General features: G+C 71.7%; 40 protein-coding genes (1 of these 40 running past the window's edge). 21 read left to right on the top strand and 19 right to left on the bottom strand.

The window, feature by feature from the left end:
- Positions 1 to 475: the 5' portion of a 4-(cytidine 5'-diphospho)-2-C-methyl-D-erythritol kinase gene (locus PUW82_RS08100; protein WP_274221811.1), read on the bottom strand. The gene continues 467 nt to the left of window position 1, outside the view; only the first 475 of its 942 coding nucleotides appear in the window; its start codon is at positions 473 to 475; its stop codon lies off the left edge, out of view.
- Entirely contained in the window at positions 472 to 1,542 is a 1,071-nt protein-coding gene (locus PUW82_RS08095) for an aldo/keto reductase (RefSeq protein ID WP_274221810.1), read from the bottom strand. Before PUW82_RS08095 ends, PUW82_RS08100 begins: the two co-directional genes overlap by 4 nt.
- Before the next feature lie 149 nt (positions 1,543 to 1,691).
- Between PUW82_RS08095 and PUW82_RS08090 the strand changes: the two genes are divergently transcribed.
- Entirely contained in the window at positions 1,692 to 3,326 is a 1,635-nt protein-coding gene (locus tag PUW82_RS08090) for a stealth family protein (protein ID WP_274221809.1), read from the top strand.
- Here the strand turns inward: PUW82_RS08090 and PUW82_RS08085 are convergent.
- From PUW82_RS08085 to hemE, 10 genes are all read right to left on the bottom strand, one after another.
- Positions 3,271 to 4,191, bottom strand: a complete 921-nt coding sequence (locus tag PUW82_RS08085) for a phosphodiesterase (RefSeq protein WP_274221808.1) — start codon at positions 4,189 to 4,191, stop codon at positions 3,271 to 3,273. The genes PUW82_RS08090 and PUW82_RS08085 overlap by 56 nt on opposite strands.
- Positions 4,192 to 4,291: 100 nt before the next feature.
- A complete protein-coding gene (rsmA, locus tag PUW82_RS08080) occupies positions 4,292 to 5,137 on the bottom strand; it encodes a 16S rRNA (adenine(1518)-N(6)/adenine(1519)-N(6))-dimethyltransferase RsmA (RefSeq protein WP_274221807.1) in 846 nt (281 codons plus the stop codon).
- A 165-nt stretch (positions 5,138 to 5,302) separates the two neighbouring features.
- Complete coding sequence (gene hemL / locus PUW82_RS08075; protein WP_274221806.1) at positions 5,303 to 6,619, bottom strand: glutamate-1-semialdehyde 2,1-aminomutase; 1,317 nt, start codon at positions 6,617 to 6,619, stop codon at positions 5,303 to 5,305.
- Positions 6,616 to 7,611: a porphobilinogen synthase gene (gene hemB, locus PUW82_RS08070; RefSeq protein WP_274221805.1), complete on the bottom strand. Its 996-nt coding sequence runs from the start codon at positions 7,609 to 7,611 to the stop codon at positions 6,616 to 6,618. The genes hemL and hemB overlap by 4 nt, the downstream gene beginning before the upstream one ends.
- Positions 7,608 to 8,378 (bottom strand): uroporphyrinogen-III synthase, encoded by a 771-nt coding sequence (locus tag PUW82_RS08065; protein WP_274221804.1) that lies wholly within the window; start codon positions 8,376 to 8,378, stop codon positions 7,608 to 7,610. The genes hemB and PUW82_RS08065 overlap by 4 nt, the downstream gene beginning before the upstream one ends.
- Positions 8,375 to 9,382 carry a hydroxymethylbilane synthase gene (hemC, locus tag PUW82_RS08060; RefSeq protein WP_420792738.1) on the bottom strand — a complete coding sequence of 336 codons (1,008 nt, stop codon included), beginning with the start codon at positions 9,380 to 9,382 and terminating at the stop codon, positions 8,375 to 8,377. The genes PUW82_RS08065 and hemC overlap by 4 nt, the downstream gene beginning before the upstream one ends.
- Positions 9,325 to 10,539, bottom strand: coding sequence for a ferrochelatase (locus PUW82_RS08055; RefSeq protein WP_274221802.1), 1,215 nt, complete (start codon positions 10,537 to 10,539; stop codon positions 9,325 to 9,327). Before PUW82_RS08055 ends, hemC begins: the two co-directional genes overlap by 58 nt.
- A complete protein-coding gene (hemQ, locus tag PUW82_RS08050; protein ID WP_274221801.1) occupies positions 10,539 to 11,228 on the bottom strand; it encodes a hydrogen peroxide-dependent heme synthase in 690 nt (229 codons plus the stop codon). The genes PUW82_RS08055 and hemQ overlap by 1 nt, the downstream gene beginning before the upstream one ends.
- Positions 11,228 to 12,640, bottom strand: coding sequence for a protoporphyrinogen/coproporphyrinogen oxidase (locus tag PUW82_RS08045; RefSeq protein WP_274221800.1), 1,413 nt, complete (start codon positions 12,638 to 12,640; stop codon positions 11,228 to 11,230). Before PUW82_RS08045 ends, hemQ begins: the two co-directional genes overlap by 1 nt.
- Positions 12,637 to 13,707: a uroporphyrinogen decarboxylase gene (gene hemE / locus PUW82_RS08040; protein WP_274222924.1), complete on the bottom strand. Its 1,071-nt coding sequence runs from the start codon at positions 13,705 to 13,707 to the stop codon at positions 12,637 to 12,639. The genes PUW82_RS08045 and hemE overlap by 4 nt, the downstream gene beginning before the upstream one ends.
- A 116-nt stretch (positions 13,708 to 13,823) precedes the next feature.
- Here hemE and PUW82_RS08035 point away from each other — a divergent pair, with 116 nt between their 5' ends.
- Positions 13,824 to 15,131 (top strand): glutamyl-tRNA reductase, encoded by a 1,308-nt coding sequence (locus PUW82_RS08035; RefSeq protein ID WP_274221799.1) that lies wholly within the window; start codon positions 13,824 to 13,826, stop codon positions 15,129 to 15,131.
- Complete coding sequence (locus PUW82_RS08030; RefSeq protein ID WP_274221798.1) at positions 15,128 to 16,105, top strand: LacI family DNA-binding transcriptional regulator; 978 nt, start codon at positions 15,128 to 15,130, stop codon at positions 16,103 to 16,105. The genes PUW82_RS08035 and PUW82_RS08030 overlap by 4 nt, the downstream gene beginning before the upstream one ends.
- 18 nt (positions 16,106 to 16,123) lie before the next feature.
- On the opposite strand, the gene PUW82_RS08025 is transcribed toward PUW82_RS08030, so the two are convergent.
- From PUW82_RS08025 to PUW82_RS08015, 3 genes are read right to left on the bottom strand one after another with little or no spacing between them, the layout of a single operon-like run.
- The gene (locus PUW82_RS08025; protein ID WP_274221797.1) at positions 16,124 to 17,062 is read right to left on the bottom strand and encodes a TatD family hydrolase; all 939 of its coding nucleotides are present in this window, start codon (positions 17,060 to 17,062) and stop codon (positions 16,124 to 16,126) included.
- A gap of 3 nt (positions 17,063 to 17,065) precedes the next feature.
- On the bottom strand, positions 17,066 to 18,634 hold the full coding sequence (gene metG, locus PUW82_RS08020; protein ID WP_274221796.1) for a methionine--tRNA ligase: 1,569 nt from the start codon (positions 18,632 to 18,634) through the stop codon (positions 17,066 to 17,068).
- Positions 18,635 to 18,693: 59 nt separating this feature from the next.
- A complete protein-coding gene (locus PUW82_RS08015) occupies positions 18,694 to 19,710 on the bottom strand; it encodes a LacI family DNA-binding transcriptional regulator (RefSeq protein WP_274221795.1) in 1,017 nt (338 codons plus the stop codon).
- Positions 19,711 to 19,894: 184 nt separating this feature from the next.
- Here PUW82_RS08015 and PUW82_RS08010 point away from each other — a divergent pair, with 184 nt between their 5' ends.
- The 5 genes from PUW82_RS08010 (at position 19,895) to PUW82_RS07990 (ending at position 28,342) form a co-directional block, all read left to right on the top strand.
- Entirely contained in the window at positions 19,895 to 21,916 is a 2,022-nt protein-coding gene (locus tag PUW82_RS08010; RefSeq protein WP_274221794.1) for a beta-galactosidase, read from the top strand.
- Positions 21,917 to 22,063: 147 nt separating this feature from the next.
- The gene (locus PUW82_RS08005; protein ID WP_274221793.1) at positions 22,064 to 23,296 is read left to right on the top strand and encodes a sugar ABC transporter substrate-binding protein; all 1,233 of its coding nucleotides are present in this window, start codon (positions 22,064 to 22,066) and stop codon (positions 23,294 to 23,296) included.
- 67 nt (positions 23,297 to 23,363) lie between these two features.
- Entirely contained in the window at positions 23,364 to 24,992 is a 1,629-nt protein-coding gene (locus PUW82_RS08000) for an ABC transporter permease subunit (protein ID WP_274221792.1), read from the top strand.
- Positions 24,992 to 25,885, top strand: a complete 894-nt coding sequence (locus tag PUW82_RS07995) for a sugar ABC transporter permease (RefSeq protein WP_274221791.1) — start codon at positions 24,992 to 24,994, stop codon at positions 25,883 to 25,885. Before PUW82_RS08000 ends, PUW82_RS07995 begins: the two co-directional genes overlap by 1 nt.
- A gap of 81 nt (positions 25,886 to 25,966) precedes the next feature.
- Positions 25,967 to 28,342 (top strand): glycosyl hydrolase 53 family protein, encoded by a 2,376-nt coding sequence (locus tag PUW82_RS07990; RefSeq protein WP_274221790.1) that lies wholly within the window; start codon positions 25,967 to 25,969, stop codon positions 28,340 to 28,342.
- Between the two features lie 81 nt (positions 28,343 to 28,423).
- On the opposite strand, the gene rsmI is transcribed toward PUW82_RS07990, so the two are convergent.
- Positions 28,424 to 29,245, bottom strand: a complete 822-nt coding sequence (gene rsmI / locus PUW82_RS07985; RefSeq protein WP_274221789.1) for a 16S rRNA (cytidine(1402)-2'-O)-methyltransferase — start codon at positions 29,243 to 29,245, stop codon at positions 28,424 to 28,426.
- Positions 29,246 to 29,267: 22 nt separating this feature from the next.
- Between rsmI and PUW82_RS07980 the strand changes: the two genes are divergently transcribed.
- The 13 genes from PUW82_RS07980 to PUW82_RS07920 all read left to right on the top strand — a co-directional run bounded on the left by PUW82_RS07980 (position 29,268) and on the right by PUW82_RS07920 (position 53,437).
- Positions 29,268 to 30,857 carry a dolichyl-phosphate-mannose--protein mannosyltransferase gene (locus PUW82_RS07980; RefSeq protein WP_274221788.1) on the top strand — a complete coding sequence of 530 codons (1,590 nt, stop codon included), beginning with the start codon at positions 29,268 to 29,270 and terminating at the stop codon, positions 30,855 to 30,857.
- A gap of 35 nt (positions 30,858 to 30,892) precedes the next feature.
- Complete coding sequence (locus tag PUW82_RS07975; RefSeq protein WP_274221787.1) at positions 30,893 to 31,963, top strand: FHA domain-containing protein; 1,071 nt, start codon at positions 30,893 to 30,895, stop codon at positions 31,961 to 31,963.
- 113 nt (positions 31,964 to 32,076) lie between these two features.
- Positions 32,077 to 33,222, top strand: coding sequence for a serine/threonine-protein kinase (locus tag PUW82_RS07970; protein WP_274221786.1), 1,146 nt, complete (start codon positions 32,077 to 32,079; stop codon positions 33,220 to 33,222).
- Between the two features lie 32 nt (positions 33,223 to 33,254).
- Positions 33,255 to 39,158, top strand: coding sequence for an Ig-like domain-containing protein (locus PUW82_RS07965; RefSeq protein ID WP_274221785.1), 5,904 nt, complete (start codon positions 33,255 to 33,257; stop codon positions 39,156 to 39,158).
- A 44-nt stretch (positions 39,159 to 39,202) separates the two neighbouring features.
- Entirely contained in the window at positions 39,203 to 40,168 is a 966-nt protein-coding gene (locus PUW82_RS07960; protein WP_274221784.1) for an AAA family ATPase, read from the top strand.
- Positions 40,165 to 41,520 (top strand): DUF58 domain-containing protein, encoded by a 1,356-nt coding sequence (locus PUW82_RS07955; protein WP_274221783.1) that lies wholly within the window; start codon positions 40,165 to 40,167, stop codon positions 41,518 to 41,520. The genes PUW82_RS07960 and PUW82_RS07955 overlap by 4 nt, the downstream gene beginning before the upstream one ends.
- Positions 41,517 to 44,021: a transglutaminase domain-containing protein gene (locus tag PUW82_RS07950; RefSeq protein ID WP_274221782.1), complete on the top strand. Its 2,505-nt coding sequence runs from the start codon at positions 41,517 to 41,519 to the stop codon at positions 44,019 to 44,021. The genes PUW82_RS07955 and PUW82_RS07950 overlap by 4 nt, the downstream gene beginning before the upstream one ends.
- A 54-nt stretch (positions 44,022 to 44,075) precedes the next feature.
- Positions 44,076 to 45,359, top strand: coding sequence for an FHA domain-containing protein (locus PUW82_RS07945; protein ID WP_274221781.1), 1,284 nt, complete (start codon positions 44,076 to 44,078; stop codon positions 45,357 to 45,359).
- Positions 45,356 to 46,210, top strand: a complete 855-nt coding sequence (locus PUW82_RS07940; RefSeq protein ID WP_274221780.1) for a PP2C family protein-serine/threonine phosphatase — start codon at positions 45,356 to 45,358, stop codon at positions 46,208 to 46,210. Before PUW82_RS07945 ends, PUW82_RS07940 begins: the two co-directional genes overlap by 4 nt.
- On the top strand, positions 46,203 to 47,714 hold the full coding sequence (locus PUW82_RS07935; protein ID WP_274221779.1) for a protein kinase: 1,512 nt from the start codon (positions 46,203 to 46,205) through the stop codon (positions 47,712 to 47,714). The genes PUW82_RS07940 and PUW82_RS07935 overlap by 8 nt, the downstream gene beginning before the upstream one ends.
- A complete protein-coding gene (locus PUW82_RS07930; RefSeq protein WP_274221778.1) occupies positions 47,711 to 48,484 on the top strand; it encodes a hypothetical protein in 774 nt (257 codons plus the stop codon). Before PUW82_RS07935 ends, PUW82_RS07930 begins: the two co-directional genes overlap by 4 nt.
- A complete protein-coding gene (hrpA, locus tag PUW82_RS07925) occupies positions 48,366 to 52,475 on the top strand; it encodes an ATP-dependent RNA helicase HrpA (RefSeq protein WP_420792762.1) in 4,110 nt (1,369 codons plus the stop codon). The genes PUW82_RS07930 and hrpA overlap by 119 nt, the downstream gene beginning before the upstream one ends.
- Before the next feature lie 20 nt (positions 52,476 to 52,495).
- Positions 52,496 to 53,437: a quinone oxidoreductase family protein gene (locus PUW82_RS07920; protein WP_274221776.1), complete on the top strand. Its 942-nt coding sequence runs from the start codon at positions 52,496 to 52,498 to the stop codon at positions 53,435 to 53,437.
- An 82-nt stretch (positions 53,438 to 53,519) separates the two neighbouring features.
- Here PUW82_RS07920 and mmsB read toward each other — a convergent pair whose 3' ends face one another.
- The 3 genes from mmsB to chvE form a co-directional block, all read right to left on the bottom strand.
- The gene (mmsB, locus tag PUW82_RS07915; RefSeq protein ID WP_274221775.1) at positions 53,520 to 54,752 is read right to left on the bottom strand and encodes a multiple monosaccharide ABC transporter permease; all 1,233 of its coding nucleotides are present in this window, start codon (positions 54,750 to 54,752) and stop codon (positions 53,520 to 53,522) included.
- 22 nt (positions 54,753 to 54,774) lie between these two features.
- The gene (gene mmsA / locus PUW82_RS07910) at positions 54,775 to 56,304 is read right to left on the bottom strand and encodes a multiple monosaccharide ABC transporter ATP-binding protein (RefSeq protein WP_274221774.1); all 1,530 of its coding nucleotides are present in this window, start codon (positions 56,302 to 56,304) and stop codon (positions 54,775 to 54,777) included.
- 95 nt (positions 56,305 to 56,399) lie between these two features.
- On the bottom strand, positions 56,400 to 57,527 hold the full coding sequence (chvE, locus tag PUW82_RS07905; RefSeq protein ID WP_274221773.1) for a multiple monosaccharide ABC transporter substrate-binding protein: 1,128 nt from the start codon (positions 57,525 to 57,527) through the stop codon (positions 56,400 to 56,402).
- Positions 57,528 to 57,671: the final 144 nt, after the last annotated feature.

The raw sequence follows: 57,671 nt of genomic DNA, 5'->3' as shown, positions 1-57,671 counted from the left end.
CCACCGCGCTGCCGCCGAGCAGCGAGAACGGGACGTCCGCACCGAGGCGTGCCGCGAGCTCCTGGAGCGCCGGCGACGTGAGCCCCGCGCCCCACAACGCGTCGCAGGCGACGAGCGCCGCAGCGGCGTCGGCCGATCCCCCGCCCATCCCGCCGGCGACCGGCACGCACTTGCGGATGTCCAGGTGCACCCCGCCGAGGTACCCGACCTCGCGCGCGACGAGTCGCGCAGCGCGGAGTGCGAGATTGCGATCGTCGGTCGGGACGCCCGGCACCGCGGCTCCGGATTCATCGACGACCCGCACCGAGAACGCGGCGGCGGGCGTCGCCGTCACCTGTTCGACGAGCGAGACCGCCTGGTACACCGAGGCGACGTCGTGGTAGCCGTCGGCCTGGACGTCGCCCACGTCGAGGAAGAGGTTGATCTTGCCGGGGGCCCGCACGCGCACGCTACCGGGCACGGCGCTCAGGCTCATGCGCCGTCCGGCCCGTCCCAGAGCCGTCCGATGCGTCCGGCGATCTCGTCGATGCGTCGCAGTTCGTCGTCATCGAAGTCGGGCGCCTCGAGCGCGGCGAGGTTCTCGTCGAGCTGGTCGGTGCGCGAGGCGCCGATGAGTGCCGAGGCGACCACCGGGTCGCGCAGGGTCCAACGGATCGCGAGCTGCGCGAGGGTCTGCCCGCGCTCCCGTGCGAGGTCGGCGAGCTCGCGGAGGCCTGCGAGGGCCGACTCGGCGAGGCGACCGTCGTCGGGCAGCGAGAATCGCTGCATCGACCGGTCGGACGTGCCGTCGTCGAGGTAGCGCCCGGTCAGCAGCCCCTGCTGCAGCGGCATGAACCCGATCGCTCCCATGCCGTCGGCCCGGAGCTGATCGGTCAGACCGTCCTCGATCCAGCGGTTGAGGATCGAATACGACGGCTGGTGGATCACCAGCGGCGTGCCCAGGTCACGGGCGACGGATGCCGCGCGGGCCGAGTTCTCGGCGGAGTACGACGAGATGCCGACGTAGAGCGCCTTGCCCTGGCGCACGAGGGTGTCGAGCGCGCCGACCGTCTCCTCGATCGGGGTCGTGTCGTCCTCACGGTGCGAGTAGAAGATGTCCACGTAGTCCAGGCTCATGCGACGCAGCGACTGCTCTGCGCTGGCGATGAGGTACTTGCGCGAGCCCTGGTTGCCGTAGGGGCCGTCCCACATGTCGTAGCCGGCCTTGGACGAGATGATCAGCTCGTCGCGGTACGGCGCGAGGTCCTCGCGCATCATGCGTCCGAAGTTCGTCTCGGCCGACCCGTACGGCGGCCCGTAGTTGTTGGCGAGGTCGAAGTGGGTGATGCCGCGGTCGAACGCGTGCCGCAGGATCTCGCGCTGACGATCGAACGGAATGTTGTCGCCGAAGTTCCACCAAAGCCCGAGCGAGATGGGCGGCAGGTACAGCCCCGAGGCCCCGACCTGACGATAGGCGGTGCCCTCGTAACGGTCGGCGGCGGCGGTGTAAGGACGGTGGAGGTCTCCGCCGCGCGAAGCGGGGAAGCGGGGCGAGGCGGTCACGTCCCGAGCCTATCGACCGCGAGGCCGAGCACCAGCCGGGAAGAGAACCGGGCGGCCGCGCGTTGCACCGAGAACGGGAGCGCGGCGCATCGACGCGGAGCGCCCCTCAGGCTCGGGCGACGTGCGAAGAAACACCTTCGTAACGGAGAATGTCTAGTCTGCATACGAACGCCTTTCCCCCCGAGGAGGAAACCCTGGCCCTTTCCGCTCTGCCCCGCCGCGAGAACCCCTGGATCGATCTGCCCGCACAGCGCGACGACGTCGTGCTCGATGAGGGGCTGCTCCGTCTCGTCCATGACGACACCACACCGGATGCCGCCCGCACCGCCGACCTGCTGCTCATCGCCGACGCGCTCCGCGCCGCCGACGTGCGGGTCCTGCTCATCCGGCATGATCTTCACACCCCGGCACTGGCGATCGATCTCGCCGACGCCGACCGGGCCGCGGCGGCCCTGCGCACCCTCGGGTGGGAAGAGCCGCTGTACCTCAAGGCCAAGGGCGCGGCGCCGGTCTTCGCCGCGGACGCGACGATTCCCGCGGTCGCGCCGCACGTCATGCGCGCGTACCGCCCCCGCATCACCGTCAATGGCGGCCGTCGCTACGACCACGAGTACGGTGTGCGCCTGGAGTTTTGGCGATTCCGTGAGAGCACCGTCGAGGCTCCGCAGGCCAACGCCCTCATGCGGCGCGTCACGCCCGCGAAGGACGTGACGATCGTCTCGGCCACGCGCTGGGGGCGCGAGTGGGACACCGTCATCGGCATGCTCGACCCGCACCCGCGCGAGGTGACGCACGACATCGACATGGTCTTCTCGTGGGTCGACGGGTCGGCGTCGGAGTTCCAGCGCCAGCGCGCTGCTCAGCTGTCGGAGTACGTCGTCGGCGAGGGCGATGACGGTCCCGCCCGTTACCGTCACGTGGACGAGCTGCGGTACGCGCTGCGCAGCGTTCACATGTACGCGCCGTGGGTGCGCCGCATCTTCATCGCGACGGACTCCCCCGCCCCGTCCTGGCTCGCCGACCACCCGCAGGTGACGATCGTGCGCAGCGAGGAGTTCTTCGCGGATCCGTCGACGCTGCCGACGCACAACTCACACGCCGTCGAGGCTCAGCTGCACCGCATCGACGGGCTCGCCGAGCACTTCCTCTACTCCAACGACGACATGTTCTTCGGCCGTCCCGTGCACCCGGAGCTGTTCTTCTCGCCCGGCGGCGTCTCGTCGTTCGTGGAGTGCGACGTCCGCATCGGCGCCGGGGAGCCGCGCCTCGAGCGGTCCGGACACGACAACGGTCTGCGCGTGAACCGCGCGCTGCTGGAGGAGCGTTTCGGGCGCATCATCCTCCGCGACCTCGAGCACTGCGCCGCGCCGCTGCGCCGCAGCGTGATGAGCGAACTCGAAGAGGCCTTCCCCGAGGACTTCCGCCGGACGGCGGCATCCCGTTTCCGCGCCTCGACCGACATCTCGGTGACCAACTCGCTCTACCACTACTATGCGATGTTCACCGGTCGGGCGATCCCCACCACCGTGCCGCGCACCCGTTACGTGCAGACCACGCTCGCCCGCTCGCTGGCCGGTATGGAGCGCCTGGCGAAGCGGCGCGACATCGACATGTTCTGCCTCAACGACGGCGGCGAGACCGAGGTTCCCGAGGAGATCCGCGTGACGTCGCTGCGCGACGTGCTCGAGCGCATGTTCCCGATCCGCGCGCCGTGGGAGATCCCCCTGGTCAGCGAAGCACGGACACGGGACGCGTCGGCGGTGCGCTCCGGCGTGAAGCGCTGACCGGGGCGATCCCCGCCTCGGCGAGCCGCCGCTGCGCCTCGTGCGCATCGGTGTGCTCGAGCGTCACCGGCGCCTCGACCGGCACCACGGAGTGGACGACCGTCTCGTCGTAGACGTGGACGAAGTTGAACGACTGCGCGCCGTCCTGGGGGCGCGTGCCGCCGACGGGAACCGTGAGGTCCTGCGCGTAGCAGGTCGACGAGGCCACCGAGACCGGGATGCCGGCGAAGGTCGCGAACGTCGAGTAGTGCAGGTGACCGGCGATGATGGCACGCACGTCCGAGCCGCGCAGCACCGCCGCCAGCGAACGCTGGTCGCGCAGCTCGACGCTCGCGGCGAGCGGCAGGACGCTCGGAACCGGCGGGTGATGCATCGCCAGGATCGTGCCGAGCGGCGCGGGTGTGGCCAGCACCTCACGCAGCCACGCGAGCTGGTCGGGCCGCACCTCGCCGTGATGGGCGCCGGGCACGCTGGTGTCGAGCGTGATGAGGCGCAGGCCGTCGATCTCGTCGACGCGGTCGGCCGCAGCATCCGATGCCGGTTCGCGCCAGAGCGTCTCGCGGAAGCCGGCACGGTCGTCGTGGTTGCCCATGACCCAGAAGACGCGCGTTCCCAGCCGTTCCGCGAACGGCTCGATGAGCTCGCGCAGCTCGACGTAGGCGTCGCGCTCACCGAGGTCGACGAGGTCGCCCGTGAAGACGATGCCGTCGGGGCGCAAGGCGGCCGCCTCGATCGCGGCCATCGCGCGGCGCAGGTGCGCGGCCGCATCGACGCGGTCGAAGAGCTGGGAGCCGGCGGCTCGCAGGTGGGTGTCGCTCAGGTGCAGCAGCACTCTTTCGGGTGCCGGGTACTCGGCGGTTCGCATCGTCTCTTCCGTGTCGGGTGATGCTCGCCACGACGCTCGCGGCTCCTCCGAAATGTTACCGACGTGTTTCCGGAGAAGCTGATGACGCGCTGATGAGCATTCAGTGAACGGATGCCGCGATGCGCATGAAGTCGTCGACGGTCAGCTGTTCGCCGCGCAGCGTCGGGTCGATCCCGGCCGCTTCGAGGACGGCCGACGCTGACGCTGCGCTCCCGCCCAGCACGGGCGCGACGGCCTGCCGGAGCATCTTGCGGCGCTGGCCGAACGCGGCGTCGACGATCTGGAACGTCCGGCGACGCAGCTCGTCATCACCGCGGGGCTCGGCGTCGCGCTCGAACGCCACGAGCAGGCTGTCGACGTTCGGCACGGGCCAGAAGACCTGACGCGACACCGTGCCGGCGAGGCGCCACGCGCCGTACCACGCGGCTTTGACGCTCGGAGAGCCGTAGATCTTCGAGCCCGGTGCTGCCGCCAGTCGCTCGGCGACCTCGGCCTGCACCATGACGACCCCGCGCTGGAGGTAGGGGAACGTCTCGAGGAAGTGCAGGAGCACCGGCACGCTGACGTTGTAGGGCAGGTTCGCGACCAGGACCGTCGGCTCGCCCGGCAGCTCCGTCACGCGCAGGGCGTCGGCGTCGACCACGGTGAGGGCGCCGTCGGGCACGTTGTGACGCTCGGCGGTGCGCGGCAGGTGCGCGGCGAGGCGGTGGTCGATCTCGACCGCGGTCACGCTCGCGCCGGCCTCGAGGATGGCGAGGGTCAGTGAGCCGAGGCCCGGGCCGATCTCGACGACGCGCTCGCCGGGCTGGACGCGGGCGGCGTGCACGATCTTGCGAACGGTGTTGGCGTCGACGACGAAGTTCTGCCCGAGCTTCTTGGTCGGTGTGACGTCGAGTTCGGCCGCGAGAGCGCGGATCTCGGACGCGCCGAGGAGGGTCACAGGCATGAGGACCAGCCTAGTTGCGGCGACGAGGCGCGCACGGCGCGATGCACGGGCACTGCGACGCGGTCGCGGGGCGCTGCGCCGCTGACCCGAGGTGCTGCGCCGCTGACCCGGCGTCCTCCGCACGCCCGCGTCCGGGTGCGGGCGGAGAACGCCGGGTGAGCCGGCTCAGGACGCGGCGGCGGTCGCCGCGGCGCGCGCTGCCGCGGGCAGGGCCGAGATGATCCGCTCGAGCGCGGCGTCGTCGTGCGCGGCGGTGAGGAACCAGGCCTCGAAGGCCGACGGCGGCAGCGACACCCCCGCATCGAGCATCGCGTGGAAGAAGGCCGCGTAGGCGGCGGCATCCTGCAGCGTCGCCGTCTCGTAGTCGGGCACGCCGTCAATGACGGCCGCGCCGAAGAACACGCTGAACAGCGTCCCCGCCCGCTGCACGACGTGCGGCATCCCGGCTTCGGTCAGCGCAGCGGATGCCGCCCGCGACACCGTGTCGGCCGCCCCGGCGATCCGCGCGTACACCGCGTCGTCGGCGAGGCGCAGCGTCGCGAGCCCCGCCGCGACGGCGACCGGGTTGCCCGACAGCGTGCCTGCTTGGTAGACCGGCCCGAGCGGAGCCAGCAGGTCCATGACCTCGGCGCGCCCCGCGATCGCGGCGACGGGGAGCCCGCCCCCGACCACCTTGCCGAAGGTGAGGAGGTCGGGCGCGACGTCCTCACCGGCCTCGCGGAGCACACCCCAATAGCCCGACGGCCCCGACCGGAACCCGGTCAGCACCTCGTCGCTGATCAGCAGCGCTCCGTGCCGTCCGGTGAGCTCGCGCAGGAACGAGGTGAACCCCGGCGCCGGGGGCACGACGCCCATGTTGGCGCCGGCGGCCTCGGTGATGACGGCCGCGATCCGCTCGCCGTGCTCGGCGAAGACAGCTTCGAGCGCGGCGCGGTCGTTGTAGCGCACGACCAGGGTCTGCGCGGCGATGGCCGCGGGCACGCCGGCCGACCCGGGCAGGGCGAGGGTGGCCAGCCCCGAGCCGGCCTGCGCGAGCAGTCCGTCGGAGTGGCCGTGGTAGTGCCCGGCGAACTTCACCAGCAGGTCGCGGCCGGTCGCACCGCGGGCGAGGCGGATCGCGGTCATCGTCGCCTCGGTGCCCGTCGAGACGAGGCGGATCTTCTCGGCGATCGGAACGCGACGGCGGATCTCCTCGGCCAGCTCTGTCTCGGCCGGGGTCGACGCTCCGAACGACAGCCCGCGCCCGGCGGCCTCGACGACCGCGGCGATCACCTCGGGGTGCGCGTGCCCGACGAGGGCCGGTCCCCAGCTGGCGACGAGATCGACGTAGTCGCGTCCGTCCGCGTCGGTCACCAGCGGTCCCGACGCCGACACGAAGAACCGCGGTGTGCCCCCGACCGAGCCGAAGGCACGGACCGGGGAGTTCACGCCCCCGGGGATGACGGCGCGGGCGCGCTCGAACAGGTCGTCGTTGCGGCTCATGCGAGATCCTTTCCGGCGCGAATCCAATCCGCCACTTCGCGGGCCCAGTAGGTGAGGATGACGTCCGCCCCGGCGCGACGGATGCCGAGCAGCGACTCGCCGATCGTCCGCTCGCGGTCGATCGCGCCCGCCCGCGCGGCGAGCTCGATCATCGCGTACTCCCCCGACACCTGGTAGGCCCAGACGGGCACGGTCGACACGTCGGAGACGCGCGCCAGGACGTCGAGGTACGGGCCGGCGGGCTTGACCATGACGTAGTCGGCGCCCTCGGCGATGTCCTGCATCGCCTCGGCGACGCCCTCGCGGCCGTTCGCGGGATCGAGCTGGTACGTGCGGCGATCGCCCTGCAGCGTCGACTCGACCGCGTCGCGGAACGGTCCGTAGTACGCCGAGGCGTACTTCGCCGAGTAGGCCAGCAACGCCACCTCGGCGTGGCCGGCCTCGTCGAGCGCGCGGCGGATGACGGCGACCTGGCCGTCCATCATCCCCGACAGCCCGAGGATCTCGGCGCCGGCGCGTGCCTGCGCGAGCGCCATCCGCGCATACACCTCGAGCGTGGCGTCGTTGTCGACGGACCCGTCGGCCGCCAGCAGACCGCAGTGGCCATGGTTGGTGAACTCGTCGAGGCACAGGTCGGCCTGCACCGTGATGCGTCCCCGGGCCGCGTCGGCCGCGACCCGGATGGCGCGGTTGAGGATGCCGTCCTCGGCGACCGCGCCCGAGCCCTCGGCGTCACGGACGGCGGGCACACCGAAGAGCATGATGCCCCCGACTCCTGCCTCTGCAGCATCCGTCACGACCGCCGCGATGTCCTCGAGAGGATGCTGCAGCACGCCGGGCATCGAGGCGATCGGCTGCGCCACGTCGATGCCCTCCTTCACGAACACCGGCAGCACCAGCTGCGCGGCCGCGAGGTGGTGCTCGGTCGACAGGCGACGCATCGCCGGGGTCCGGCGGGTGCGACGCAGGCGTCGCTCGGGGAAGCTGCTCATGAGGATTCCTCTGTTCCAGGGCGGGCGTCGAGTTCGGCCAGAAGGGCATCGACGCTCTGCGAGTGTGCCGTGTGATGAACCGTGTAGCCGAGCTTCTCGGCATCGCGGGTGGTGCCCGGGCCGATCGAAGCGATGAAGACGTCGGGCCCGGGGATGCCGACCTGACGGCGCAGCTCGCGTCCCACGCTGAGCGAGGTCAGCAGCACCGTGTCGATCGCGCCGGTGCGCACCTCGTCGGCGACCGTGGCGTCGAGGTCGACGCCGACCGTGCGATAGGCGATGCAGACGTCGACGTCGTACCCCTGCAGCTCGAGCTCGTCGCTGATGACCGCCATCGCCAGATCCGAGCGCAGTACGAGGCAGCGGCCGGTCGACCGCGGCGAGCGGCCGGCGCACCACTGGGCGATCATGTTCGTCGCCGACGACGTGCCGACGGGGACGAACTCGACCTCGAAACCGGCGTCGGCGACCGCACGCGCCGTCGGGCGTCCGACGGCGGCGATGCGCGTTCCGACGGGGATCGAGACCTGCTGCGCGACCAGCTGCTCGACCGTCGCCGCGCTCGTGATGAAGACCCAGGCGTAGTCGCCGGCGGCCAGCCGCGCGAAGGCGCCGTCGCGGGCGGCGGTGTCGCGCGGCGGGCGCGACTGGATGAGCGGCGCGATGACGCCCGTCGCGCCGCGGCGCTCGACCTCGTCGCGCACGCGCTCGCCCCAGGCGCCGCCGCGCGGGATGAGGACGCGCCGGCCGCGCAGTCCCCCGCTCACCGGCTCGTCCCCGGCAGATCGGCGATGTCCGCGGCACCGCCGTCCAGCAGCTCCGCGACGACGTCGGTCGCGATCCGCTCGCGTTCGGCGGGCGATGCGAGATCGGCCTCCAGCGAGCGCACCGCGCGGACGGTGCGCGCACCGTCCGGTGCGTAGACCTCGGCCACGAAGGCGGACTCGGTCCCGAGTCCCGTCACGGTGATGCCGACGGGCGCCGCGCATCCCGCTTCGAGACGGCGCAGCACGGCGCGCTCGAGGAGCGCGCGCGAGGCCGATGCGGCGTCGTCGATCAGCCGGACGGCGCGACCGATGGGCCCGTCGAGATCCGCCGTGCGGACCTCGACCGCCAGGGCGCCCTGCCCCGCCGAGGTCGGCCACGCGTCGAGGGCGAAGACCTCGCCGATGGCCGCGTCGCGACCGATGCGGCGCAGCCCCGCCTCCGCGAGGACGACGGCGTCGTACTCTCCGTCGCGCACTTTCCGCAGCCGGGTGTCGACGTTGCCGCGGATGTCGCGCACCTGCAGGTCGGGTCGCCGGCGCCGCACCTGCGCGACGCGACGGGGCGAGCCCGTGCCGACGACCGCGCCGGCGGGCAGGGCATCCAAGGTCGTGCCCGCCTCGGGGCCGCACAGCACGTCGCGCTGCGGTGCCCGCGGCGGGACCGCGGCGATCTCCAGGCCCGGGTAGGGCGCGGTCGGCAGGTCCTTCATCGAGTGCACGACGAGGTCGCAGTCGCCGCGGACGAGCGCCTCGCGCAGCGCCGTGGCGAACACACCGGTGCCCCCCATCTGCGCGAGCGACCCGGTCAGCACGTCACCGTCGGTCGTGATCTCCACGAGCTCGACCGGGATGCCGGTGGCGGTGGTGATCGCGTCGGCGACGTGCTGCGACTGCGTCGTGGCGAGAAGGCTCGCACGCGTGCCCAGCCGCAGGACCGGGGCTTGCGTCACGGCGCCACCCCCGCGAGCGCCGGCTGGAAGCCGAGGCGCTTGTTCTCGCAGCATCCGGGACGGCACACGTCGTACCACGGGCCGAGCGAGGTCACCGCGGGCCGCTCCTCGACGGGGGTCGCGTGCAGCCGCTCCTCGACGAGGTCGACCAGACCCGAGACGTAGGCGGGGTGCGTGCTCGGCGACGCCGTGCGGACGGCGAACAGACCGTGCTCCTCGGCGGTCTCCATCGCCTCGGTGTCGAGGTCCCAGAGCACCTCCATGTGGTCGCTGACGAAGCCGAGCGGCACGATGAGCACGGCCTTGCGCCCGGCGGCGGGCAGCTCGGCGATCGCGTCGTTGATGTCGGGCTCGAGCCACGGCACGGACGGCGGGCCCGACCGGCTCTGGAACACCAGCTGCCAGGGCGCGGTGGTCCCCAGCTCCGCGACGATCGCCTCGGCGACCGCGGTGTGCTGGGCGACGTACGCGCCTCCGGGCCCGAAGCCGCGCTCGGGCGGACCGGAGCGGTCGGCGTCGGAGTTCGGGATCGAGTGCGTCGAGAAGAGGATCTCGACGTCCCGCTCATCGATGCCGCGCTCGCGCACCTGCGCGAGTCCGTCGCGGATGCCCTCGACGAAGGGAGCGACGAAGCCGGGGTGGTCGAAGAACTGGCGCACCTTGTCGATCTCGACCTCGCCGGCGAGGCCCGTGGCCTCCATCGCGTCGGCCAGGTCCTCGCGGTACTGGCGGCACGACGAGTACGAGCTGTAGGCGCTCGTGGCGACCGCGATGACGCGACGGTGTCCGTCGGCGTGCACGGCGCGCAGCGCGTCGTCGACGTACGGCATCCAGTTGCGATTGCCCCAGTAGACCGGCAGATCGAGGCCACGAGCGGCGATTTCGGCCTCGAGGGCGGCCTTGAGCTCGCGGTTGTGCTGATTGATGGGCGAGACCCCGCCGAAGTGACGGTAGTGGTGCGCCACCTCCTCGAGACGCTCGTCCGGGATGCCGCGTCCGGCGGTGACGTTCCGCAGGAAGGGCAGCACGTCGTCCTGGCCCTCGGGACCGCCGAAGCCCAGCAGCAGCAAGGCGTCGTACGACGTCGGCTCGCTGACGTGCGGGGCGCCCGCGCAGGCGGCGGGGCTCGCCGCGGGCACGGCGCAGCCGGGAGCGCACGCGGGAGCGCTCGCCGCACGCGGCGGCTTCGGACGGAACTCGCTCGTACCCATCAGGACAGCACCTCCGTGAGTTCGGACACCGCGACGCGGCGACCGGTGTAGAACGGGACTTCTTCGCGCACGTGGCGGCGCGCATCGGTGGCGCGCAGGTCGCGCATCAGGTCGACGAGGCTGATCAGCTCGTCGCTCTCGAGGGGCAGCAGCCACTCGTAATCGCTCAGCGCGAAGGTCGAGACGGTGTTCGCGATGACGTCGGCGAACTTCGCGCCGCGCCGGCCGTGCTGGGCGAGCATCGCCGAGCGCTCCTCCTCCGGCAGCAGATACCACTCGTAGCTGCGGACGAACGGGTACAGGCACAGCCACTCGCGGGCGTGCTCGCCGCGCAGGTACCCCGGCACGTGACGCTTGTTGAACTCGGCCTCGCGGTGCACGCCCATCGCGCTCCATTCGAGGTCGAATGCTGCGAGCGCCGACGTGCGACGCAGAGCCCGGAGGGCGCGCTGCAGCGCGGCGGGGTCGTCGTCCGAGCCGGGGGCGGTGTGCAGCCAGATCATCAGGTCGGCGGCGCCGCGCATGCCGGTCACGTCGTAGAGTCCGCGCACGGTGACGCCCGACTCCGGCAGCTCGGCCACGAGGCGCTCGAGCTCGGCGATGTCGGCATCCGTGGGCGCCTGCGGCCGCGGACGAGGGCCGGCGAGGATCGCGAAGAGGGTGTAGCCGAGCGGAATGTTCTCCGTCATCAGGGCTCCTTTCGGTCGGAGGAAACGGTCAGGAGGTCGTGCGCGAGGGCACGTGCGTGCGGGATCACCGACGCGAGTCCGGTGCCGGCGGCGACGGCTCCGGTGACTTGGATGCCGCGCGCGGCAGCCTCGGCCACCGTGTCGGTCCACGCCGCGGACTCCGCCGGCACGACGGCATCGCGCCAGCGGGTCGTGATGATCTCGCCGATCTCGTCACGGTCGACGCGGGCACCCGTGAGGTGCGAGATCTCGCGCGCGATCGCCGCGGCGGAGTCGAGCCCGGCGGTGTCGTCGGCGCGCACCGAGAGCCGCACGAGGTGCGTTCCGGCCGGCAGCGCCGCGCGGGCCCACGCCCACTTCGCGTCGATGTGCGTCAGAGCCTTCGCCGCGGTGGGGGCCTCGGGCGCGACGATGACCCCGGAGCCGACGGGCTCGGCGCCGAGGTCGGGGGCCGTGACCGCCGCGGTCAGCAGGCGGATGGCGGGCTGGATGGGCGCGGATGCGGCGGCGTCGACGTCGGCGGCATCCATCGTGCCGGTCACGCGGCCGAGCAGCGAGGCGGCGCCGCGCGGGCCGGTCGCGACGACGACCTTCGCCGCGCGGAGCGCTTCGCCCGAGGCGAGGTCGACGCGGACACCGCTCGCCTCCGGCTCGAGCGCACGCACGGCGACACCGGTGCGGATGTCGGCACCGCGCTCGGTCGCGAGGCTCGCGACGGCCTCCGCGAGGCGCCACATGCCACCAGCGATCCCGCCGACGGCGGTGCCACCGGGGGCGTCCGGGGCGACCTCCGCGGCCGCAGCCAGGAGTGATCCGGTGCGCTCGAACGCCGCCCACATCTTCGGGTGCAGTCGGGGAAGGGGCACGGCGGCCGCCGGCTGCGAGTAGATGCTGCGGCAGAGCGGGTCGACCAGGTCGGCCACGATCCCCGCCCCCAGGCGCTCCTCGACGACGTCGGCCAACGACGCCGTCGGGTCGATGGGCGCCGCGAGCACCTCGGCCGCGGCCCGCTGCGCGGCGCGCTCGCCGATGATCGCGACGACATCGGCGGCGAGCGGGTTCGCCGGGATGCCGATGACGGTGCGGCGGGGAAGCGGCAGGCGCGTCCATCGACCGGCCGCGCCGAGACCGCGGTGCGACACCAGGTGCGCCGGCCCGGATCGGGGCGAGACGACCTCGAGCGGCAGGCCGAAGTCGGCGATCAGTCGCGGCACGGCGTCGGTGCGCTTGGCGAACGACTCGGCACCGAGATCGACCTCGACACCGGCGATGCGCCCGCGGCGCAGCATCCCTCCGGTCTGGTCGTCGGACTCGAGCAGGACGACCCGCGCTCCCGCGGTCGCCGCTTCGAGGGCGACGACGAGACCGGCGATGCCCCCGCCGATGACGACGAGGTCGGCGTCGGAGCTCATGCCGACCGCCAGCGGTGGACGGTGCGGACGACCGAGCTGATCGCGTCGGGGTCGGCCTGCATCGGCACCCCGTGGCCGAGATTGAACACGTGGGCGCGTGCCGAGCGGCCCGCCTCGAGGATGCGCTCGATCGCCGCATCCCGCACCTCGGCGGGGGCGAACAGCAGCGCGGGGTCGAGGTTGCCCTGCAGCGTCAGGTGCGATCCGACGCGACGAGCGGCCTCGTCGAGCGGCACCCGGTAGTCGACGCCGAGCGCGTCGATGCCGATCGAGGCCATGTCGCCGAGGATCTCGCCGGTGCCGACGCCGAAGTGCACGAGCGGGATGTGGTCGATGCCCGCTCCCGCCGGGACCGGCAGGGCACGCACCGCGTCGAGGGATGCGGCCGAGGCGGGCAGCGCCGCGGCGCGGTAGTCCTCGGGCGGCAGACCGCCGGCCCACGAGTCGAACAGCTGCGCGGCGCTCGCACCGGATTCGACCTGCAGCGCGAGGAACTCCCCCGTCACCCGCGCGAGCCACTCGGTGAGGGCGGTCCAGGCCGCGGGGTCCTCGTGGATGAGTCGACGCGCGGCGAGGTGGTCCTTCGAGGGGCCGCCCTCGACGAGGTAGGCGGCGAGTGTGAACGGGGCGCCCGCGAAGCCGATGAGGGGCAGCGGCTCCCCCCGCGACTCGGACTCCTCGGCGAGCATCTCGGTGGTCAGCTGCACCGCGCGGGCAATGGCCTCGCCGCGTTCGCGGACGAGCGCGGGATCGATCTCGACCGCGCGGGCGATGTCGGCTGCCGTGCTGAGGGGCTGCGCGAAGACCGGACCGCGACCGGCGGCGATCTCGACCTCGATCCCGAGGATCGCGAGCGGCACGATGATGTCGCTGAAGAAGATGGCGGCGTCGACGCCGTGGCGCCGCACCGGCTGCAGCGTGATCTCGCTCGCCAGTCCCGGGGTGAGGCAGGCATCGAGCATGCTGCCCTGCGACCGCAGCGCGCGGTACTCGGGAAGCGATCGGCCGGCCTGGCGCATGAACCAGACGGGGGTCTTGTCGACGCGTTCGCCGAGCAGGGTACGCACGAGCCGGCTCGAGCCGGTCGCGTGCGCGACGAGAGGGTGGGCGGATGCCGGAATGATGATCTCCTCGAGTGAGTTAATCGATATACTAGTCACGATCTCAGGGGGTTCTTCCGCACGTGCTCGTCGCTCTCACCGCGCATCAGCGCTCCACACCGCTCGATTCTCTCGAGCGACTCTCCGTCATCGGAGACGAAGTCGGCACCCGGTTGACAGAGGCCCACGAGGCCATCCAGGGGGCCGTCGTCCTGGCCACCTGCAACCGCTTCGAGGCGTACTTCGACCTGCGCGACGACGCGGACTTCCCCTCCACCATCCCGGCGATGGATGCCGCGATGGAAGAGATCGCGAAGCTGAGCGAGCTCCCCTACCGGACGGTCCGCGAGACCGTCGACTTCGCGCACGGCAATAAGGTCGCCCACCACCTCTTCTCGGTCGCCTCGGGGCTCGACTCCGTCGCGGTCGGCGAGGACGAGATCGCCGGACAGGTGCGCCGCGCCCTCGACGACGCCCGACGCGGCGGGTTGACGACGGCGCCTCTCGAGCACCTGTTCCAGCGCGCCACCGAGACCTCCCGCGCCGTGAAGAACAGCACCCGCATCGGCGAGTCGGGCCGGTCGCTCGTCCGCCTCGCGCTCGAGCTGGCTTCCTCGCGCGTCGCCGACTGGTCCGCGGCGCGCGTGCTCCTCGTGGGCACGGGCCGCTACGCCGCGGCGTCCCTCGCCGCGCTCCGCGACAAGGGCGCCGTGGACGTCCGCGTGCACTCGCGCTCGGGCCGCAGCCGTTTCGCGCAGCGCGAGCACCTCGTCGCCGTCGACGCCGAGCACTATGCCGCCGAGGCCGCCGCGGCCGACGTCATCGTGACCTGCACGACCACGACCGACACCTACGCTCTGACGGCGACCGAGCATGCCGCTCGCCGGATCGGCGCCGACCGCACCCAGCTCATCATCGACCTCGGGCTCCCCCGCAACGTCGACCCCGCGCTGCGCGACGTGCCCGACATCGAGCTGCTCGACCTCGAGACCATTCGCGTCCACGCCCCGATCGACGAGTTCGCGACCCTCGGCGAGGCCCGCGAGATCGTCGCCGGGGCGGCCGCCCGCCACGCCGCCGCCCGTCGGGTGCACGAGGTGGCGCCGTCCGTCGTGGCGATGCGCAGCTACATCACCGACATCCTCGACGACGAGATCGACCGCGCCCGGCTGCGCGGCGAGGCTCCCCAGGTCGAGGCCGCGCTGCGGCACTTCTCGGGCGTCCTGCTGCACCGCCTCATCGCGCAGGGCCACACGCTCGCGTCCTCCGGCTCGGGTTCGGCCTGGGCCGACGCGGTCCGCACCGTCTTCCCCGGCACCGACGACTCCGCCCGCACCTCGCCCGACGAGGTGGCCCCGGGCGACCCGGGCACGGGAGCTGCGCGGTCATGACCCGGCAGGTGACCCTGAAAGACATCGCGCTGCGCGCGGGTGTCTCCACGGCCGCCATCAGCCAGGCGCTCAACGACCGCGGGAGTCTGCGCCTCGAGACGCGCGAGCGCATCAAGGCGATCGCGGCCGAGCTCGGCTATCAACCCAACAAATACGCCGCCGCCCTCCGCAGCGGCCGGACGATGTCGGTGGGCTTCGTGCTGCCCGAGGGCATCGAGCTCGACCTGTCGCGCCGCAGCGCGCTGCACCGCAGCCGTCACATCGGCGCGCTGGTCAGTGCGGCGGCCCAGCAGGGCTTCACCGTCACGATGCTCCCCGCCTCGCGCCCCGACCTGCTGCGCGGCGCCCAGATCGACGTCGTGTACTTCGCCGAGGTCGCCGCCGACGACCTGCTGCTGCGCGAGGCGGTCATCCGCGGCATCCCGGTCGCGACGAACGACCTGTACGTCGATACCGAACGCTCGATCACCGTGCGCACGGGCTACGACGAGGCCGTGCGCGCGGCGCTCGGGCTGCTCGAGGCCGGGGGCGCGCAGCGGATCGGCTTCCTCGTCGACGACGCCGGCGCCCCGCGTGATCGCATCGGCGAGAGCGCGTACCGCGCGTGGAGCACGGTTCGGGGGCGCACGCCGCTGGTCGCGCACGTCGATGCCGAGCACGGGTCACTCCCCCGCCGCGTCGGCGAGCTGCGCGACGCCGGTGCCGACGCGATCTTCTCGTTCGCCGAGGAAGGTCCGGCCATCTACCTGCAGCTCGAGGAGATGGACTTCGTGATCCCCCGCGACATGCAGTTCGTCGCACTGTGCACCACCGACTGCGCCGTCAACAGCCGCCTGGGGGTGACGCACGTCTGCGTGCATCCCGAACTCGCCCCCGCGGCGATGTTCGAGGCGCTCAGCACCGTTCGCGATGGGGTCGAGCCCGACGTCGTCGACCTGCCGTGGGAGATCATCCGCGGCTCCTCGACCCGCTGACCGTCTCGCCGAACGCGGTCAGAACTCGCCGTAGACCGCGCGGGTGTTCGTGGCGATCTGCGCGGCGAGCTCGTCGACATCCGCACCGAGTTCCGCCGCCATGAAGCGCAGGGTGACCGGGATGAGATACGGCGCGTTGGGGCGTCCGCGGTGCGGCGTCGGCGTCAGGAACGGCGCGTCGGTCTCGACGAGGATGCGCTCGCGGGGGGTCACCGCCAGCGCGTCACGCAGGTTCTGCGCGTTCTTGAAGGTGACGTTGCCGGCGAAGCTCAGCCAGTACCCGCGCTCGGCGGCGACGCGGGCCATGCCGGCGTCTCCCGAGAAGCAGTGGAAGACCGTCCGCTCCGGCGCACCCACCCGCAACAGGGTCTCGAGCACGGCGTCGTGGGCGTCGCGGTCGTGGATCTGCATCGCGACGTCGTGCTTCTTGGCCAGCGCGATGTGGGCCTCGAAGCTCTCGAACTGCGCAGGCAGGCCGTCCCTCTCCGTCCGGAAGAAGTCGAGCCCCGTCTCGCCGACGGCGCGCACGCGCGGCTGGGCGGCGAGTTCGTCGATGACGTCGATCGCTTCCTGCAGCCGTCCGGCAGCGGCGTAGACGGGCGCCTCGTTCGGGTGGATCGCGACCGCCGCGAGCACGCGCGGGTGCGAGGCGGCGGCCCACGCCGACCAGCGGGACGACTCGATGTCACCGCCGGCCTGCACGACCCCCACGACACCCACGGATGCCGCCAGCTCGAGCTGCTCGGCGAGCGTGCGCGGCTCGTCGCCGTCCTCGATCTCGAGGTGCGTGTGGTTGTCGTAGACCGGGACCGTCAGCGGCTCGGGCGCCTCCGGCCAGCGGACATCCCGCGCCGCCTGCGACCGCTGCCGCACATACTGCGACACGTCGTCCGTCGGCTCGCCCCCAGGTGCCGGTGTCGGGTCGGCCGGATCCGCGTTAACTGGCGTGTCGGCCATGGGTCACGCGGTCTGCTCGACGCGCGGGAACAGCGGGGTCAGTCCCGTGACCGTGGTGCCGGCGGGCAGGATGCCCCAGCGTCCGGCCTCGCGCAGCCGCTGGTCCGCGAGCCGGGCGTCGATGCCGAGCGCATCCCAGAGCTTTCCGGTCGCGGCGGGCATCACGGGCGAGAGCAGCACCGCGAGGGCGCGGAGCCCCTCGGCGGCGGTGTACAGCACCGTGCCCAGGCGCGCCCGCTGCGCGTCGTCTTTGGCGAGAGCCCACGGCTCGTTCTCGGTGATGTAGCCGTTCAGGGCGTCGACGATCGTCCAGATCGCCGCGATCGCCTCGTCGGGGCGGAACCGCTCCATCGCCGCGTCGGCCGCCGTGGCGGCATCCGCGACGACGCGCTGGATCTCGAGGTCGCCGGCGGTGTACTCGACCGGCGTCGGCACGACCCCCGCGAAGTACCGCTCGACCATCGCGATCGTGCGGGAGGCGAGGTTGCCGAAGCCGTTGGCCAGCTCGGCCTGGTAGCGCGCCGACAGGTCCTCCCACGAGAACGACCCGTCCTGCCCGAAGGCGATGGCCGAGAGGAAGTAGAAGCGGTACGCGTCCGAGCCGAACACGTCGGTGATCTCGGTCGGCGCGATGCCGGTGAGCTTCGACTTCGACATCTTCTCACCGCCGACGAGCAGCCACCCGTGGGCGAAGACGCCACGCGGCACCTCGAGGCCCGCGGCCATGAGCATGGCCGGCCAGATGACCGCGTGGAAGCGGAGGATGTCCTTGCCCACGACGTGGTAGGCCGGCCACCGCCGCGCGAACTCGTCGGGGTCGGTGCCGTAGCCGATCGCCGTGGCGTAGTTCAGCAGCGCGTCGACCCAGACGTAGATGACGTGCGACGGGTCCCAGGGCACGGTGATGCCCCAGTCGAACGCCGACCGCGAGATCGACAGGTCCTTCAGGCCCGAACGGACGAACGAGACGACCTCGTTGCGTGCGGATTCGGGTCGCACGAAGTCCGGGACGCTCTTGTAGAGCTCGAGCAACCGGTCCTGGAACTCGCTGAGCTTGAAGAAGTAGTTCTTCTCCTGCAGCAGTTCGAGCGGCTTGGAGTGGATGGCGCAGACCTTGAGGCCCTCGAACGCGCCGGTGCCGTCGGCGATCTCGGCCTCGGGCTTGAACTCCTCGCAGCCTACGCAGTACAGCGCCGCGTACTCGCCGGCGTAGATGTAGCCGCGGTCGAAGAGCGTCTGGACGAAGACCTTCACCCGCTCCTCGTGACGCTCCTGCGTCGTGCGGATGAAGTCGTCGTTGGCGACGTCGAGGGTGCGCAACAGCGGGAACCACGACTCCTCGACGAGCTTGTCGACCCATTCCTGGGGCGTGACGTTGTTGGCGGCGGCAGCGCGCAGCATCTTCTGCCCGTGCTCGTCGGTGCCCGTCAGCATCCAGGTGTCGTCGCCGGCCTGACGGTGCCACCGGGCGAGCGTGTCGACGGCGACGCTCGTGTACCCATGCCCGATGTGGGGCAGATCGCTGGGGTAGTAGATCGGCGTGGTGATGTAGAAACTGCGGCCGTTGCTCACCCCGAGATTCTAGTTCGCGGCGGCGGCGCTCCGGAGCCGGATGACAGCGCCGGCGCCCGTCACGCGGTTTCGCGGCGCACGAGGGTCGTCGGCAGCACGAGCGGCTGCGGGTCCCCCCCGGCGATGACCTGCAGCACCATGTCGACCATGGCCGCGCTGATCTCACCCCACGGCTGCCGCATGGTCGTCAGGGGCGGGTCGTGCGTGGCCGCGAGGCCGGAGTCGTCGAATCCCGCCACCGCGATGTCGTCGGGCACCGTCCGGCCACTGCGACGGATGGCGGCGATCGCGCCCACGGCCATGACGTCGGATGCCGCGAACACCGCCTCGATGTCGGGCGCGCGCTCGAGCAGGCGGCCCATGGCCGCGGCTCCGGCGTCGCTCGAGTAGACGTCCTGCTCGACGAGGTCGGGATCGAACAGCTCCCCCATCTCGGCCCGGAAGCCCTCGAGGCGATAGCGGCCGCCCGGGGTGTCGTTGGGCCCGGTGATGACGGCGATGCGCCGGTGCCCCTGAGCGAGCAGGTGGCGCGTCATCACCCGAGCCGACTCCTGTTCGTCGACCGAGACCGTCGGCACGTGCGCGCGGTCGCCCAGCGGCACACCCGTGCACACCGTCGGCACGCCCGCCGCGATGAGCGAGGCCAGCAGCGGGTTGGACTCGTGCGACGAGATCAGCAGCACACCGTCGACGTGCCCGGCGCGGACGTACCGCTCGACGTTGGCCCGTTCGGCGGCGGTGTCGGCGATCATCAGGACGAGCGTCATCGACCGCTGCGCGAGCGCCTCGGTGGCCCCCCGCAGCAGGAGTGCGAAGGTCGGGTCGGCGAACAGCAGGTGCTGCGGCTCCGTCAGCAGGAAGGCCAGGGAGTTCGCGCGCCCCGTGGCGAGGCTGCGGGCCGCGTGGTTGGCGGTGTACCCGGTCTCGCGGATCGCCCGGTCGACCGCCTCGCGCGCCTCGGGCGAAACCCAATGCCCGCCGTTGATGACGCGCGAGACCGTGCCGTGCGAGACGCCCGCGGCGGCCGCGACGTCGCGAATGGTCGGTTTGCGCGACGCGCCGGTGGTGCCGTTCACGTCGGTGAGCCTACTCCCGCGCGAGCCCGCACCACGCCACGCGTCGGGGCCGCAGCGGCCCGGCTGTGACCGGTCACAGTTCGATAACGGCATCCCGGGAATCCGACGCGCTCGATTACGCTGGTGATCACACCCTGTGACCGGTCACAGCCCGATCGGTCCGCGAGACACAAGGACGCGTTTCATGCCTGCGAGCGTTTGGCCGGCCATCGACGGGATCGCCTACGGCGGCGACTACAACCCCGAGCAGTGGCCGCGCGAGGTATGGCGCGAGGACGTGCGCCTGATGCGCGAAGCCGGCGTCAACGTCGTCAGCATCGGCATCTTCTCGTGGGCGCTCATCGAGACGAGCGAGGGCGTGTTCGACTTCGACTGGCTCGACGAGATCATCGGGCTGCTGCACGAGAACGGCATCGCCGTCGACCTCGGCACTCCCACGGCCTCGCCCCCGGCCTGGTTCTTCGCGAACCACCCCGACGCCCGGGTGATCACCCGCGACGGCGTCGTCATGGGGTTCGGGTCGCGCGGCATGGCCTCGCACTCCGCCCCCGCCTACCGCGAAGCAGCCGTGGGCATCGCCGGCGCGCTGGCCGAGCGCTACGCCGACCACCCGGCCGTCGTCATGTGGCACGTGCACAACGAGTACGGCGTCCCGGTCGGCGAGGACTACTCCCCCCACGCCGTCCGCGCCTGGCGCAGCTGGCTGCAGGAGAAGTACGGCAGCCTCGACGCGCTCAACGCCGCGTGGGGCACGGCCTTCTGGGGGCAGCACTACGGCGACTGGGAGCACGTCGGCGCACCCGCTGCCGCACCCTCGGTGGTCAACCCCGCGCAGCGCCTGGACTTCGCCCGCTTCACCGACGCGCAGCTGCGCGCCTGCTTCGTCGCCGAGCGCGACGCCATCCGTCGTTTCTCGTCCCTGCCGGTGACCACCAACTTCATGGCCAACCAGCACAACGGCTGCGATCTGTGGGCCTGGGGGCGCGAGGTCGACATCGTGTCGGACGACCACTACCTGTGGGCCGCCGACGACGAGGGCGAGATCGGCCTGGCCATCGCCGCCGACCTCTCACGATCCGTGGGCCGTGGCAAGCCGTGGATCCTCATGGAGCACTCCACCTCGGCCGTGAACTGGCAGCCGCGCAACGTCGCGAAGCGTCCGGGTGAGATGGCGCGCAACTCGCTCTCGCACCTCGGCCGCGGCGCCGACGGCATCCTCTTCTTCCAGTGGCGCGCCGGACGCTCGGGCGCCGAGAAGTTCCACTCGGCGATGCTGCCGCACGCCGGCACGGGGTCCCGCGTCTTCCGCGAGGTCGTCGACCTGGGGGCCAAGCTCGACCGACTGTCGGAGGTCCGCGGTTCGCGCGTGCAGGCGGATGTCGCGATCCTGTGGGACTTCGAGTCGTTCTGGGCGCAGGACCTCGAATGGCGTCCGTCCGAGGACGTCTCGCACGACGAGCGGATCCGCGCGTTCTACGAGCGACTCTGGCGCGACAACATCACGGCCGACTTCGCCCTTCCCGGCGACGACCTCTCGGCCTACAAGCTGGTCATCGCTCCCGCCCAGTACCTGCTGCGTCGCGACGACGCCGAGAACCTCAACCGCTACGTCGAAAGCGGCGGCACGCTCGTGGTGTCGTTCTTCTCGGCGGTGGTGGACGAGAACGACGCCGTCCACGCGGGCGGGTTCGGCGTCCCCCTCGAGCCGTCGCTCGGCGTCTGGGTCGAGGAGCACCTGCCGCTGCGCGCAGGGGTGTCGACGTCCGTCGCCTTCGGCGAAGACACGTTGCGCGTCGACGCCTGGCACGAGCACCTCGTCGTCACGGGCGCCGAGACGCGCGCCACCTACACGGACGGCCCCGCGGCGGGCATGCCCGCGATCACGCGCAAGTCGCACGGTAACGGAGCCGGCTGGTACATCAGCACGCGGCCGGATGCCGCCGGCCTGGCCGCCGTCATGACGGAGGTCTACGCCGACGCCGGCATCGCACCGCTGCCGGCTTCCGCAGGGCTTGAGGTCGTCCGCCGCGCGGGCGCCGACACCGACTACGTCGTCGCGATCAACCACGGTGCGACGGCCGCACGACTCGCTCTGGAGGGCGTCGACCTGCTGACAGGCGACACCGTCGAGGGCACGCTGGAGGTGAGTGCGGGCGACGTCGCCGTCGTCCGAGCACCGCGCACAGCACCCGGAGGTGATCGCTGATCGATGACCCCACCGCTGGCCGACAGTCGACGTCGGCCGGCACGCACTGAGAAACCGCCGACGCCACCCGGCAGCGGCATCCACACCGGTCGTGACGGCGCGACCTCTCGCGAGGCGCCCCGATCGACCACTTCGGAAGGAAGATCCATGCGCAAGATCGGGACCGGAATCGTCGCCATCGCGGCGACCACCGTTCTGCTCGCCGGTTGCTCCGGCGGCAGCTCCCCCAGCGAGAGCGGCAACGCCGACGGCGGCTCGGGCGGCACGCTCGTCGTCTGGACCGACGCGAACCGCGCGCCCGCCATCGAGGCGGCCGCGAAGGCGTTCGAAGAAGAGACGGGCACGAAGGTCGAGCTGGTCCAGAAGAACTTCGAGGACATCCGCAACGACTTCATCAACCAGGTCCCCACGGGCGAGGGCCCCGACATCACCGTCGGCGCGCACGACTTCCTCGGCTCGTTCGTCTCGGCCGGCGTGGTGGACACGATCGACCTCGGCGACAAGGCCGAGCAGATCGAGCAGGTGGCCGTCGACGCGTTCACGTACGACGGGCAGGTCTACGGCTTCCCCTACGCGCTCGAGACGATGGCCCTCATTCAGAACACCGACCTCGTGGGCGAAGAGGCCCCGACGTCGTGGGACGACATGATCGCCCGCGCGCAGGCGGCCGGCGCTGAGCGTCCGTTCGTGATCAACACCGCCGGTCAGAAGGGCGACGCGTACACGATGTACGGGTTCCAGACGTCGTTCGGCGCCCCGGTGTTCGTGCAGGATGCCTCGGGGTCGTACACCACCGAGATCGGCATGGGCGGCCCGGCCGGCGAGGCCTTCGCCTCCTGGCTCGGAGCTCACGGCGAGGCGGGCTCGGGTGAGATCTCGACCACGATCGACTACGACACCAACAACGAGCTGTTCGCCTCGGGCACGGCCGCCTATACGGTGCAGGGCCCGTGGGCGATCGAGGCGCTGACCGCGGACGGGGTCAACGTCAAGGTCAACCCCATCCCGTCGGCCGGCGGCGAGACGGCGGCGCCGTTCGTCGGGGTGCAGGGCTTCTACATCAGCTCGGAGAGCTCGAACAAGCTGCTCGCGCAGGAGTTCCTGACCACCTACCTCGCCACCGACGACGCCCAGCGCGCGCTGTACGAGGCCGACCCGCGTCTGCCCGCGTGGAAGACCCTTGCCGCAGAGGTGTCGTCCGACCCCGTCGTCGCCGGCTTCCTCGCCTCCGCGGCGAACGGCGTTCCCCAGCCCTCGCTCCCCGAGATGGGCTCCGTCTGGGAGCTGTGGGGCGCGGCTCAGGCTCAGATCATCAAGGGCGGCGACGCCGTCACGGCGTGGAACACCATGGTGACCGACGTCGAAGCCGCTATCGGCTGATCCCCTCCGGGGGCGGAGGAGACTCCGCCCCCGGACCCTCGTCGCAGGAAAGTCGAAGGAGATGCACATGTCGGTCCCCCAGGGAACCTTGAGCGAGAGCGCACCGCCGCCTCAGCCCCCGCTGTCGAAACCGGGCGCCGAGCCGCACGGCCGTCGATGGAACGGTCTCGGCTGGGGCTTCGTCGTGAAGCTCGTGCTGATGGCCATCGTCAACGCGTTCGGCCTCATGGGCGTCTTCGCCGCCGTGCAGGCCGAGTCGTGGATCATCGCGACCGCGGCCGCCGTGCTGCTGATCGCCGCCGATGTCGTGTACTTCACCAAGCGGGCGCTCCCGCTGAAGTACTTGCTTCCCGGCCTGGCGTTCCTGCTGGTGTTCCAGGTCTTCATCTTCGGCTACACCGCGTACATCGCCTTCACCAACTACGGCGCGGGGCACGTCGGCTCGCAGGAGCAGGCCGTCGCCGCCGCCCTCGCGCAGGGTGAACGGCGCGTCGACACCTCCCCCTCCTACCCGCTCGCTGTGGTCGAGCAGGGCGGCGAGTACGGCTTCGCCATCAACGACGACGGTGAGATCAAGGCAGGCGCGGTCGATCGGCCTCTGGAAGTCGTGGGCGAGACCTCGGCCACCGGCGCGCCCACCGACGTTCCCGGGTGGAACGTCGTTCCCCGAGGCACCTTCCTGGGCGATCCCGACCTGCAGGCCGTGGTCGTCGAGCTCCGTGTGCCGGTCTCGGACGACCCGAACGAGGGCTCCATCCGCACGAGGGACGGCTCGACCGGCGCCGTCTACCTGTCGACGCTGGAGTGGGATGCCGCGGCGCAGACCATCACCGACACGGCATCCGGCACGGTGTACACCGCCAGCGACAGCGGCTCCTTCGTCTCGGAGGACGGAACCGCACTGCCGACCGGATGGGTCGTGAACGTCGGGTTCGACAACTTCCTGCGTCTGGCCACCGATCCCGGTCTGCTCGAGCCGCTGGCGCTCGTCACCCTGTGGACATTCGTCTGGGCGACGCTGTCCGTGCTCATCCCCTTCATCATGGGGCTCGTCGTGGCGTTGATCTTCAACGACCCGAGGGTCAAGGGCCGCAAGATCCTCCGGACCTTGTTCATCCTCCCCTACGCGTTCCCGGCGTTCATGTCGGCACTGTTGTTCCGAGGCATGTTCAACGCCGAGTTCGGTGTGATCAACGAGTTCTTCTTCGGCGGGGCGAACATCGACTGGCTCGGTGATCCCTGGCTGGCTCGCATCGCCGTCCTGTTCGTCAACGTGTGGCTGACCTACCCGTACTACTTCCTCGTGTGCACCGGTGCGCTGCAGGCGCTGCCGTCCGACGCACTCGAGGCGGCATCGATCGACGGCGCCGGCCGGTTCCGCCAGTTCCGCGCGATCGTGCTGCCACTGGTCCTCGTCGCGACCGCCCCGCTGCTCATCTCGTCGTTCGCGTTCAGCTTCAACAACTTCACGATCATCTTCATGTTCAACAGCGGCGGGCCGGCGATCCCCGGCGCGCCCTACGCCCTCGGCGCCACCGACATCCTGATCTCCGCGATCTGGGCCATCTCCGGCGTCTCGGGCGGTGCCGCCGACTACGGCCTGGCCAGCGCCCTGTCGATCCTCGTGTTCATCGTCGTCGGCGTGATCTCCGCCCTGGCGTTCCGTCAGACCCGCAAGCTGGAGGAGTACCAGTGATGTCCACCGCCACCGTCCGTCCCCGCGCCGGCCGCACGACCACGGCCCGCCGCCGCCGCTGGCTGCTCGACGTGGGCTGGAAGTACCTCGTCGCGCTCGTCATCCTCTTCTACGCGATGTTCCCCCTGCTGTACGTCGTCTCGGCGGCGCTCAACCCCCGCGGCAGCCTCGCCGCGAGCAACCGGCTCTTCGCGGCTTTCGACCTGTCGAACTTCGCGGCGCTCGGGGGGACGTCGTACTGGACCTGGTACGGCAACACGCTGATCGTCAGTGGCGCCTCCGCGCTCGGCGCCGTGTTGATGGGTGCCGCAGCCGCGTACGCCTTCTCGCGGTTCCGCTTCCGCGGGCGGCGCCCCGGCCTCACCGCCCTGCTCATCATCCAGATGTTCCCGCAGGCGCTGGCCTTCGTCGCGATCTTCCTGATGCTCCTCGCACTCGGCGAGGTCTTCCCGGTCCTCGGGCTGAACTCGAAGCTCGCCCTCATCTGCGTGTACCTCGGCGGCGCGCTCGGTGTGAACACGTTCCTCATGTACGGGTTCTTCAACACCATCCCGATGGAGCTCGACGAGTCGGCGAAGATCGACGGCGCGACGCACGCGCAGATCTTCTGGCGGATCATCATGCCCCTCGTGACGCCCATCCTCGCCGTGGTGGCGCTGCTGGCGTTCATCGCCTCGTTCGGCGACTACATCATCGCGAAGATCGTCCTGGTGTCGGAGGACAACTGGACGCTCGCCGTGGGGATGTTCCAGTGGGTCTCGAACCAGCTGGCGAGCAACTGGGGCCTGTTCGCCGCGGGCGCCGTCCTCGCCTCGATCCCGATCCTGGCGCTGTTCCTCGGTCTGCAGCGCTACATCATCGGCGGTCTGACCGCCGGGTCCGTCAAGGGCTGACCTGCCCCCGGGTTCGTCGATGACGGACCCGCACCGGGCCCCCGCGCGATCGCCGGGGCCCTCACCTCGAAGGAGAGGCCCATGCCCCGTCGCCCGCATCCGTTCCGCCGACTCGGCGCCGCAGTGACGGCGGGGGCCCTCGCCCTCGGCGTGCTCGCGCTGCCCTCCGCCGCTGTCGCCGCCGAAGACGCCGCCCCCGTCGAGGCGGAGATCAGCGTCCCCCGCGTCGAGAACCTGTCCGCCGACTTCATCGGCGGCGTCGACGTGTCGTCCGTGCTCTCGCTGGAGGAGTCGGGCGTGGTGTTCCGCGACGACAGCGGCGCACCCGCCGACCTGTTCGCCGTCCTGCGCGACGCGGGCGTCACCGACGTACGCATCCGCGTGTGGAACGACCCGTACGACGCCAACGGCAAGGGATACGGCGGCGGCAACGTCGACGTGCCGCGCGGGGTCGAGATCGGCCAGCGCGCGACGGCAGCCGGGCTCGGCGTGCTCGTCGACTTCCACTACTCCGACTTCTGGGCCGACCCCGCCAAGCAGCAGGCACCGAAAGCCTGGGAGACGCTGTCGGTCAACGACAAAGCCGCCGCGGCCGGCGCCTTCACGCGTGACGCTCTGCGAGAGTTCGCCGCCGCCGGCGTCGACGTCACGATGGTGCAGGTCGGCAACGAGACCAACGGCAGCATCGCGGGGGTCAGCGGCTGGGACGACATGTCGCGGATCTTCGCCGCCGGCGCCGCAGCGGTGCGCGAGACGCTCCCCGAAGCCCTCGTCGCCCTGCACTTCACCAACCCGGAGCGTCCGGGCTTCTACGCCGGCGTCGCCCGCGAGCTGGCCGCACGCTCGGTCGACTACGACGTCTTCGCGTCGTCGTACTACCCCTTCTGGCACGGCACCCCCGGGAACCTGACGACCGTCCTGTCGCACATCGCCGACACCTACGACAAGCAGGTGCTCGTGGCCGAGACCTCGTGGGCGTACACGCTCGAGGACGGCGACGGCCACGGGAACGTCATCGACACCCCCGCTGAGGCCACCTCGTACCCCGTGAGCGTGCAGGGCCAGGCCACCGCCGTCCGCGACGTCGTCCAGGCTGTCGCCGACGTCGGTCCCGCCGGGCTGGGCGTCTTCTACTGGGAGCCCGCGTGGCTGCCGGTCGGCCCGCCCGCCGAGGTCGCCGCGAACAAGATCCTCTGGGAGCGCGACGGCTCGGGCTGGGCGACCAGCTTCGCCGGCTCGTACGAGCCGCACGACGCCGGCCCCTGGTACGGCGGATCGGCGTGGGACAACCAGGCCCTCTTCGACCACGCCGGCAACCCGCTGCCCTCGCTGCGGATCTTCTCCTACATCCGCACCGGAGCGACGGCACCGCGCACGGTGACCGAGGTCGAGAGCCCGCGCCTGACCATCGAGATCGGAGACGCGGTGACTCTGCCCGAGACGGTCGCGGTGTCGTACAGCGACGGCACCCGCGAGCAGCAGCCGGTGGCCTGGACACCGGGCACCGAGGTCATCGCCGGCGTCGGCGTGTACACCTTCGCCGGCACGACCGGAGCCGGGCGGGCCACGACGGCGGTCGTCACCGTCCTCGGGCGGAACCTGCTGCGCAACGGCGGCTTCGAGGACGCCGACAGGTCGATGTGGCGTGCATCCGGGGCAGCGTTGACGCTCGGCTCGAACGACACTCCGCGCTCGGGCGCGCGGTCGGCGCACTTCTATGCCGCGACGCCGTTCACGTTCGAGCTCGAGCAGCAGCTCACCGCGGCCTCCGCCGGGTTCTATTCCGCCGGTGCCGCACTGCAGGGCGGCAACGCCGCTCCGGACGGGCAGGTCGAGCTGGCACTGTCCACCTCGGCGGGCCGGTCGGCGACGGCATCCTTCGGCATCGACGGCTGGCGCGCGTGGTCGACGCCCGTCACCGACGCGGTCTTCGTCGCCGCCGGCGAGACCGTGACCGTGCGCATCGCGGGCGCCCTGCCCGCCGGCGCGTGGGGCACGATCGACGACGTCACGCTCGTGCAGGTCGCACCGGCCGCCGACACGTCTGTGCTCGGCGCCGCGGTCGCGGCGGCCCAGTCGCTGGACCGAGGCGCGTACACCGCGGAGTCGCTCGCCGTGCTCGATGCGGCGCTCGCCCGCGCCCTCGCGATGCTGGCGGCCCCCGATTCGGCGCAGGACGCCGTCGACGCCGCGACCACGGCCCTCGACGCCGCGACCACCGCTCTCGCCACCGCCGCCCCGGCGCCCGTGGCGACGCCGACGGCGCCCGCCGACGCGGCCCCGATCGTGTCCGCTGCGGCGCCGGCCGCTGCGGGATCGGACGCCGCGGAATCGGCCGCTGCAGGATCACTGGCCTCGACCGGCGGCTCGTGGGCCGCGGCATCCGTATTCGGCGGCCTCGGCCTGCTGGCCGCGGGCGGCTTGCTGATGCGACGATCTTGGGCGCATCGCGCCTGATCGGCCGGTCGGCACGCGGCCGCGACGCACCGGTGTGCGCGTCGCGGCCGTGTGCCCGGCCACGACGGATGCCGCGGTGCGTCAGGCCCGGCGGGCGGCGAGCGCGGCCTGGTAGAGATCGCGCGACGACAGACCGGTGGCGGCCGAGACCTCGGCAGCGGCATCCTTCAGCCGCATCCCGTCGGCCACGAGCGTCTGCACCTGCGCGAGGGCGGTCTCGGGGTCGCTCGCCAGCGGGCCGGCTCCCTCGACGACGACGACGATCTCTCCTCGGACGCCGTCGGCGGCCCAGGTCGCCAGCTCGGCCAGGGTTCCCCGCACGATCTGCTCGTGCAGCTTGGTCAGCTCGCGGCAGACGGCCGCCCGGCGGTCCGCGCCGAAAGCGTCGGCCATCGCCGACAGCACCTCGGCGATGCGCGAGGGGGCCTCGAAGAACACGAGGGTGCGTGTCTCGGCGGCGAGCTGGTCGAACAGGCGGCGGCGGTCGCCGGGCTTGCGCGGCGGGAACCCCTCGAAGGCGAAGCGGTCGGTCGGCAGACCCGAGACGGCGAGCGCCGTGAGTACGGCGCTCGGCCCGGGCAGGACCGTGACATCGACACCGGCTGCCGCCGCCGCGGCCACCAGGCCATAGCCGGGGTCGCTAACGGTCGGCATCCCCGCATCGCTGAGCACGAGGATGTCTTCTTCGCGGGCCCGCTCGACCAGGTCGGCGGCGCGCTGCCTCTCGTTGTGGTCGTGCAGAGCGATCAGACGAGGGCGGTGGGCGATGCCGAGCGCCTGCAGCAGCCGCTGCGTCGTGCGGGTGTCTTCCGCGGCGATCGTGGTGGCGTTCTCGAGCGCCGACACGAGCCGGGCCGACGCGTCGCCGAGGTTGCCGATGGGCGTCGCGGCGAGGATGATCACCGCCCCAGCATAGGCTGGCCCGGTGACGACGACCGCTGAGCCGCTGGCGCCCGAGGAGCGGCCGACGCTGCTCGATCGGTGGCACCGGCGGGTGTCGGGCGACCCGGTGCTCGCACGTCGCATCGGGTGGATCGCGCCGCTGCTCATCACCCTGCTGGCGGCCGTCCTGCGCCTGTCGAACCTCGCCCACCCGCACGCCGTGGTGTTCGACGAGACGTACTACGTCAAGGACGCGTGGAGCCAGTGGGTGCTCGGATATGCCGCGACCTGGCCGGACGAAGCCGACGAACGGTTCCTCGCCGGCGAGACCGACATCTTCACGACCACCGGTAGCTTCGTGGTGCACCCGCCGCTCGGGAAGTACCTCATCGGCCTGCCGATGGCCCTGTTCGGGGCGGACTCGACGTTCGCATGGCGTCTGGCGACAGCCCTGGCCGGCACCGCGTGCGTGCTCGTGCTCTACCTGCTCGCCCGCAGCCTGTCGGGCTCGGTCGTCTTCGCCTCGCTCGCGTCGGGCCTGCTGGCGATCGATGGACTCGGCATCGTGATGAGCCGTGCGGCGCTGCTCGACATCTTCCTGACGCTGTTCACCCTGCTGGCGTTCTGGTTCGTGGTGCTCGACCGCCGGTCGCATCGGGTCACCCTCGCCGCCCGGGTGGCCGCCCGCTGGGACGACGCAGGCCCGCCGTCGTGGGGTCCCGTGCTGTGGAACCGCCCGTGGATCATCGCCGCGGGGGCGGCTGCCGGTGCCGCGTCGGCGGTGAAGTGGTCGGGCGCGTTCGTCCTGGCCGCGATCGGCCTCTATCTCGTCGTCAGCGATGCTCTCGCGCGTCGCCGAGCGGGCGTGCTCTTCTGGCCGATGGATGCCGCCGCGCGTCAGGGCGTCGCCTCATTCCTCCTCCTCGTTCCGGTCGCGCTCATGGTGTACCTGGCCTCCTGGACGGGGTGGTTGGTCACCGACGGCGGGTATGACCGGCACAGCGCGGACGCCGCACCCGCCACCGGGCTGTGGTCGTGGGTTCCGCTCCCCCTGCAGAGCCTCTGGCGCTATCACGAAGGGATCTACGCCTCGACGGCTGCCATGTCGACGCCGCACGCGTATGCCAGCCCCGCCGTGCAGTGGCCCCTGCTGCTGCGACCGACGTCGATGTACGCCAACAGCACCCCGAACGGCACCGACGGATGCACCGACGCCAACGGCTGCTGGGAGATCCTCTACAGCATGCCCAACCCGATCGTGTGGTGGGCGGCGGTCGCGGCGACCCTCTACCTCGTCTATCGGTTCATCCGCACGCGGGACGGCCGGTACGCGCTCGTCCTGACAGCAGTCGCGGCCACCTACGTCCCGTGGCTGCTCTACCCCGATCGGACAATCTTCCAGTTCTACACGGTACTCATCCAGCCCTTCCTGCTGCTGGCACTCGTGTTCGTCGTGCAGGAGGTGGTGCGGGGCACGCGCAGCTCCGGGCGTGCCCGCAGCACGCAGCGCGTCGTATGGGCCTTCCTCGTCCTCGTGGTGGTGATCGCGGCGTTCTGGTTCCCCCTGTGGTCGGCGATGCGCGTGCCGTACGAGTTCTACCGCCTGCACAACTGGCTGCCCGGCTGGGTCTGACACGCCGCGCGCGCCGCCGGCCATAGGCTAGGCGCGTGTTCCGCTACCCCACGCCCGACGACGCGCCCGGTGCCGGCTTCGCGATGGTCGCGGACCGCTTCGCCCTCCTCCTCGGCCCCGAGGCGGGCGACGATCTCGCCTCTGCGCTGTGGGGCGCGATGACGGTCCCCGACGCCGTCTTCGAAGACCTGCTCTCGATCATCGCCGCGGTCGGCATCGGCCGTCTCCCCGACTTCGCCCTCGTCGAGCTCGTCGACGTCCCGTCGAGCTCCGTCGCCGTGGCCGTTCGGGGTGGCGCGACGATCGACCTGCACGGGCCGCAGCGCAGCAGCTACAGCGGCGGCGGCGTCGGCACCTGGGTCGAAGGGTCGGCGCAACGGGTCGGCGGCATCTCTCTCGGACTCGATGTCGCCGCCGGCGGCGGCGTCCTGCCCCTGGGGCGCGGCGTCGCCCGAGCGAACGCCCTGCAGTGGGGCGAGACCGACCCGACGCCCGATGCGGCCCTCGACGCCGCGCCGCGAGCAGCCGCGCCGCTCGCGGACATCGACCCGCTCGAGACCGTCACCATCGACCGCGGCTCGCTGGACGACGCGGTCGGACCGCGGCGCCGCGGCAACACCGCGCCGGCGGCGGCTCCTCGTGCCGAGGCATCCGGTGCGGCATCCCTCGGCGCTGCCTCACCGCAGCCCGAGACCGCCGAGATCGACGACAGCACCGTGCTGGGCGCGCGACGCCCGGCGACACCGGCGGTGACGGTGCCCGAAGCACCCCGTCCGCCGCGATACGTGCTGCGCGTCGGCGACGTCGAGCATCCGCTCGACCAGCCCGTGGTCCTGGGGCGCTCCCCGCGGGCGGGGCAGCACCCGGGGGCGCGGATCGTCGCGGTGGCATCGCCTCGCAAAGAGGTGTCGGGCACTCACCTCGAGGTCAGCATCGCGGACGATCACATGGTCGTCCGCGATCTCGGGTCGACGAACGGGACGGTCCTGCGCGATCCCGCCGGAGTCGCCTCGCTCCTGCGCGGCGGGGCCTCGGCGCGTGTCGAGCCCGGCACCCGACTGGATCTCGGCGACGGCGTGACCGCTGAACTCACCTCGGCCCCGTGACCACCGGGCGAGCGATTTCCCACCACGGGCAGGCTGTGTTAGAACACTCTCACGGGATTCGGGTTCCGGGGGCGACGTTGACCGCACCCCCGTCGACAGGGGGTGCATGACAGGTGGCGTCGAGACTGCCCTCAGCGCCTCCCGGCATCGCCGGCTTCACCTACGTCCGACCTCTCGGCACCGGCGGGTTCGCCGACGTCTTCCTGTTCGAGCAGAACCTCCCCCGCCGCCCGGTGGCCGTCAAGGTGCTGCTCGAGGACATCGTCGACGAGAACCTGCTGCGGATGTTCAACGCCGAGGCCGACGTCATGGCACGGCTGAGCGCCCACCCCTCGATCCTGACGATCTACGAAGCGTCGATCTCGGCCGACGGCCGGCCCTACATCGTCATGGAGTACTGCCCCACGTCGCTGACGAATCGCTACCGGCGCGAGGTCATCCCCGTCACGGAGGTCCTGCAGCTGGGCGTGAAGATCGGGTCGGCCCTCGAGACCGCCCACCGCTCGGGCCTGCTGCACCGTGACATCAAGCCCTCCAACATCCTGATCACGACCTTCGGTGCTCCCGTGCTCTCGGACTTCGGCATCGCCGCCGCCATCACGGGCCGCGCCGACGAAGACGAGGTCTTCGCCATGTCGGTGCCCTGGAGCGCGCCGGAGATCGTCGAGGAACGCATCTCGGGGTCGGTGCCGGCCGAGGTGTGGGGTCTCGGGGCGACGCTGTACTCGCTGCTGGCGGGGCGCAGCCCCTTCGAACGCCCCGGCAGCGGGCAGAACAGCCGGGAGCAGCTCAAGTCGCGCATCCGCAAAGCGTCGTACACCCCCATCGGCCGCGCGGACGTGCCGCCCCGTCTCGAGCAGGTGCTCGCGCGCGCCATGAACCGCGACCCGGCCGCTCGCCACAGCTCCGCCGCCGAGCTGGCGCATGAGCTGCAGCTGGTGCAGCACGACCTCGGTGTACCGCACACGCCGATGGAGGTCGCCGTCGACGAATGGGCTGCGGCCGGCGCAGCAGTCGACTTCGCCGACGATCGCGCCCGAGGCCCCGTGCGGCCGTCCGTGCAGTACGCCTCGCGGCGTCCCGCGCGTGCGCCGCGCGCCGTGGACCGGCGGCCCGACGAGGGCACCGTCCTCGCGGGTGCCGAGCCCGCTCCGCGCCTGGGCACGGCCGCGCGCATCGCGCTCTTCGCCGGGGGCGGCGTCCTGCTCGCCGCGGCGGGCGCCGTGACCACCCTGCTCGTCACCGGCGGAGGGCTCTGACGATGGCCCGTCGCGACGCCGCGCGTCCCCGCGTGCGCAGAAGCACCTGGATCGGCGCCGCCGCGGTGACCGCCGCCGTCGCCGTGATCACCACCCTCGCGGTCGTGTGGCCGGGGTACGACGCGCAGCAGACGCCGCCCGACAACCCCACGGTCTGGGCGCTGCAGAACGGCGCCGGCAGCGGCTACGCGCGGGTGAATCTCGAGCTCGGCGAGATCGACACGGTCAAGCAGGTCGACAACGGCAGCCAGATCGCCCAGACCGGTGACCGGCTCTTCGTCTACAGCGACGGCGGCTCGCAGTTCTCCGACGTCGACATGGGGCGACCGGCCGACCTCACCGATGACCTCGAGGACGCCTTCGCACCCACGCCGCCGGGAACGAGCGACATCGCCACGGCCGGAGACCACCTCGCCTACCGCACCGAGGCGGGGGCCGTCTTCGGCTCGAGCCTGTCGGGCGGGGGCGATGCCGTCCCGATCGACCCCTACGCCGAGGTCGAGGTCGCCGAGGGCGAGGAGCGTCCGCGCTTCGTCGCCGCGGCCGTCACCGTCGACCCGAGCGGGACCGTCTACGCCTACTCGGCGGAAGAGAGCCGCATCGTCCGCGCGGACGCGCGCACCGGCCGCATCCTCGGTGAGGACGCGACCCCGGACGCACCCGAGGCCGCGCAGCTGACCGCCGTCGGCGGCACCTGGGTGCTCGTCGACGACGCGACCGGCGACGTCTGGATCCGCGGACGCGACGAGCCCGTCGCCGCCGGTATCGGGGCGGGGTCGCGCGTGCAGGATGCCGCTGCCGAGGGCGACGCGGTCCACGTGGCCGACGCAGACGGACTCGTGCGCATCGACCTGGGCGACGGACAGGCGACGCGGGTCGTCGATCAGCCCGGGTCCGGCACGCCGGCCCGACCCGCCGTGCTGGGATCGACCGTGCACGCGGCATGGCTCGCCGACGGGGAGTCCTCGGGCTCGTTGTGGTCGAGCGCCGCACCCGACACCGTCACGACGCTCGACTACCGCGGGGCGGACATCGGCGAGAACGTCGACCCCAGCTTCGTGGGCAACGGAACGCGCCTCGCGCTGAACGACCGCCGGTCGGGATGGGTCTGGTCGGTTCCCTCCGGCGAGCTCATCGCCTCGTCTCAGCAGTGGGACCTCGAGCAGCAGACCCAGGTCGAACAGCAGGAGGATGCGACATCCGAGCGCGTCGTCGAGCCGAAGCCGCCCGTCGCCGTGGATGACGCCTTCGGGGTCCGGCCCGGTTCGGTCACGCTGCTGCCGGTACTGCTGAACGATCACGACCCCAACGAGGACGTCCTCAGCATCGACGTCGCCTCGCTCGAGAACCTCGACCCCGCGTTCGGGACGGCGACCGTCACGGGGGCGCAGCAGCAGCTGACGGTGGCGGTGTCGCCGGAGGCCACGGGGTCGGCGACGCTGCGCTACCGCGTGACCGACGGCACGACCGCGGACGGCCTGCTGTCCGACTACGCGACCGTCACGCTGACCGTCGTGCCCGATGAGCAGAACACCGCGCCCGCCTGGTGCGGTGTCGAGGAATGCCTCGCCACCTGGCCCTCGCTCACCGTCGCGCCCGGCGGCACCGTCTCGGCCGAGCTCCTCGAGGGATGGGTCGACCCCGAGGGCGACCCCGTCTTCCTCGCCGGCGCGACGAACGACACCGGCGTCGGCACCGTGACCACCTCGCCCCAGGGCACGCTGACCTACCAGCACCCCGATCCGAACGCCACCGAGGGCCTCGCGGTCTCGATCACCGTCACCGTGTCGGACGCCCGCGGCGCCACCACCACGCAGCCCCTGTCGATCACGGTGACCCCGACCCCGGAGCTGACGGCGGAGTCCTTCGCCGTGACCGGCGTCGTGGGCGAGCCGCTCGACATCTCCGTCGCGCCGTACGTGACCGGCGCGGCCGGACCTGTCACGCTCACGGGAGCCGTCGCGCTCGACGAGGGCCGCTCGACCGCCGCTGCGAACCCCGCCGCGCTCAGCATGGTGGTCACCGCATCGGCGCCGGGGTCGTATCTGGTCCAGTACAGCGTGCGCGACGCGCTCACCGAGGCCACGGCGACGGTCCGCGTCACGATGCAGGCGCCCGAATCGGCTGTCATCACGACGCCCCCGCTCACCGCGTTCGTCCGCCCCAACGAGGACGCCACGATCGACGTCGCCGCCGCGGTCTCCAACCCCGCCGGTCTCGTGCTGCTCCTCAGCGACATCCAGCCCGAGAGCGATCCGTTCGCCTCGCTCGGCGTCGACCTCGTCGGGCAGAGCCTGCTGCGGGTGAGCGGCACCACCGACACCGGCGCTCCGGGACGGCTCGGCGTCGTCCGGTACACCGTCTCGGACGGCACGGGCAACGCTGCCGCCACGGCCCAGGGCGAGCTGACGGTCGTCCTGCTGCCGGCCGCGACCGCCGAGCCGCCGATCGCCGTCGACGACGCCGTCACGGTGCGAGCGGGCACGCAGATCGACATCCCGGTTCTCGACAACGACACCGCGCCCTCGGGCGCCCTGATCGCCATCGACCCCTCGTCGATCGTCAACGAAACCGGTGGCGGCCTCGCGTTCGCGACGAACCGCGTGCTGCGCTACCTCGCGCCCGACGAGGCGGGCACGTACGCGCTGACCTACACGATCTTCCGGCTGGGCTTCCCCGAGGTGACCGACACCGCCCGCGTGACGGTGACGGTCGTCGGCAACGAGTCGAACCAGGCGCCGCTGCCGCGCACCCTCGTCGGCCGCGTGCTGAGCGGCCAGTCCATCAGCATCCCGCTCGACGGGTACGCGGTCGATCCCGACGGCGACCCGGTCACGCTCGATCGGATCGTGTCGCAGCCCGAGCAGGGGTCGGCGACGATCTCCGCCGACGGTTCGGCGATCGTCTACACGAGCCCCGAGGGCTTCAGCGGGCAGGTCCGCTTCAGCTACGCCGTCCGCGACCCCAGCGGCGCGACCGGCACCGCGGACGTGCGCGTCGGCGTGATCGACACGCAGGCCGACCCGAGCCCCGTGACCTACAGCGACTACGTGCAGGTGCAGGTCGGCGCCGAGAGCGCCGTCGTCGTACGTCCCACCGACAACGACATCGATCCGGCGGGCAGCGAGCTCGAACTGGTCGAGGTGCGGCCGAACGCCCAGGAGGGCTCGGCGGAGTACGACACCCTGCAGGCGCTGATCGGCTCGGTCGATGCGGGCGCGGTGACCCTGCGCGCCGGCGAGGTGCTGGGCACGTTCTCGTACACATACACGGTGCGCAACGATCGCGGCGACACCGCCATCGGCCTCATCGTCGTGAAGGTCGTCCGCGAGCCGGTGCCGGACTACCCCATCGTCCGCGACACCGTCCTGACGGTCGAAACCCGCGACGACTTCCCCACCGGGGTCGACGTCCTCGACGGCCAGGTCTCGTGGAACACCGGCGACGTCTCGGGCCTGCGGCTGAGCCTGTGGGGCGACCCCGACGACGTCGCGGTCGACGGCTGGAAGATCTCGGGCGAGCTGCCCGAGAAGTCGCGCCTGATCCCGTTCGAAGTTACCGGCACCGCGTTCGACGGCACCGAGGTCACCTCGTACGGCTTCCTGCGCGTGCCCGGCGACGCCGATGTGCGCCTCGCGCTGCGCGAGGGCTTCGGACCCGTCGAGGTGCGCGAGAAGGAGAGCGTCGACATCGACCTCGCCGAGGCGGTGCGCATCCCCCGCGGCGCGACCCTCGTGCTCGAGGGCGCGGGCGTCCGCGCGGGCGGTGCGCGTGGTGAGGCGACCTGCACCGCTGTGTCCGGCACGACCGTGCGCTACGCCGCTGGCGCCGGCGCCCCGTGGACCGACAGCTGCGTCGTGCCCGTGCGCCTCGAGACGCAGGAGGTCGCGACCTACCTGACCGTCCGCGTGTCCGTCGAGGCGGAGATCCCGCAGCCGACGCTCCGCAGCGCCTCGCTGACGGTGAGCCCCGGATCGACGCAGACGTACGACCTCGCGCAGATGGTGCAGTGGGCGGGCGCCGCCGACTGGGACGCCGTGCAGTACGCCGCCTCGTACGGCGGCGACCAGTTCGCCGTCGAGGTGTCGGGCAACACCGCGACCGTCACCGCAGCCGACACCGCGCGTCCCGGCCGCCAGGAGCCCGTCGCGCTCACCCTGCCGAGCCATCCCGACGCTCCGGCGGCCAACCTCCTGCTGACCGTCGGCCCTGCCCCGTCCACCCTGCCCAAGGGCGGCTCGGCGGTGCAGACATGCTCGCAGGCGGGCGGCTCCACCTCGTGCACGGTCGAGGTCATCGGCGCCGGCGGCGAGGTCAACCCGCTGCCGGGCACGCCGCTGCGCGTCGTCGGTGCGAGCGGTCCGGGCAACTGCACCGGCGTGTCGTTCTCGCGCGCGAGCGACACGGCGGTGCGCGCCACCTGGCAGGCCGACGCACCGGGCGCAGGCGAATGCACCGGCTCGTTCACGGTCGAGGATGCCCAGGGTCGCCAGTCGAGCGGCGAGCGCAACGGCCAGGTCATCCTCGATCTTCAGGGCCTGCCGGCGAACCCCGCGCGACTGGAGTGGACCGCCTACGCGGGCGAGTCGGTGACGCTCCGCGTCTCGTCGGACGGGGGCTCCTACCCCGCCGTCCAGGGCTACCGCATCACGGCGGGCGGCCGCGAGGTCGCCACGTGCCCTGCCTCGGGCGCCTGCGGGCCCATCTCCGCGCCCGTCGGCGAGAAGATCACCTACGAGGCGCGCGCGTTCAGCTCCGTCGGCGAGTCCCGCTCGACGGTCCGCGCCGAGGCCTGGGCCTATCGCCCGCCGGCACAGCCGGGCGGGTCGTCCTTCGAGCCGACTCCCAACGGTCGTGACGGCGGTCGCGCGACGATCACCGTGACGGGACTGGATGCCACCACCGGCAGCGTGCGGCTGACGGGCGGCCGCCAGGGCTCCGACACGCGCCCCGTCGTGGGCGGAACCGCGACGTTCACGAACTACGACGTCGGTTCGAACACCGCGACCGCGCTCACCGCGACGCCGCTGACGACGTTCGACCTGCCACCCATCGCGGCGGGCTCGACCGAGGGGCAGTCGCGCGCGGTGACGGCGCACGGCGTCGGCGCCCCCGGCCTGACGCTGACCGAGACGAACACCTCGAACTCGGTACGGGTGACCGCGACGGTGGCACCCAACGGCGACGGCACACAGACCCTCATCGGCTTCAGCGACGTCTCCGCGGCGGCGTGCGTTCCGAACGGAACGGCGACGAGCCAGCAGTTCCCCGCCGAGGCGTTCCGCCGCAAGACGGTGTGGGCATGCGCGGAGCACACGTTCAACGGCAAGCGCGGCTTCGGGGTCACCGGGGCCGAGATCACGGCTCGCCCCGTCGGCAACGTCGAAGCCCCCGACGGCATCACCTTCTCGGTCAACACGCAGCCGAGCAGCGACGGGACGACTTTCACCTACGGCGCGCAGCTGAACCGCCCGACCGATCCGCCGTTCCCCGACGCGCAGTTCCGACTGCTGTACAACGGCGGCACCGTGTCGGACTTCACGCCCGGCTACAACAGCCCGGTCACCGGATGGTCGGGGCGGTGGTGCGACACCTTCCTCGGCTTCGACGCCACGTGTTCGGATCCGTCACCCATCGGACCGGCCTCGTCGAACGCGTCCTTCCCGGTGCAGGTCTCCGCGAACTCGCTGCCCTCGTGCCGGTCGGACCAGCCCTCGGTTCCCCCCTGGAGCCCGCCGGGCCTCCCGTCCGGCACCTACTCGGTGACCTCCGAGGCGGTCGGCGGCGAGGGCGCGGTGCAGAAGAACCGCTACACGGTCACCTGGACCGGACCGCTGGCCGGGCTGCAGAGGCTGACGCTCGAGCAGTCGTGCGAGCCGATCACCCCTGAGCCGCAGCCCACACCGACCGACCCGCCGGCACCCCCCGCCCCCTGACACCGCCCCCTGACCCCGCCGTACGGCATCCGCGAGAGGACCCCATGAGCATCACCCCGGAGCAGACCGCCTGGTTCCAGGAGACCTTCGCGACGCTCGTCGACAACGTCGACACGGTCGTGCTGGGCAAGCGCCACGTCATCGAGCTCGCCTTCACCGCGATGGTGTCCGAGGGCCACCTGCTGCTCGAGGACTACCCGGGCACGGGCAAGACCTCGCTCGCTCGGGCCATGGGGCAGACGGTGCAGGGCACCAGCAGCCGCATCCAGTTCACGCCCGACCTGCTGCCCGGCGATGTCACCGGCATCACCGTCTACGACCAGAGCCGCGGCGAGTTCGAGTTCCACCAGGGCCCGATCTTCGCCAACATCGTCCTCGCCGACGAGATCAACCGCGCCTCCCCCAAGACGCAGTCCGCGCTGCTGGAGGTCATGGAAGAGGGCCAGGTGACCGTGGACGGCGTCACGCGCCGGGTCGGGGTGCCGTTTCTCGTGGTGGCGACGCAGAACCCCGTCGAGCAGGCCGGCACCTACCGCCTGCCCGAGGCGCAGCTGGACCGCTTCCTCATGAAGACGACCCTCGGCTACCCCGACCACGCCGCGACCGTGCGCATCCTCGAGGGAGCCGCCGAAGCGCGACGCGAGGTGACGCCCGTCATCACACCCCAGGGCATCGTCAGCATGGCCGACATCGCCCGCGGCGTGTACCTCGACGCCCTTGTGCTCGACTACATCGCGCGCATCGTCGAAGCGACGCGTCTCGCGACCGAGGTCCGTCTGGGCGTCAGCGTCCGCGGCGCCCTCGCCCTGACCAAGGCCGCGAAGACCTGGGCCGTCGCGCACGGCCGCAGCTACGTGACGCCCGACGATGTCAAGGCGCTCGCCGAGCCCGTGCTCGCACACCGGCTCATCCTCGATCCCGAGGCGGAATTCGACGGTGTGACCGCGGGGGCCGTCATCGGTCAGGTGCTGCTCGACACCGTGCCGCCGAGCCAGAGAGAGGCCGTGTGAGCTTCAACACCGAGTCTCGCCTGACCCGGACGTCGGTCGCCGACGGCACGGGTTTCGCGCGCACCCGGTTCGGCACGACGGGCCGGACCACCGTGCTCGCGGTGCGCGGCGTGCAGTCGTGGCGCCGGCTGCGGCGAGCCGCCGTCGCGACGGGGCGGTGGATCGCCGAGACGGTAACGGTCGCGGGATGGCTCATGGTCGTCGCCGCGGTCGCCGGGCTCGGCATCGGTCTCGCGTTCGGACTCATCGAGTTCGTCGCCGCGGGTGTCGTGGCGCTCGTGCTGCTGGCACTGTCGGTGCCGTTCCTCTTCAGCGCCCGCGCGTACGACGTCGACCTGCAGCTCGAGCACGATCGCGTCGTCGCCGGCACGCAGGTCGAGGGCACACTCGTCGTCACCAACGTCGGCACTGCTCCTGCTCTCCCCGGCCGCATCGACGTGCCGGTGGGCGACGGCATCGTCGACGTGCACATCCCGCTGCTGCGCCACGGCCACCAGCACACCGAACAGGTCATCGTGCCCACCCATCGCCGCGGCATCATCACGGTCGGCCCGGCCCGCACCGTCCGCGGCGATCCGTTGGGCATCCTCAAGCGCGAGGGCACGTGGGACGACATCCACACTCTCTACATTCATCCGGTGACGACCGCGTTGCGCAGCACCACCACTGGCTTCGTGCGCGATCTCGAAGGCAGCGCCTCGCGCACGATCGTCGACGCCGACTTCTCGTTCCACGCGATCCGGCCCTACGTGCCCGGGGATTCGCAGCGCCAGATCCACTGGAAGTCGACAGCGAAGACCGGAACCCTCATGGTCCGGCAGTACGAAGAGACGCGCCGCAGCCGGATGGTCATCGCGCTCGCGCTCGGTGACGACGAATACGCCTCCGACGATGAGTTCGAGCTCGCCGTCAGCGCGGCGGCGTCGCTCGGCGTCCGCGGCATCCGCGACGGACGCGACGTCGACGTGGTCGTCGGCGGCGACGTCCCCGAGTTCGCCCGTCGCCGCGTGCGGACCATCCGCGAGCTCACCACGATCACCTCGCGCACCCTGCTCGACGACCTCGCGGGTGTCGAGCGCACCGAGCATGTCAGCCCGCTGCGGGATGCCGCTTCGCTCGCGGCCGAGAGTCATCCCGACGTCTCGATCGCCTTCCTCGTGTGCGGTTCGACCCTGACTCCCGCGCAGCTGCAGTCGGCAGCCCTCGCCTTCCCCGCCGACGTCGGCGTGATCGCCGTGACGTGCGCGCTCGATGCCGAGCCCCGGTTCACCCGCCTCGGATCGATGTCGGTCCTCTCGATCGGTCTGCTCGACGATCTGCGCCAGCTTCTCGCCCGGGCGGCGCAGTCGTGAGCGCGCCCGCCCGACGAGACCTGCGTGCGCGCCGCACCTCGCGCGTGCAGCTGCGCTTCCTCGCGGCGCAAGCCGCCGTACTCGACCTCGCGATCGCGGTCGGGGCCGTCGCGGCGTGGCCGATCTACCGCAGCGTCTCGTTCATCGTTCTCGTCGTCGTCGCGGCAGCTGCCGGACACGCCATCGCCGCCGCCGGTCTGCGATGGCGCTGGAACGGTTGGTGGCTGGCCGCCGCCACGCTCGGCGCGTACGTCGTCCTGGGGCTTCCGATCGCTGCGCCGTCGATGCTCGGCTCGCTGCCCCAGGCGCTGCAGGGCTTCCGGGGAGTGCTGACCGCCCCGGTCACGGGGTGGAAGGATCTTCTCACCCTCGATCTTCCCCTCGGCAGCTACCAGACCACGCTCGCGCCGGCCCTGCTGGTGTTCCTGGCCGTCCCCGTGGCGGCGCTGTCGCTCGCCTGGCGCGGCGGTCGGCTGTGGCCGCTCGCGGTTGCGGCGACCCTGCTGCCCACCGTGTTCGGCGTCGCGTTCGGTGCGACGGCGCTGCAGGCTCCCCTCGTCCTCGGTCCCCTCGTCATCCCGCGCGAGGCGATCGTCGGTATGGCCGCCGTCGTCGCCGCCCTCGTCGCCGTCGTGTGGCGCACCCTGTCGGACCGTCGGCGCGCCATCGCGACGGCGGCCGCCGCGACCGGCATCCGTTCGAACGGTCGTCCGCTGCGCGGCCTCACGGGACGGGTGGCGACGGCTGCCGGCATGGTCGCCGCGGCCGTCGTCATCGCGGGCGTCGCCGCCCCGGGGGCGTTGGCCGGACAGCCCCGCGAGGTGTTGCGCTCCGACGTGGATCCCCGGCTCGAGCTCGCCGCAGCGCTCAGCCCGCTCGGCCAGTACCGCGCGTCGTTCGCGGATGACCGCTTCGACCAGACGCTGTTCCGGGTCGAGGCGCCGGAAGCGGCCGACCGGGTGCGCCTGGCGACGCTTCCCTTCTACGACGGACGTTTCGCCCGCGTGGTGGATCCGGATGCCGCACCCGGCGACCCGCGCACCGCGTTCTCGCGCGTGCCGTCCGCGCTGGTCGCGCCGTCCGGCACGGCCGTCGGGACCGCGCAGATCTCGATCGAGGCGTACGACGGCGTCTGGATGCCGACCATCGGGTCGGTCACCTCGCTGGATTTCGTCGCCGGCGACGCCGCCGCCCTTGCCGACGGCTTCTACTACAACGCCGAGACGAGCGCCGCCGTTCAGCTCGGCGAGCCGGGGCTGAGCGCCGGTGCCGCCTACCGTCACGAGGCCGCTGTCGCCGCGAGCTCCGCCGCGCTCGGTTCGCTCGAGCCCGCGCGCACCGGCCCGTCGCTGGCCGATGAGCTCGTTCCGCCGAGCCTCATCGCCTGGGTCGACGCCCAGGAGGCCTCGACGGGAGGTCCGGCCCTGGAGACGCTCATCGAGCGGCTGCGGGCCCGCGGGTTCCTCAGCCATGCTCTGACCGTCGACGAAGCCAACCCTCCCTCGTGGATGAGCGATCTCGGCGACTACGCCTTCCAGCCGAGTCGCGCCGGGCATTCGACCGACCGCATCGAGCAGCTTTTCGCCGACCTGCTGACCCGCCAGAACGAGGTCGGCGGTGACGACGACGCGCTCCTGGTCGCCGGCATCGGAGACGATGAGCAGTTCGCCGTGGCGGCGATGATGATCGCGGATCGGCTCGGGTTCGACGCCCGCATCGTGGTCGGCGCCCGCCTCGACTCCCGTGACGAGACGCTGTCGACCTGTGTCGACGGCGACTGCACCGCAGGTGATCTGGCCGCCTGGATCGAGGTACGCGGAAGCGACGCGACCTGGGTGCCCGTCGACGTGACCCCGCAGCACGCGGTGTTCCCCTCGCCGGATGTCCAGCAGCGGCAGGACCCGAAGATCCCGACGGATGTCCGCCAGGAGCAGGCCGAGACGGTGCTCCCCGCCGACGCGAACCCCAGCGACGGCGGGCAGCGCCCGGACGACGACACCACCGCGACGCGCGACCTCACCGCACTGTGGACGGCACTGCGCGTCGGCGGACTGTCGCTGCTGGCCGTGCTGCTGCTGTTCGGTCCGTTCGCGTTGATCGTGCTGGTCAAGCTGCTCCGTCGGCGCGCACGGCGCAGCGCGGACGATCCCGTCGAGCGGTTCACGGGCGGATGGCAGGAGTTCGTCGACGCGGCGATCGATCACGGTCGCCTCGCGCCCCGGTCGCACACCCGCCAGGAGCTCGCGACCGCCTACGGTGCGACACCGAACGCGGTGCAACTCGCCACGTGGGCCGACCGCTCCGTCTTCGACGTGACCGCGCCCGACGCTTCGGAGAGCGAGCGCTTCTGGGAGCTCGTCGACGCCGAGCGCTCGCGGTTCGACGAGGGCCTGGGATGGTGGGCGCGGGTGCGCGCGCGGGTGTCGCTGCGTTCGCTGCTGCACCGCGAGCACAGCGCCGGTCCGCGCAAGCGGATGCCGCGCACGCGGCGGGATCGCTAAGGTGGCACGCGGCGCCCGGAGCGGCGCACAGCCGAGAGGGCAGGAGAACAACAGGTGACGGCACACATCCGGTCGCAGGAGCTCGCGGCCGCACTCATCGCGCTCGGCGGTTCGAGCGGTGTCGACCCCGGCGCCCTGGCCGTCGCGTCGATCGTGCAGACTCTGCTCGGCATCGGCGTCTACGTCTGGACCGCTCTCGCGCTCACCGCCGTGTTCCGCAAGGTCGGCGTCACCCCGTGGAAGGCGTGGGTGCCGGTCCTGAACATCTGGGAGCTGTTCGTCCTCGCCGGCATGCGCGGATGGTGGGCGGCCGTCCTCGCCGGCGGCGCCATCCTCGTCGGCATCATCAGCACGGTCATCGCTGGTCTCTTCACGGCCGCCGCGCTGAACGCCGGCTTCGGCGGTGACGCGGGCAGTGCCGCCGGCGCTCTCGCCGCCGCCGTCATCATCCCGGCGCTCATCTGGCTCGCCTTCGCGGTGTTCGTCGTCATCCTCGAGGTGCGCATGCTCCGTGCCGTGAACCGCGGCTTCGGCCTCGGTACGGCCTACACGGTGCTCGGCGTCCTGCTCTTCCCGGTGTGGGCGAGCATCGTCGGCTGGGGCTCGGCGCAGTGGCGCGGCACGGAGACCGCCGCAGCCGAGGGCCCGTTCCGCCGCGGAACCGCTGCCGTCGCGGATGTCCCGACGCCGCCGGCATCCTCCTCCACCACCTCGTCACCGCCGCCGGCCGCAGCCGCCCCGGGGTCCGGACCGTTCGCTCCCCCGCCCGCCTTCCCGGCCGCGAGCGACGCACCGCCGCCCCCGCCTGCCGCAGCCGAGCCGGTGAGCGCCAGCCCGTGGGCACCGCCGCCGCCGCCCGCTGAGCCTGCGGCGGCCCCCGCCGCACCGCAGCCCTGGGTGTCGGCACCGGCCGCCGCTCCCGCGGCCGCCCCCGTCGCCGCCGCCCCGGTCGCCGCGCCCACGCCCGCCGCCGTTCCGGCCGACGACCTCGACGAGCGCACCGTCCTTGCGGCGCGTCGCGGTCCGCAGGCGAGCCTCCGGCTGCCGGATGGCACGACCGTCGTGTTGGCATCGGATGTCGCCGTCCTCGGACGCAACCCCCTCGCCCCCGCCGCGGCGCCCGAGGCGCAGCCGGTGCCGATCGACGACGTCACCCGGACGATCTCGAAGACCCACGCTCTGCTGCGCCGCACCCCCGAGGGCTGGCGCATCACCGATCTCGCCTCGACGAACGGCGTGTTCGTCGGCGCGGACGAGAGCGAGGTGTCGGGCTCCGCCGTCGTCACCGACGTGTTCCATCTCGGCGACGCCGAACTGCACCTCGTCGAGGGCGAATGACGAGCGCGCCTCCTCCGATCGACGTCCACGTCACCAGCGGCGCCCGCACCGACACCGGCCGGCGCCGGTCGGTGAACGAGGACTCGCTGCTCGCGGAGTACCCGGTGTTCATCGTCGCGGACGGCATGGGCGGGCACGAGGCCGGCGACCGCGCATCGGCCGCGGTCATTGAGGCCTTCCATGCGTTCGTCGGCCGTGACGATCTGCGACCCGAAGAGGTCGCCGACGCGGTGGAACGCGCACACTCCGCCGTCGCCGGCATCGCCTCGGGCACCCAGCGCGGGGCCGGGTCGACGCTCTCGGGCGTCGTCGCCGTGCAGCAGGACGGCACGCGCCGCTGGCTCATCGTCAACGTCGGCGACTCTCGGGTGTACCGGCTGCTCGCGGAGCGGCTCGAGCAACTGACGATCGACCATTCCGTCGCCCAGGAGCTCGTCGACGCGGGTCAGCTCACGCGCGAGCAGATGTCGACCTACGAAGGTCGCAACGTCATCACGCGTGCCATCGGCGGCGAGCGCAGCCGCGCGGATTTCTGGCTCATCCCGATCGTCACCGGTGAGCGCATCGTGGTGTGCTCGGACGGCCTGACCGGCGAGATCTCCGACGAGGCCTTGCGCGCAGGGCTCATGATGGGCGGGTCGCCCGCGCAGACCGCGCAGTCGCTCGTGGCGCAGGCGCTCGCGCACGGTGGTCGCGACAACATCAGCACCATCGTGTTGGACGTCATCGCCGGGGGCATCAGCCCGCGGTTGGAAGAGACCACCGGTGGGATCATGAACAGCGAGTCGGTCACCGCGACCGTCGAGGTCGCGACCGCCCGCTCCGAGCGGCGCCGGAGCACCCGTGGCTGAGCTCCGTCGGCGGGCGCACGACAGCCCTGCCGCGCCGATCGAGCTGAACGACCGCGAGGTGGACCGGTTGCTCTCGACCAGCCCGCGCGCGGACGTCCACCTCTACCGTGACGCCGGGCGGCGGCATCCGGTGGTCGTGAAGGCCCGGCGCGACGCCGTCGGTGACGGCGACCGCGCCGAGATCGAGGCCTCGCTCCAGCGCCTCGTCACCCTGTCCGTCCACCCGGCGATCGCGACGGTGCACGGCGGCGGTGTCGCACCTGACGGACGCCCTTACGTGGTCATGGAGTACTGCTCGCGTGCGGACCTGGCCGAGACCACCGAACGGCAGGTCCCGACCGTCGCCGACACCCTGCGCCTGGTGATCCAGCTCAGCGGCGCGGTCGAGAGCGCGCACCGCAGCGGCCTCGTCCACGGCCGCGTCGCGATCGAGAACGTCCTGACCACCGACTACGGGTGGCCCGCGCTTATCGGCTTCGACGCCGATGCCCTCACCCCGCGGCGAGTGGACCCGGATGCCGCCGCGCGCGCGGTCGACGTGCATGGCCTCGCCGTCGCGGCATCCGAGCTGCTGACGGGTCGGCCCATCGCCGAGGCCGAGAGCGCCCTGCCGTCCGAGGACGCCGTACCGGCCGACCTCGAGGCACTCGTGCTCGACGTCCTCGAGCGCACCCGCGCCGGGGGCGGGCCGACGGCCGCGGAGTTCGCGCGGGCGCTGCAGGGCGTCGAGGTGGCGCTGCACCTGCCGCTCACCCACCTCGACATCCGCGATCCCGATGGCACGCTCGACGCCGGCGACGACCACACGGTCCTGTCCATCCGGCGCGACACCGCGACGGACGACCACACCGTCCTCTCCACCCGGCGCGACACCGCGACCGACGACCACACCGTCCTGTCCACCCGGCGCGACACCGCGACGGACGACCACACCGTCCTCTCCACCCGGCGCGACACCGCGACGGAGGACGAGCACACCCGTTTGTCGACTCGGCACGACGCTTCCGACGCCGACCACACGCGCCTGTCGACCCGTCACGGAGCACCAGAGGCCGACCACACCGTCCTCTCTGCCCGGCACGAGCCCGCCGACGACGAGCACACCCGGCTGTCGAGCCGCGCGACCGAGGCCGACGAGCCCGGACCGGCAGCCGTCCCGTCCGCGGCCCCCGTCGAGGCGGATGATTCGGTCGGTCGCGCCGAGCCCGAGACGGTGTGGGTCCGCCGGCAGGCGAAGGACCGGATCGTGCGGGGGCGTCTCGACACGGCGCGGCAGGCGTCGGTTCCGGATGGCGGCGGCGAGCGCTACCGCGTCCGCGAGGCGGTAGCGCCGACGCCGGTGGTCCGTACCCGCGTCGATGCGCCGGTGCGCCAGGCATCCGGCGCTCCCGCGCGGCGTCGCCGTCGCGGCACAGCGACGATCATCGCCGTCGTCGGCGGGGGCGTCCTCGTCCTCGGCGCCGCGGCGACCGCAGCAACGATCCTCATCGGAGGGGCCCCATGACCACCACAGACGACGCAACGAGCGAGCACGAGCGCGACGGCGACGACGCCGCACAGCCCGAGACGGTGTCGATCGAGTTCTGCGGCGAGTGGTTCCGGCCGCAGGCCGGCGACACGTACGCCATCGGCCGCGACGCCGACCTCGTCATCGACACCAACCCCTATCTGCACCGCCGACTCCTGGCGATCGATGCCGAGCACGGGCTGTGGTGGCTCTCGAACACGGGGCAGTCGATCTCCGTCAGCCTCGCGACCCCGGACGGCGCCTACCAAGCGGTGCTCGGTCCCGGCGCCCGCGTGCCGCTGGTCTTCCCCGCCCTCGTGGTGATGTTCACGGCGGGCGCCTACACCTACGAGCTGACGGTGCACACCGACGGCGCACGCTTCACCGTCCGCGACAGCTTCCCCCGCACCGCCGATGAGCATGTGGGCACCACGACCGTCGGCGCGGTCGCGCTCACCACCAGCCAGCGCCTGCTGCTGCTCGCGCTGTGCGAGCCGATCCTGCGCGGCGGGATGGTCGGTTCGAGCCAGGTCCCGACCTCGGCGGCGGCCGCAGAGCGCTTGGGCTGGCCGCTGACCACCTTCAACCGCAAGCTCGATAACGTCTGCGACAAGCTCGACCGCGAGGGCGTGCGCGGCCTGCGCGGTGGTGTCGGCAAGCTCGCGACCAACCGACGTGCGCGTCTGGTCGAGCACGCCGTGCTGTCGCGTCTGGTCACCTCCGCGGACCTGCCGCTGCTCGACGCCGTTCCCGCCGACCGGACCTGAGACCGCGCATGGCGTCGTACGATGGAGGGCTGTGTCCTCACCCGCCCCTGTGATCTCGTTCCCGCCCGAGCTGCCCGTCAGTGGGGCCCGGGACGAGATCGCGCGCGCCATCCGTGAGCATCAGGTGGTCATCGTCGCCGGCGCGACCGGCTCGGGCAAGACGACGCAGCTGCCGAAGATCTGCCTCGAGCTCGGCCGCACGAACATCGCGCACACGCAGCCCCGGCGCATCGCCGCCCGCACGGTCGCCGAGCGCATCGCGTCCGAGATGGAGGTGCCGCTCGGCGGCGCCGTCGGATACAAGGTGCGCTTCACCGACCAGGTCTCGGCCGACACCCGCGTGTCTCTGGTGACCGACGGCATCCTGCTCAACGAGATCCACCGCGATCGCCTGCTGCGCCGGTACGACACCATCATCATCGACGAGGCGCACGAGCGCTCGCTCAACATCGACTTCCTGCTGGGCTACCTGCGCCGCATCCTGCCGAAGCGCCCCGACCTGAAGGTCATCGTCACCTCCGCGACGATCGACCCCGAGAGCTTCGCGGCGCACTTCGCCGATGCGAACGGCGTGCCCGCGCCGATCATCGAGGTCTCGGGACGCACCTATCCCGTCGAGGTGCGGTACCGCCCTCATGATGAGGGCGACGAGGATGACGTCGACGGGCTCGTCGCCGCCCTGCGCGAGCTCGACCGCGAGTCCGACGGCGACGTGCTGGTCTTCCTGCCTGGTGAGGCCGAAATTCGCGATGCGATGGAGGCGGTGCGAGGCGCCTATGCGCGGGATGCCCGCCCGACCGAGGTCCTCCCCCTCTTCGGCCGCCTGTCCGCGGCTGAGCAGCACCGTGTCTTCGAGCCCTCGGGGGTGGCGGGCGTGCGCCGCCGCGTCATCCTCGCGACGAACGTCGCCGAGACGAGCCTGACGGTCCCCGGCATCCGCTACGTCGTGGACACCGGCACCGCCCGCATCTCGCGGTACAGCAACCGCTCGAAGATCCAGCGGCTGCCGATCGAACCGGTCTCGCAGGCCTCCGCGCAACAGCGTGCCGGACGGGCCGGACGCACCTCGCCCGGTATTGCGATCCGGCTCTACGGCGAAGAAGACTTCACCGGCCGGCCGGAGTTCACCGAACCCGAGATCCTGCGTACGAGCCTCGCGTCGGTCGTACTGCAGATGCTCGCGCTCGGGTTCGGCGACATCGCCGACTTCCCCTTCCTGACCCCGCCCGACTCGCGCGGGGTCAAGGCGGCGTTCGACCTGCTGGTCGAGCTGCGGGCCGTCCGGCGCGACGAGAAGGGGACCTGGCGTCTCACCGACATCGGGCGCGAGATCTCGCGGCTGCCGATCGACCCCCGCTTCGCCCGGATGCTCGTTGAGGCGCGCGCCCTCGGTGTCACCCGCGACGTGCTCCCGATCGTCGCCGGCCTGTCGATCCAGGATGTCCGCGAACGGCCCGAGGAACGGCGCGAGGAAGCCGACCGCCTGCACGCGCGGTTCACCGATCCGACGAGCGACTTCCTGTCCCTCCTCAACGTGTGGAACCACCTGCAGGAGAAGCAGCGCGAGCTCGGCTCGAGCGCCTTCCGCCGGCTCTGCCGGGCCGAGCACCTGAACTACGTCCGGGTGCGGGAGTGGGCCGACGTCCAGCGCCAGCTCACCGCGCTGGCCCGCGGTGGACGCGAGCGGGATCAGCGCCCCGACGACGGGGTCCGCCCCGCAGGTGAGGGTGCCGGTACCGGTGCCGCGGCGTCCGTGGCATCCGGTGCCGCAGCCCCCGACCGGGTGCACCGCGCGATCCTCGCGGGCCTTCTGTCGCAGATCGGCGTGCTCGACACCCGCAGCGCCGCCCCGCCCGCCCGCGGCGGCTCGGCCCGCGCCGGCGCACCCAAACCGCAGCGCCAGCGCGCCGAGTACCGGGGTGCACGGGGCGCGAAGTTCGCTGTCTTCCCCGGCTCGGGCCTGCGCAAGGCCTCCCCCGACGCGGTGATGGCGGCCGAACTCGTCGAGACGTCGCGTCTGTACGCGCGGACCGTCGCCGCGATCGATCCGGCCTGGGCCGAAGACCTGGCGGGCGACCTGGCGAACCGCTCGCTGAGCGACCCGCACTGGTCGAAGGATGCCGGCGCGGCCGTCGCCGCAGAGAAGGTGACGCTCTTCGGCGTCGAGATCGTGCCCCGCCGGCGGGTGCAGTTGGCCGGACGCGACCGAGAGCTCGCGCGCGAGCTGTTCGTGCGGCACGCCCTCGTCGAAGGTGACTGGAACTCCGCCCACCTCGACAAGCGCCTCACCGCTTTCGAGCGCCGCAACCTCGAGCTGCGCCGGCGTCTCGAGAAGATCGAGGAACGCGAGCGTCGCCGCGACATCCTCGTCGGCGACGAGGCGGTGTTCGCGTTCTACGACGCGCGCATCCCTCGCGACGTGTTCGACGTCCGGTCCTTCGAAGCATGGTGGCGCGATGCCGCCGCCCGTACGCCGCGGTTGCTGGACATGAGCGAGTCCGACCTCGCCGGCGACACCGCCGGCGGAGATGAGCGGGCGTTCCCCGCGCGATGGCGGCAGAGCGACCAGGTCCTGTCGCTGGCCTACCGGTTCGAGCCCGGCTCGCCCGACGACGGCGTCAGCGTCGTCGTCCCGGTGGCCTTGCTCGCCTCGCTGCGCCCCGACGGCTTCGACTGGCAGGTGCCGGGTCTGCGCGATGAGCTGATCGCCGGGCTCCTGCGCGCGCTGCCCAAGGTCATCCGCCGCCACGTCGTGCCGGCCGCCGACTGGGCGGCCACCTTCGCCGAGGAACTGCGTGCCGATGGACCCGAGTCCAACGACGGGTTGCCCCCGCGACCGCTGCGCGACGCGCTCGCCGCACGGATCCAGCGCGTCGCGAATCAGCCGGTCTCGGCGTCCGACTTCGATCTGGAGCGTGTGCCCGCGCACCTGTCGATGTCGTTCCGCGCCGTGGACGAGCGCGGGCGCACGCTCGGCAGCGCACGCGACCTCGGTGAGTTGCAGCAGCGTCTCGCCGGCCGCTCACGTGCGTCGGTCGCGCGTTCCCTCGCCCGGGCCGCGCCGCGCGCCGGCGCGCAGCCGGCCGTCGCCATCCCGGGCGAACCCGCCGCCGCGGGCGCCGTGACCGAGCGCACGGGGCTCACCGAGTGGACGGTCGGCGACCTGCCCGACCTCGTCGACACGCGTGTCGCCGGCGGCGTCGTCCGCGGGTACCCCGCGTTGGTCGACGACGGCGCCAGCGTCTCGCTGCGCATCGAGGCGACACCCGAACGCGCCGAACGCCTCACCGCAGCTGGTGCACGACGGTTGCTGCTGCTGGCCGTGCCGTCGCCGAGCTCATACGTGCTCGATCACCTCACCGCCGCCGAGAAGCTCGCGCTCGCGGCATCCCCGTATCCGTCCGCGAAGGCGCTGATCGAGGACGCACGTGTCGCAGTCGCCGATGCCGTCATCGCCCGCACGGCGCCGGTCGTACGCACCGAGGCGCAGTTCCGCGCGGTGCGCGATGCGTTCTCGGCCGCCGTCGTGGACGAGCTCTTCGCGGCGGTCTCGCTCACCGCGCGCATTCTCGTCCTGCAGCGCGATGTCGAGCGGGCCGTGCGGTCGCAGAACTCGATGGTGCTGCTGGCGGCCCTCGGCGACGTGAAGCAGCAGGTCGCGGGGCTGCTGTTCCCCGGGTTCCTCTCGCGCACCGGTATCGCCCGCCTGGCGCACCTCCCCCGCTACCTCCAGGGTGCGCTCGAGCGGGTCACCGGTCTCAGCGACAACCCCGGCCGCGACCGGCAGCGCCTCACCGAGTACGAGCGGGCGTCCGCGCTCTACGCCGACGCCGGCGGCACCATCCCGCTCCCGAGCGACGCGGCGGCGCATCTGGTGCGTGCGCGGTGGCTGCTCGAGGAGTACCGGATCAGTCTCTTCGCTCAGCGCCTCGGCACTGCCGAGCCGGTCTCGATCCAGCGGATCACGAAGGCCCTGTCCGGGAAGGACTGAGGACTCGATAGCGTGGCGTCATGGCACAGGCAGTGACGTACTCCGAGTTCGGCGGACCCGAGGTCCTCGCCCTCCACGACATCGACGTTCCCGAGCCGGCACCCGGCGAGGTACGGCTGAGCGTCACCGCGGTGGGGGTGAATCCCATCGACCACAAGCTGCGCGCGGGTCTTCGTCCGTCGGCGACCATCACGAAGCCGCGCCGCATGGGCAACGACGGAGCCGGCATCGTGACGCAGGTCGGGGCCGACGTCGAGGGGTTCCGCGTCGGCGACGAGGTCGTGATCTTCGGCGCGCGCGGCGTGTACGCGACCGACATCATCGCGACCCCCGACATGCTCGTGCCGCTCCCGGCTGGTGTCTCCCCCGCGGTCGGTGCGGCGCTGGGCATCCCGGTCGCGACGGCGTACCAGGCGCTGCGCTCGCTCGGTGTCGGCCCGGCCGACACCCTGCTCGTCCACGGCGGATCGGGATCGGTCGGGCAGGCGGCGATCCAGTTCGCGCGCCTGCGCGGTGCCGCGGTCGTCGCCACCGCGAGCGAGGGGCGCGCCGACCGCGTGCGCGACCTCGGCGGCACCCCGGTCGTCTACGGCGACGGCGTCGCGGAGCGCGTTCGCTCCGTCGCCCCGCAGGGTGTCACCGTCGCCCTGGACTGCGCCGGCACCGACGAGGCCCTCTCGTCCTCGATCGAGCTCGTCGCCGATCGGTCACGCATCGCGACGATCGTGCGGGGCGCGGACGCCGCAGGCCTCGGCATCCGCGCCTTCTCGGGCGGCAGCCCCGACCCCCTCACGGCGCAGCAGCTCGCCTGGCGCGTCGAGGCCATCCCCGTCGTGACGGCGCTGCTCGCGGCGGGCGCCTTCCGCGTCGAGCTCGGGCCTGAGCTCCCGCTCGCCGCTGCCGCCGAGGCCCATCGCCTCGTGGCCGCTCACACCCCGGGGAAGATCGTGCTGATCCCCTGAGTCGGGCCGCTCACGAACGCCGCGGCGCCCCGGTCGGCGAGACCCGCAGGTCTCGCGGCCGGGGCGCCGCTGGTGGTCCGGGTCAGTTACCCGAACGCCGCTTGTTGTAGACGTCGAAGGCGACGGCCAGCAGCAGCACGAGGCCCTTCACGGCCTGCTGCCACTCGATGCCGATACCCATGATCGACATGCCGTTGTTAAGCACACCGATGATGAGACCACCAATGATCGCGCCGCCGATCGTGCCGACGCCGCCCTGCACCGCCGCACCGCCGATGAAGGCAGCCGAGATCGCCTCGAGCTCGAAGCCGTCACCGGCCTTGGGGCCGGCGAGGTTGAGCCGCGCGGTGAAGATGAGGCCGGCGAGGGCCGCGAGCACGCCCATGTTGACGAACAGCCAGAAGTCGACCCGGCGTGTCTTGATGCCCGACAGCTCCGCCGCGTGGCGGTTGCCACCGATCGCGTAGATGTGGCGACCGAACACCGTGCGGTTCATGACGATGCCGTAGACGAGCACGAGGACGGCCAGGACGATCAGGGTGACCGGGATGCCCTTGTACGACGCCAGCGCCCAAGCGAACCAACCGATGACGATCGAGATCAGCACGAGCTTCGCGACGAACCACACGAGGGGCTCGACCTGCTGGTCGTACTTCTGACGGCCGCTGCGGGTGCGCCACTGCTGCACGACGAGCGCGACGATGCCCACCGCGCCGATGAGAAGCGTGAACAGATCCGTTTCGGACTCCCCGAACAGCCCCCCGAGGAACCCGTTACCGAGTGCTCGATACTCCGTCGGGAACGAGCCGATGTTGGCGTTGCCGAGCACGACGAGCGCGAGTCCGCGGAAGATCAGCATGCCCGCGAGCGTCACGATGAACGCTGGTATGCCGACGAAGGCGACCCAGAAGCCCTGCCACGCTCCGACCAGAGCGCCGATGAGGAGCGACAGGACGATGGCGAGCCACCACGGCATCCCCATCTTGACGGCGAAGACACCCGAGATGGCGCCGATGAAGGCGGCGACCGATCCCACCGACAGGTCAATGTGACCGGCGATGATGATCATCACCATGCCGATCGCCAGCACGAGGATGTAGCCGTTCTGCACCACGAGGTTCGACAGGTTCTGCGGGCGCAGCAGGATGCCGTTGGTGAGGATGGCGAAGAGGGCGACCACCGCGATCAGCGCGATGAAGATGCCGTTCTTGCCGAGGTCGGCCAGGATGTGGCTGAGCCAGCGCGTGAAGCGGTTCTCGGTGGGGTTGATGGCCCCGCCGGCGGCGGTTTCGGGGCCGGTAGCGTTCTGAGACATTCGTGGATCTCCTGCGGCCCCGTCAGCGGGGCTTCTCCATGGTCATGAGTTTGAGGACCGACTCGGGCGAGGCGTCGGCGATGGGCATCTCGCCCGTGATGCGTCCCTCCGAGAGGGCGTACACCCGGTCCGAGATGCCGAGCAGTTCGGGCAGCTCGGACGAGATCACGATGATCCCCTTCCCGGCGGCCGCGAGCTTGTTGATGATCGTGTAGATCTCGTACTTCGCACCGACGTCGATGCCGCGCGTCGGTTCGTCGAGGATCAGCACCTCCGGGTCGGAGTAGATCCACTTCGACAGCACGACCTTCTGCTGGTTGCCGCCCGAGAGCTTCCCGGTCTTGGCCAGCACCGTCGGCGCCTTGATGTTCATGCTCTTGCGGTACTGGTTCGCGACCGAGAACTCCTCGTTGTCGTCGACCAGACCCGCCTTCTCGAGCTTCTTCAGCGATGCCATCGAGATGTTGCGCTTGATGTCCTCGATGAGGTTGAGCCCGTAGGTCTTGCGGTCCTCGGTGGCGTAGGCGAGGCCGTTGGCGATGGCCTCGGAGACCGTGCGCGTGCGGATCTCCTTGCCGCGCATGAACACCTTGCCGGTGATGCGCGTGCCGTAGCTGTGGCCGAACAGGCTCATCGCGAACTCGGTGCGGCCGGCACCCATGAGGCCGGCGATGCCGACGATCTCGCCCGCGCGCACCGTGATCGACACGTCGTCGACGACGACGCGAGTCGGGTCCTGCGGATGGTGGGCGGTCCAGTTCTCGACCCGCAGCAGCTCCTCGCCGATCTGGGGCTCGTGGTCCGGGTACCGGTGCTCGAGGTCGCGGCCCACCATGTCCTTGATGATGCGGTCCTCGGTGACGTCGTTCTTCGAGATCGTCTCGATCGTCTTGCCGTCGCGGATGACCGTGACGCTGTCGGCGACCTTCTTGATCTCGTTCAGCTTGTGGCTGATGATGATCGACGTGATGCCCTGCTCGCGCAGGCTGAGGATCAGGTCGAGCAGGTGGTCGGAGTCCTCGTCGTTCAGGGCTGCGGTCGGCTCGTCGAGGATGAGGAGCTTGACCTCCTTCGACAGTGCCTTGGCGATCTCGACGAGCTGCTGCTTGCCGACACCGATCTGGTTGACCTTGGTGGTCGGGTTCTCTTTGAGCCCGACGCGGCGCAGCAGCTCAGCCGCGGCGAAGTTGGTCTTGTTCCAGTCGATGAGACCGCCGGCGCCCCGACGCTCGTTGTTGAGGAAGATGTTCTCGGCGATCGACAGGTAGGGGCTGAGCGCCAGCTCCTGGTGGATGATGACGATGCCGCGCGCCTCGCTGTCGCGCAGGTTCTTGAACTCGACGGTGTCGCCCGCGTAGACGATCTCGCCGTCGTAGCTGCCGTGCGGGTAGACACCCGACAGCACCTTCATGAGGGTCGACTTCCCAGCGCCGTTCTCGCCGCAGATCGCATGGATCTCGCCGCGCTCGACGGCGAGGTTCACATTCGAGAGCGCTTTGACGCCGGGGAATGTCTTGGTGATTCCGCGCATCTCGAGGATGGTTTCGCTCACGTCTCCGACTTCCTTGTGGGGTGGATGGTGGGTCGGTGCGGCGGCGGGGGCTGCTGCCCCCGCCGCCGCCGATCAGGGTCGACGGATGCCGCGGCTCACAGGCCGAGCTCCTCCGCCGTCCAGTAGCCGGTGTCGACCAGGGCCGACTGCACGTTGTCCTTGACGACGGGCACGGGCGAGAGCAGGTACGAGGGAACGACCTTCACGTCGTTGTCGTAGGTCTCGGTGTCGTTGATCTCGGGCTCTTCGTCGTTGAGCGCGGCCACGGCCATGTCAGCTGCGACCTTGGCGAGCTCACGCGTGTCCTTGAAGATCGTCGCGTACTGCTCGTCCGCGAGGATCGCCTTGACCGAGTCGACCTCGGCGTCCTGGCCCGAGATGATCGGCCATTCCTCGCCCACGGCGTAGCCGGCGCCCTCGAGCGCCGAGATGATGCCGCGCGAGATGCCGTCGTAGGGCGACAGGACCGCGTCGACCTGGGTGCCGTCGGAGTAGTTCGCCGTGAGGATGTCCTCCATGCGGCTCTGGGCGGTCTCGCCGTCCCAGCGCAACGTGGCGGCCTGCTCGATGTCGGTCTGGCCCGACTTCACGACGAGGGTGCCGTCGTCGACGAAGGGCTTCAGGACGTCCATCGCGCCGTCGAAGAAGAAGAACGCGTTGTTGTCGTCGAGCGAACCGGCGAACAGCTCGATGTTGAACGGTCCGGCCGGCGCACCGTCGGTGGGGTTGCCCTCGAGGTCGGTGAGGCCGAGGCCGTTGAGGAGCGTCCACGCCTGCTGCTGGCCGACGAGGAAGTTGTCGAAGGTCGCGTAGTAGTCGACGTTCTCGGTGCCGACGATCAGACGGTCGTAGGCGATGACGGGGATGTCGGCGTCTGCGGCGTTCTGGAGGGCCTCGGTGAGGGTCGTGCCGTCGATCGAGGCCACGATGAGCGCCTCGGCGCCCTTGGTGATCATGTTCTCGATCTGGTTGACCTGGGTGGGGATGTCGTCCTCGGCGTACTGCAGGTCGACGGTGTAGCCCTGGTCTTCGAGCGCCTTCTTGACGGCGTCGCCGTCCTGGATCCAGCGCTCCGAGCTCTTCGTCGGCATCGCGACGCCGATGAGGGCGCCGCCGCCCTCACCCTCTCCGGAGCCTCCGCCGGAGTTTCCGGCGCAGCCGGAGAGCGTGATCGCGCCGACGGCGAGCGTCGCCGCGGCGAACAGGAACTTCTTGCTGTTCACTGTGTGTCCTTTCCAGTGACTTCACTGTCTTGGTGGGAAATGGTGACCGCGCCCCGGTGCGGGGCTACCGGCGGTCGTCGGTGGTCTGTCCGTAAACGTTCTGGTACCGGTCGTAGAGCTTGTCGATCGACTCCTGCGGGATCG

Source organism: Microbacterium thalli, assembly GCF_028737325.1.
GTDB classification, from domain to species: Bacteria; Actinomycetota; Actinomycetes; order Actinomycetales; family Microbacteriaceae; genus Microbacterium; species Microbacterium thalli.
Note: the sequence above shows the minus strand (reverse complement) of the source record. Positions and strands in the feature narration are given on the sequence as shown.

Excerpts from the sequence above, each read along its gene's own strand:
- PUW82_RS07995 (WP_274221791.1), top strand. The coding sequence starts at position 24,992 with ATGTCCACCGCCACCGTCCGTCCCCGCGCCGGCCGCACGACCACGGCC.
- PUW82_RS08010 (WP_274221794.1), top strand. The coding sequence starts at position 19,895 with ATGCCTGCGAGCGTTTGGCCGGCCATCGACGGGATCGCCTACGGCGGC.
- PUW82_RS08000 (WP_274221792.1), top strand. The coding sequence starts at position 23,364 with ATGTCGGTCCCCCAGGGAACCTTGAGCGAGAGCGCACCGCCGCCTCAG.
- PUW82_RS07920 (WP_274221776.1), top strand. The coding sequence starts at position 52,496 with ATGGCACAGGCAGTGACGTACTCCGAGTTCGGCGGACCCGAGGTCCTC.
- PUW82_RS08055 (WP_274221802.1), bottom strand. The coding sequence starts at position 10,539 with ATGGGTACGAGCGAGTTCCGTCCGAAGCCGCCGCGTGCGGCGAGCGCT.
- hemL (WP_274221806.1), bottom strand. The coding sequence starts at position 6,619 with ATGAGCCGCAACGACGACCTGTTCGAGCGCGCCCGCGCCGTCATCCCC.
- hemB (WP_274221805.1), bottom strand. The coding sequence starts at position 7,611 with ATGAGCAGCTTCCCCGAGCGACGCCTGCGTCGCACCCGCCGGACCCCG.
- rsmA (WP_274221807.1), bottom strand. The coding sequence starts at position 5,137 with ATGCCTGTGACCCTCCTCGGCGCGTCCGAGATCCGCGCTCTCGCGGCC.
- PUW82_RS08005 (WP_274221793.1), top strand. The coding sequence starts at position 22,064 with ATGCGCAAGATCGGGACCGGAATCGTCGCCATCGCGGCGACCACCGTT.
- PUW82_RS08090 (WP_274221809.1), top strand. The coding sequence starts at position 1,692 with ATGTCTAGTCTGCATACGAACGCCTTTCCCCCCGAGGAGGAAACCCTG.
- PUW82_RS07990 (WP_274221790.1), top strand. The coding sequence starts at position 25,967 with ATGCCCCGTCGCCCGCATCCGTTCCGCCGACTCGGCGCCGCAGTGACG.
- PUW82_RS08025 (WP_274221797.1), bottom strand. The coding sequence starts at position 17,062 with ATGGCCGACACGCCAGTTAACGCGGATCCGGCCGACCCGACACCGGCA.
- PUW82_RS07930 (WP_274221778.1), top strand. The coding sequence starts at position 47,711 with ATGACCACCACAGACGACGCAACGAGCGAGCACGAGCGCGACGGCGAC.
- PUW82_RS07940 (WP_274221780.1), top strand. The coding sequence starts at position 45,356 with ATGACGAGCGCGCCTCCTCCGATCGACGTCCACGTCACCAGCGGCGCC.
- PUW82_RS08085 (WP_274221808.1), bottom strand. The coding sequence starts at position 4,191 with ATGCGAACCGCCGAGTACCCGGCACCCGAAAGAGTGCTGCTGCACCTG.
- PUW82_RS08030 (WP_274221798.1), top strand. The coding sequence starts at position 15,128 with ATGACCCGGCAGGTGACCCTGAAAGACATCGCGCTGCGCGCGGGTGTC.
- PUW82_RS08045 (WP_274221800.1), bottom strand. The coding sequence starts at position 12,640 with ATGAGCTCCGACGCCGACCTCGTCGTCATCGGCGGGGGCATCGCCGGT.
- hemQ (WP_274221801.1), bottom strand. The coding sequence starts at position 11,228 with ATGACGGAGAACATTCCGCTCGGCTACACCCTCTTCGCGATCCTCGCC.
- hemC (WP_420792738.1), bottom strand. The coding sequence starts at position 9,382 with ATGCTGCGAGAACAAGCGCCTCGGCTTCCAGCCGGCGCTCGCGGGGGT.
- mmsB (WP_274221775.1), bottom strand. The coding sequence starts at position 54,752 with ATGTCTCAGAACGCTACCGGCCCCGAAACCGCCGCCGGCGGGGCCATC.
- PUW82_RS07960 (WP_274221784.1), top strand. The coding sequence starts at position 39,203 with ATGAGCATCACCCCGGAGCAGACCGCCTGGTTCCAGGAGACCTTCGCG.